The organism is Bacteroides sp. 519 (assembly GCF_010500955.1).
Classification (GTDB): domain Bacteria; phylum Bacteroidota; class Bacteroidia; order Bacteroidales; family Bacteroidaceae; genus Bacteroides.
On sequence record NZ_QVMJ01000005.1, the window covers coordinates 69,471 to 127,141 of the forward strand.

Annotated in this window: 51 protein-coding genes, 2 tRNA genes, 2 pseudogenes and 1 riboswitch (2 of these 56 cut by a window edge); of the genes and pseudogenes, 25 read left to right on the top strand and 30 right to left on the bottom strand. The window is 38.0% G+C overall.

Annotation, left to right across the window (positions count from 1 at the left end; all coding sequences use genetic code 11):
• From D0T85_RS06625 to D0T85_RS06690, 14 genes are all read left to right on the top strand, one after another.
• A protein-coding gene (locus D0T85_RS06625) for a glycosyltransferase family 4 protein (RefSeq protein WP_163211497.1) crosses the window boundary here: on the top strand, positions 1–690 show its 3' portion. Its footprint begins 453 nt before the window's first position; 690 of the gene's 1,143 nt are visible here — the last part of the coding sequence; the start codon falls outside the window, past its left edge; its stop codon occupies positions 688–690.
• Positions 691–703: 13 nt separating this feature from the next.
• The gene (locus D0T85_RS06630; protein WP_163211499.1) at positions 704–1,846 is read left to right on the top strand and encodes a glycosyltransferase; all 1,143 of its coding nucleotides are present in this window, start codon (positions 704–706) and stop codon (positions 1,844–1,846) included.
• Positions 1,843–3,006: a glycosyltransferase gene (locus tag D0T85_RS06635; RefSeq protein WP_163211501.1), complete on the top strand. Its 1,164-nt coding sequence runs from the start codon at positions 1,843–1,845 to the stop codon at positions 3,004–3,006. Before D0T85_RS06630 ends, D0T85_RS06635 begins: the two co-directional genes overlap by 4 nt.
• Complete coding sequence (locus D0T85_RS06640; RefSeq protein WP_163211503.1) at positions 2,999–3,550, top strand: WcaF family extracellular polysaccharide biosynthesis acetyltransferase; 552 nt, start codon at positions 2,999–3,001, stop codon at positions 3,548–3,550. The genes D0T85_RS06635 and D0T85_RS06640 overlap by 8 nt, the downstream gene beginning before the upstream one ends.
• 16 nt (positions 3,551–3,566) lie before the next feature.
• Complete coding sequence (locus D0T85_RS06645; RefSeq protein ID WP_163211505.1) at positions 3,567–4,352, top strand: glycosyltransferase family 2 protein; 786 nt, start codon at positions 3,567–3,569, stop codon at positions 4,350–4,352.
• On the top strand, positions 4,346–5,407 hold the full coding sequence (gene gmd, locus D0T85_RS06650) for a GDP-mannose 4,6-dehydratase (RefSeq protein WP_163211881.1): 1,062 nt from the start codon (positions 4,346–4,348) through the stop codon (positions 5,405–5,407). The genes D0T85_RS06645 and gmd overlap by 7 nt, the downstream gene beginning before the upstream one ends.
• Before the next feature lie 19 nt (positions 5,408–5,426).
• Positions 5,427–6,131, top strand: a complete 705-nt coding sequence (locus tag D0T85_RS06655) for a YjbH domain-containing protein (RefSeq protein ID WP_163211507.1) — start codon at positions 5,427–5,429, stop codon at positions 6,129–6,131.
• Positions 6,132–6,136: 5 nt separating this feature from the next.
• Positions 6,137–7,345 carry a YjbH domain-containing protein gene (locus D0T85_RS06660; protein WP_163211509.1) on the top strand — a complete coding sequence of 403 codons (1,209 nt, stop codon included), beginning with the start codon at positions 6,137–6,139 and terminating at the stop codon, positions 7,343–7,345.
• 262 nt (positions 7,346–7,607) lie between these two features.
• Entirely contained in the window at positions 7,608–8,888 is a 1,281-nt protein-coding gene (locus D0T85_RS06665; protein WP_163211511.1) for a carboxypeptidase regulatory-like domain-containing protein, read from the top strand.
• A gap of 169 nt (positions 8,889–9,057) precedes the next feature.
• On the top strand, positions 9,058–9,624 hold the full coding sequence (locus tag D0T85_RS06670; protein ID WP_163211513.1) for a hypothetical protein: 567 nt from the start codon (positions 9,058–9,060) through the stop codon (positions 9,622–9,624).
• Positions 9,625–9,797: 173 nt separating this feature from the next.
• Positions 9,798–10,217, top strand: coding sequence for a BT0820 family HAD-type phosphatase (locus D0T85_RS06675; RefSeq protein ID WP_163211883.1), 420 nt, complete (start codon positions 9,798–9,800; stop codon positions 10,215–10,217).
• A gap of 808 nt (positions 10,218–11,025) precedes the next feature.
• The gene (locus tag D0T85_RS06680) at positions 11,026–13,350 is read left to right on the top strand and encodes a TonB-dependent receptor (RefSeq protein WP_163211885.1); all 2,325 of its coding nucleotides are present in this window, start codon (positions 11,026–11,028) and stop codon (positions 13,348–13,350) included.
• Between the two features lie 28 nt (positions 13,351–13,378).
• On the top strand, positions 13,379–14,758 hold the full coding sequence (locus D0T85_RS06685; RefSeq protein ID WP_163211515.1) for a DUF4374 domain-containing protein: 1,380 nt from the start codon (positions 13,379–13,381) through the stop codon (positions 14,756–14,758).
• Positions 14,759–14,783: 25 nt separating this feature from the next.
• Positions 14,784–15,905, top strand: a complete 1,122-nt coding sequence (locus D0T85_RS06690; RefSeq protein WP_163211517.1) for a PepSY domain-containing protein — start codon at positions 14,784–14,786, stop codon at positions 15,903–15,905.
• A 136-nt stretch (positions 15,906–16,041) separates the two neighbouring features.
• Here the strand turns inward: D0T85_RS06690 and D0T85_RS06695 are convergent, their stop codons facing one another.
• Complete coding sequence (locus D0T85_RS06695; RefSeq protein WP_163211519.1) at positions 16,042–17,592, bottom strand: ATP-binding protein; 1,551 nt, start codon at positions 17,590–17,592, stop codon at positions 16,042–16,044.
• A gap of 307 nt (positions 17,593–17,899) precedes the next feature.
• Between D0T85_RS06695 and D0T85_RS06700 the strand changes: the two genes are divergently transcribed.
• Positions 17,900–19,216, top strand: coding sequence for a BNR repeat-containing protein (locus D0T85_RS06700; protein ID WP_163211521.1), 1,317 nt, complete (start codon positions 17,900–17,902; stop codon positions 19,214–19,216).
• Here D0T85_RS06700 and D0T85_RS06705 read toward each other — a convergent pair.
• From D0T85_RS06705 to D0T85_RS06785, 18 genes and pseudogenes are all read right to left on the bottom strand, one after another.
• Complete coding sequence (locus tag D0T85_RS06705) at positions 19,191–20,756, bottom strand: glycoside hydrolase family 43 protein (RefSeq protein ID WP_163211523.1); 1,566 nt, start codon at positions 20,754–20,756, stop codon at positions 19,191–19,193. The genes D0T85_RS06700 and D0T85_RS06705 overlap by 26 nt on opposite strands.
• Positions 20,757–20,845: 89 nt before the next feature.
• On the bottom strand, positions 20,846–21,331 hold the full coding sequence (locus tag D0T85_RS06710) for a hypothetical protein (protein WP_163211525.1): 486 nt from the start codon (positions 21,329–21,331) through the stop codon (positions 20,846–20,848).
• Positions 21,332–21,341: 10 nt separating this feature from the next.
• Positions 21,342–23,189, bottom strand: a complete 1,848-nt coding sequence (locus D0T85_RS06715) for a glycosyltransferase family 2 protein (RefSeq protein WP_163211527.1) — start codon at positions 23,187–23,189, stop codon at positions 21,342–21,344.
• A gap of 67 nt (positions 23,190–23,256) precedes the next feature.
• Positions 23,257–24,486, bottom strand: a complete 1,230-nt coding sequence (locus D0T85_RS06720) for a TIGR04157 family glycosyltransferase (RefSeq protein ID WP_163211529.1) — start codon at positions 24,484–24,486, stop codon at positions 23,257–23,259.
• Positions 24,461–25,165 carry a lanthionine synthetase LanC family protein gene (locus tag D0T85_RS06725; protein ID WP_163211531.1) on the bottom strand — a complete coding sequence of 235 codons (705 nt, stop codon included), beginning with the start codon at positions 25,163–25,165 and terminating at the stop codon, positions 24,461–24,463. Before D0T85_RS06725 ends, D0T85_RS06720 begins: the two co-directional genes overlap by 26 nt.
• Positions 25,162–26,262 (bottom strand): 6-bladed beta-propeller, encoded by a 1,101-nt coding sequence (locus D0T85_RS06730; RefSeq protein WP_163211533.1) that lies wholly within the window; start codon positions 26,260–26,262, stop codon positions 25,162–25,164. Before D0T85_RS06730 ends, D0T85_RS06725 begins: the two co-directional genes overlap by 4 nt.
• 85 nt (positions 26,263–26,347) lie before the next feature.
• Positions 26,348–26,620 carry a TIGR04149 family rSAM-modified RiPP gene (locus D0T85_RS06735; RefSeq protein ID WP_163211535.1) on the bottom strand — a complete coding sequence of 91 codons (273 nt, stop codon included), beginning with the start codon at positions 26,618–26,620 and terminating at the stop codon, positions 26,348–26,350.
• Positions 26,621–26,707: 87 nt separating this feature from the next.
• Entirely contained in the window at positions 26,708–27,808 is a 1,101-nt protein-coding gene (locus D0T85_RS06740) for a 6-bladed beta-propeller (protein ID WP_163211537.1), read from the bottom strand.
• Between the two features lie 118 nt (positions 27,809–27,926).
• Positions 27,927–28,214, bottom strand: coding sequence for a TIGR04149 family rSAM-modified RiPP (locus D0T85_RS22700; RefSeq protein ID WP_239060665.1), 288 nt, complete (start codon positions 28,212–28,214; stop codon positions 27,927–27,929).
• 45 nt (positions 28,215–28,259) lie between these two features.
• Positions 28,260–28,373: pseudogene (locus D0T85_RS23005) on the bottom strand (TIGR04149 family rSAM-modified RiPP); the annotation flags it as partial.
• A 92-nt stretch (positions 28,374–28,465) separates the two neighbouring features.
• Complete coding sequence (locus D0T85_RS06750) at positions 28,466–30,010, bottom strand: thioredoxin domain-containing protein (protein WP_163211541.1); 1,545 nt, start codon at positions 30,008–30,010, stop codon at positions 28,466–28,468.
• A 54-nt stretch (positions 30,011–30,064) separates the two neighbouring features.
• Positions 30,065–30,493: pseudogene (locus D0T85_RS06755) on the bottom strand (NAD(P)-binding protein); the annotation flags it as partial.
• Between the two features lie 368 nt (positions 30,494–30,861).
• Positions 30,862–31,029, bottom strand: coding sequence for a hypothetical protein (locus tag D0T85_RS06760; protein WP_163211402.1), 168 nt, complete (start codon positions 31,027–31,029; stop codon positions 30,862–30,864).
• Positions 31,030–31,033: 4 nt separating this feature from the next.
• Complete coding sequence (locus D0T85_RS06765) at positions 31,034–31,384, bottom strand: hypothetical protein (RefSeq protein ID WP_163211545.1); 351 nt, start codon at positions 31,382–31,384, stop codon at positions 31,034–31,036.
• Positions 31,385–31,390: 6 nt separating this feature from the next.
• The gene (locus D0T85_RS06770; protein ID WP_163211549.1) at positions 31,391–32,527 is read right to left on the bottom strand and encodes an acyltransferase; all 1,137 of its coding nucleotides are present in this window, start codon (positions 32,525–32,527) and stop codon (positions 31,391–31,393) included.
• A gap of 425 nt (positions 32,528–32,952) precedes the next feature.
• A complete protein-coding gene (locus D0T85_RS06775) occupies positions 32,953–33,234 on the bottom strand; it encodes a putative quinol monooxygenase (protein ID WP_163211551.1) in 282 nt (93 codons plus the stop codon).
• A gap of 11 nt (positions 33,235–33,245) precedes the next feature.
• Positions 33,246–33,761 carry an anaerobic ribonucleoside-triphosphate reductase activating protein gene (nrdG, locus tag D0T85_RS06780; protein ID WP_163211553.1) on the bottom strand — a complete coding sequence of 172 codons (516 nt, stop codon included), beginning with the start codon at positions 33,759–33,761 and terminating at the stop codon, positions 33,246–33,248.
• Positions 33,754–35,961: an anaerobic ribonucleoside triphosphate reductase gene (locus D0T85_RS06785; RefSeq protein WP_163211555.1), complete on the bottom strand. Its 2,208-nt coding sequence runs from the start codon at positions 35,959–35,961 to the stop codon at positions 33,754–33,756. Before D0T85_RS06785 ends, nrdG begins: the two co-directional genes overlap by 8 nt.
• Before the next feature lie 50 nt (positions 35,962–36,011).
• Positions 36,012–36,249: riboswitch (cobalamin riboswitch) on the bottom strand.
• Between the two features lie 322 nt (positions 36,250–36,571).
• On the opposite strand from D0T85_RS06785, the gene D0T85_RS06790 reads away from it, so the two are divergent.
• Complete coding sequence (locus D0T85_RS06790) at positions 36,572–37,039, top strand: CYTH domain-containing protein (protein WP_163211557.1); 468 nt, start codon at positions 36,572–36,574, stop codon at positions 37,037–37,039.
• Positions 37,040–37,089: 50 nt separating this feature from the next.
• Here the strand turns inward: D0T85_RS06790 and D0T85_RS06795 are convergent.
• The 4 genes from D0T85_RS06795 to D0T85_RS06810 form a co-directional block, all read right to left on the bottom strand.
• Positions 37,090–37,162 (bottom strand) — tRNA-Gly (locus D0T85_RS06795).
• Between the two features lie 8 nt (positions 37,163–37,170).
• Positions 37,171–37,253: transfer RNA gene (locus tag D0T85_RS06800), tRNA-Tyr, on the bottom strand.
• Between the two features lie 27 nt (positions 37,254–37,280).
• Positions 37,281–37,775, bottom strand: a complete 495-nt coding sequence (gene ribH, locus D0T85_RS06805) for a 6,7-dimethyl-8-ribityllumazine synthase (protein ID WP_163211559.1) — start codon at positions 37,773–37,775, stop codon at positions 37,281–37,283.
• A 115-nt stretch (positions 37,776–37,890) separates the two neighbouring features.
• Entirely contained in the window at positions 37,891–38,571 is a 681-nt protein-coding gene (locus D0T85_RS06810; protein ID WP_163211561.1) for a tol-pal system YbgF family protein, read from the bottom strand.
• Between the two features lie 258 nt (positions 38,572–38,829).
• Here D0T85_RS06810 and D0T85_RS06815 point away from each other — a divergent pair, with 258 nt between their 5' ends.
• From D0T85_RS06815 to folE, 8 genes are all read left to right on the top strand, one after another.
• Positions 38,830–39,945: a DNA replication/repair protein RecF gene (locus D0T85_RS06815; protein WP_163211563.1), complete on the top strand. Its 1,116-nt coding sequence runs from the start codon at positions 38,830–38,832 to the stop codon at positions 39,943–39,945.
• The gene (locus tag D0T85_RS06820) at positions 39,932–40,222 is read left to right on the top strand and encodes a DUF721 domain-containing protein (RefSeq protein ID WP_163211565.1); all 291 of its coding nucleotides are present in this window, start codon (positions 39,932–39,934) and stop codon (positions 40,220–40,222) included. The genes D0T85_RS06815 and D0T85_RS06820 overlap by 14 nt, the downstream gene beginning before the upstream one ends.
• Positions 40,223–40,399: 177 nt before the next feature.
• Entirely contained in the window at positions 40,400–42,805 is a 2,406-nt protein-coding gene (locus tag D0T85_RS06825) for an SLBB domain-containing protein (protein WP_163211567.1), read from the top strand.
• A 603-nt stretch (positions 42,806–43,408) separates the two neighbouring features.
• Complete coding sequence (locus tag D0T85_RS06830) at positions 43,409–43,963, top strand: DUF1599 domain-containing protein (protein ID WP_163211569.1); 555 nt, start codon at positions 43,409–43,411, stop codon at positions 43,961–43,963.
• Entirely contained in the window at positions 43,941–45,266 is a 1,326-nt protein-coding gene (locus D0T85_RS06835; RefSeq protein WP_163211571.1) for a BT_3928 family protein, read from the top strand. Before D0T85_RS06830 ends, D0T85_RS06835 begins: the two co-directional genes overlap by 23 nt.
• A gap of 31 nt (positions 45,267–45,297) precedes the next feature.
• A complete protein-coding gene (tpiA, locus tag D0T85_RS06840; protein ID WP_163211574.1) occupies positions 45,298–46,056 on the top strand; it encodes a triose-phosphate isomerase in 759 nt (252 codons plus the stop codon).
• A gap of 96 nt (positions 46,057–46,152) precedes the next feature.
• Positions 46,153–46,608: an SPOR domain-containing protein gene (locus D0T85_RS06845; protein ID WP_163211575.1), complete on the top strand. Its 456-nt coding sequence runs from the start codon at positions 46,153–46,155 to the stop codon at positions 46,606–46,608.
• An 8-nt stretch (positions 46,609–46,616) separates the two neighbouring features.
• On the top strand, positions 46,617–47,198 hold the full coding sequence (folE, locus tag D0T85_RS06850) for a GTP cyclohydrolase I FolE (protein WP_163211577.1): 582 nt from the start codon (positions 46,617–46,619) through the stop codon (positions 47,196–47,198).
• Positions 47,199–47,206: 8 nt separating this feature from the next.
• Here the strand turns inward: folE and dnaG are convergent, their stop codons facing one another.
• Positions 47,207–49,174, bottom strand: a complete 1,968-nt coding sequence (gene dnaG, locus D0T85_RS06855) for a DNA primase (RefSeq protein ID WP_163211579.1) — start codon at positions 49,172–49,174, stop codon at positions 47,207–47,209.
• A gap of 46 nt (positions 49,175–49,220) precedes the next feature.
• Positions 49,221–50,783 (bottom strand): sulfatase, encoded by a 1,563-nt coding sequence (locus tag D0T85_RS06860; protein WP_370459937.1) that lies wholly within the window; start codon positions 50,781–50,783, stop codon positions 49,221–49,223.
• Between the two features lie 238 nt (positions 50,784–51,021).
• On the opposite strand from D0T85_RS06860, the gene D0T85_RS06865 reads away from it, so the two are divergent.
• Positions 51,022–51,435, top strand: coding sequence for an organic hydroperoxide resistance protein (locus D0T85_RS06865; RefSeq protein ID WP_163211583.1), 414 nt, complete (start codon positions 51,022–51,024; stop codon positions 51,433–51,435).
• A 75-nt stretch (positions 51,436–51,510) separates the two neighbouring features.
• Here D0T85_RS06865 and D0T85_RS06870 read toward each other — a convergent pair whose 3' ends face one another.
• The 5 genes from D0T85_RS06870 to recG form a co-directional block, all read right to left on the bottom strand.
• The gene (locus D0T85_RS06870) at positions 51,511–53,043 is read right to left on the bottom strand and encodes a hypothetical protein (protein ID WP_163211585.1); all 1,533 of its coding nucleotides are present in this window, start codon (positions 53,041–53,043) and stop codon (positions 51,511–51,513) included.
• A 12-nt stretch (positions 53,044–53,055) separates the two neighbouring features.
• A complete protein-coding gene (locus D0T85_RS06875) occupies positions 53,056–54,213 on the bottom strand; it encodes an ATP-binding cassette domain-containing protein (protein WP_163211587.1) in 1,158 nt (385 codons plus the stop codon).
• A gap of 80 nt (positions 54,214–54,293) precedes the next feature.
• On the bottom strand, positions 54,294–55,175 hold the full coding sequence (locus tag D0T85_RS06880) for a M23 family metallopeptidase (RefSeq protein WP_163211887.1): 882 nt from the start codon (positions 55,173–55,175) through the stop codon (positions 54,294–54,296).
• Positions 55,176–55,190: 15 nt separating this feature from the next.
• Positions 55,191–55,655 (bottom strand): nucleoside-diphosphate kinase, encoded by a 465-nt coding sequence (gene ndk / locus D0T85_RS06885; RefSeq protein ID WP_163211589.1) that lies wholly within the window; start codon positions 55,653–55,655, stop codon positions 55,191–55,193.
• 245 nt (positions 55,656–55,900) lie between these two features.
• A protein-coding gene (gene recG / locus D0T85_RS06890) for an ATP-dependent DNA helicase RecG (RefSeq protein WP_163211591.1) crosses the window boundary here: on the bottom strand, positions 55,901–57,671 show its 3' portion. The gene runs 326 nt beyond the window's last position; the window shows 1,771 of its 2,097 coding nt (coding positions 327–2,097); its start codon lies beyond the right edge, outside the window; it ends in the stop codon at positions 55,901–55,903.

The following is a 57,671-nucleotide window of genomic DNA, read 5'->3' on the forward strand; positions in this document are numbered from 1 at the left end:
GCAGCTTATAATAATAGATGTTATAAGTGGGGATACTTTCTTCAAACAGAAGATATTGATATTCAAAAGATTTTATTAAACAAACAAAAACAACCTTTTTCAATAATATGGGTTGGACGTTTCCTTAATTGGAAGCACCCAGAAATACCAATAAAAATGTCGAAGATTTTGCATAACAAAGGGTATGAATTTACACTTAATATGTACGGATCAGGTAAATTACTAAAAAAAACAAAACATATGATAAACAAGGAGGGGCTTTCTAATATCATTTCACTTCGAGGAAATCTTCCAAACAAGGATTTGTTATTAGAAATGCAGGAACATCATATACTTTTAGTAACAAGTGATCGTAATGAAGGGTGGGGAGCTGTCATTAATGAAGCGATGAATAATGGATGTACTGTGGTTGGAGCTAAAGCTATAGGATCAATCCCGTATTTAATAAAAGACAAGAAAAATGGTTGTATATTTAGAGATATGCAATCATTAATCCATAGCGTTGAATATCTAATAAATCACCGTGAATTATGTGAGGAATATGCTCGTAAAGCTTATTCTACAATTAGAGATTTCTGGGGACCACAAGTTGCTGCTAATAATTTTCTAAAATTGATTGAATGCTTAACCAATGGACAAGAAACAACAATAACAGAAGGCCCATGTAGCAAAGCAACACCTTTTATTTAATCGATTTACTGATATGGAAATAAAATTACTATTTTATCTTACTCGTTTCCCTGGAATTGGTGGTATTGAAACTGTTACATCTATAATCTGTCAAGCTTTAATTATCAAAGGATATCAAATAGATATAATATCACATTGTCAACAAAACAACAACTATAATTTTGTAAATATAAAACTATGGAAAATGCCCAATCCACAGAAATGGGTTACAAAAGAAAACTATGAATATATAGACTTTGTAATTAAAAATGGTAATTATAATGCGATCATTTATCAAGATAGCTATGCTCCAACAGAATCAATCATTTATTCCATATCCCAAAAATACAAAATCCCCATTTATGTTTTTGAGCACAATTCTCCTTTGCTCATCTATAACAAACGTAATCTTGAATCTATTCTGACAATAAAGGGATTATTACGTCGAGTTTTACACCCATATTTACTTTCTCAAGAACGGAAACGGAAACGAAAACTATTGGATTGTTCAACAAAATACATTTTATTGTCAAAACAATTCATTTCTGAATTTTGCAAACAAGTTGATTATGATAATGTAGACAATAAGGTGACATATATACATAATCCAATAAGAATAACGTCTACCCCTGTTAACCTTGAAATAAAAGAGAACATTATACTTTATGTGGGAAGGTTAGCTCCCGAGAAAAGAGTCGATGTAATGCTTAAACTTTGGAGAACATTACACAATTCTGTTGCAAAAGATTGGAGGTTTGTTATAGTTGGTGACGGTGTAGAAAAACCAAGATTGGAAAAAATGGTACACTCATTAAATCTAAGAAATGTAAATTTTGAAGGGTTTCAAGATCCATCAGAATACTATAAAAGAGCAAAGATATTTTTAATGATGTCAAAATTTGAAGGATGGGGGTTAACATTAATAGAGTCTATGCAATACGGAGTTGTTCCGATTGCTCAAAAGAATTTCTCATCTATAGTTGATATTATTGACAATGGAATAAATGGATATATTGTTAATAACCAACAGGAAAGTATACAGTCTGTCATTTCAGAATTAATAGGTAATAAGCATTTATTCACAACAATGAGTCTAAATGCTATTGGGAAATCAAAATTATTCAGCATAGAATCAATTATCCCCGAATGGATTAACCTACTAAAAGGTAATAAATGAAATCATTGTTTTTAACTTCTTATGGGTCACGACGTGCCGGTGGGCTTTTTGCAACAATGCAAGATTACAGTAAGGCATTACAACAAAAAGGAATATCACCTGTAATAATGCCATTTGTGGATGAATTTTGGGAAAAAGATAAAATAGCCTATGAAAACATCAAAGTAACTAACTACCACCGACTATCATTTCCAGTGATTAGTTCTCTAGGTTTCTCTACAGATATACATAAATTAATTTCATCTGAGAATCCGGAAATAATTCATCAACAAGGTATATGGATGTATTATTCTTATGCGGCTCTAAAAATGAAACGCACTAATCCCAAATGCAAGTTGATTATAGAACCACATGGTATGCTTGATCCGTGGGCTTTAAAGAATTCTGCTTGGAAGAAGAAAATAGTCGGAAAACTTTTTGAATATCAAAATCTTAATTCTGCAGATTGCATTCATGCTTTATGCAAAGCTGAATATGAGAGTATTCGCCAATTTGGACTTAAAAATCCGATTGCTATAATTCCAAACGGTATAAATATACCGGCTTCCCCCCATTTAAACCGAAATCACAAAATAAAAACGCTATTATTTATTAGTCGAATCCATCCTAAGAAAGGACTAATCCCATTAATTGAAGGGCTCCATATTGTTGCTCTTACGCAACCAAAACAACTAATTAATTGGAAAGTTAGAATTGCAGGTTGGGATCAGAATGGACACTTAGAAGAACTAAAATCACTTGTTAAAGAATACAAGTTAACAAATATGGTTCAATTTATTGGTCCGGTGATGGGAGAAAAAAAAGAACTTGAGTTGTGTAATGCTAATGCTTTTATTTTGCCATCATTTAGTGAAGGATTGCCAATGTCAGTCTTAGAAGCTTGGGCATATAAATTGCCTGTAATTATGACAAAATATTGCAACCTCCCTGAAGGTTTTGAAAATGGAGCAGCAATTCATATTGATCCTAATCCCCAAAGTATCGCAAATGCCTTACAACAAATATTCACAATGGAGACTAACAATTTATCAGAAATTGGCAATAATGGTTTTGGTTTAGTCAAAAAAGAATTTAGTTGGGAGCATATAGCCAGCCAAACTATCCAACTTTATAATTTTTTATTAAAAAACACTGATAAACCAGATTTTGTTTATGACTAAAGTTAATTTTTCATTATATAATAATTCATGGTATCAACCTGGGAGTTCTCGTATAATAATTTTTTTTTGGTATTTTACCAACATTATATTTATACGTAATATTTGGAATCCGTCATCAAAAATAAGAATTATCATACTTAGATTATTTGGAGCAAAAATAGGAGATCATGTAGTAATTAAACCTGGCGTTAACATTAAATATCCTTGGAATTTGAAAATTGGAGACTATGCATGGATTGGAGAGAATGTATGGATTGATAATTTAGCCACAGTAATAATAGGGAATCACGTTTGTATCAGCCAAGGAGCTATGTTACTTTGTGGAAATCATAATTACAAGAAAGAAACCTTTGATTTAATCACCGGAGAGATTATACTGGAAGACGGGTGTTGGGTCGGTGCCCAATCCGTTGTTTGCCCTAATGTAACCATGCATAGTCATTCAGTATTAAGTGTTGGTTCAGTTGCTAACAATGATTTAGAAGCATACTTCATTTACCAGGGTGTACCAGCAATCAAAGTAAGGGAACGAATTATATACTAATTTCATTCTACCTTTCATGAAAATATCCATCATTACCACCACCTACAATAGCAGTAAAACATTGCTCAGTACTATTGAGAGTGTGCTTCACCAAAGCTACACTGATATTGAATTCATTATCATCGATGGAGGCTCTCAAGACAATACATTGGAAATTATTAGAACAATGGAACCATATTTTTCTGGCCGTTTATATTGGATAAGCGAACCAGACAAAGGAATGTATGATGCCATGAATAAAGGAATAGCCATTGCTACAGGTGATGTGATTGGTATATTAAACTCGGATGACTTTTATACCTCTCCCCATGTATTAAAAAGGATCGCCACTGAACTAAAAAGCCCAAGTATTGATGCTGTATACGGTGACATTCATTTTGTAAATGATTCCGACTTAGATAATTGCGTACGCTACTATTCATCACAAAGATTCCGGCGATGGCAAATGAGATTAGGCTTTATGCCGGCACATCCCTCCTTTTATTGTAGACAAGAAGTTTATAATAAGTTGGGAGATTTTAATTGTTCCTATAAAGTTGCGGCCGACTTTGAACATTTACTACGTTTAATCTTCGTACATCGTATCCGTACAAAATATATACCACTAGATTGTGTAACAATGCGTACAGGGGGAGCCTCAACATCCGGAACAACAAGTCATATACAAATATTAAAAGATCACCTAAGAGCATACAAAGAAAATGGCGTATTTTCCAACATACTATTTGAAAGTTTACGCTATATATACAAACTAACAGAAGTTATTTACCAAAAAGTTTATAGACAAATTAATTCATTATGACCAAAACTGCATTAATCACCGGCATCACCGGACAAGATGGTTCTTTCCTTGCTGAGTTTCTTATCGAAAAAGGATATGAAGTCCATGGTATTTTACGCCGTTCATCCATATTCAATACCAGCCGCATAGAACATCTTTATTTAGATGAATGGGTACGTGATATGAAACAGCAACGATTAATCAACCTTCATTATGGAGATATGACCGATAGCAGTTCGTTGGTACGAATCATTCAATTAATACAACCAGATGAGATTTACAATCTGGCCGCACAGAGCCATGTAAAAGTATCATTCGATGTTCCTGAATACACAGCTGAAGCCGATGCAGTAGGTACATTAAGATTACTGGAAGCTGTACGCATATTAGGGCTGGAAAAGAAAACCCGCATCTATCAGGCTTCTACCTCCGAATTATACGGTAAAGTATTGGAAGTACCCCAAAGCGAAACTACTCCATTTTATCCTCGTTCGCCTTATGGGGTAGCCAAACAATATGGTTTCTGGATTACCAAGAACTACCGCGAAAGTTATGGAATGTTTGCAGTAAATGGCATCCTGTTTAACCATGAAAGTGAACGCCGGGGTGAAACATTTGTAACCCGAAAAATAACATTAGCTGCCTCGCGCATAGCGCAAGGTTTACAGGATAAATTATACTTGGGTAATTTAAACTCTTTACGCGATTGGGGATATGCCAAAGATTATGTAGAATGTATGTGGATGATGTTGCAACATCCGGAACCGGAAGACTTTGTTATAGCAACCGGAGAATACCATACAGTACGCGAATTCTGTACTTTGGCTTTTAAAGAAGCAGGGATTGAATTAACCTGGCAGGGAGAAGATGAAAACGAAAAAGGTATTGACAAAACAACTGGAAAGGTATTGGTTGAAGTAGATTCTAAATATTATCGTCCGGCAGAAGTGGAACAATTATTGGGTGATCCTACAAAAGCAAAAACAGTACTAGGCTGGAATCCTACTAAAACAAGCTTTACTGATTTGGTCAAAATTATGGTATCGCATGATATGGAGTATGTAAAGCGTTTTTAATTAAAAAACTTTGCTTTAAATGAATGTACGACTACTAATTATTTTCTTTTCTATCTCTACTTTCTCTATCATAGCGAAAGCACAGTACAGCATGGGGCTTACAGGGCAGTTAAACATACCTACTGCTGAGCTAAATGAGACAGGCACATTTATGGGTGGATTCAACTTTCTTCCGGAAAAAACAACTCCTGATAAATTTGACTACAACACATGGAATTACTTTGTAAACATGACTTTCTTTTCGTTTCTGGAAATAAACTATAAATGCACATTGATTAAAGGAGATTTCATGAGTAACAAGTATAAATTCAGGGAACAGGATCGATCCTTTTCGGCTAAATTACGTTTATTACAAGAAGGTAAATACCTCCCCGCTATTGCCGTCGGAGTGAATGACCCTTTAAAGCAAGGCATGAACTACTTTGCCTCCCTTTACGGCGTCCTCACCAAAAACCTTCTTCCCAAAAGCGAGCACAAGTTAGCCCTATCTTTAGGCTACTACCATGGATTAAACAGTAGTACCCTACAAGACGGCCTCTTCGGCGGCATCCGCTACACCCCCGCCTTCCTGAAACAAATCTCCGCCATGGCCGAATACGACTCACAAGGCTTTAACCTGGGCATAGCCGCCAAAGTATGGAAGCATCTTTCCATGCACATCTTTACCCACGAGTTTAAATGCGTATCCGGTGGCATACGTTACGAATACACACTAATCCATTAAGCAAGATGAAAAGAGTTTTTATACTGATCATACTAGTGTGTGGATTGAATACTGTGTATGCACAACTCGCAGAGAAACTGCAGCAACTGGGATTTGAAAACATTCAGGTAACAGAGAACAACCGCACATATACCGTAGCCTTTGAAGACAATGTGTACCGGGGCACGTACCGCGGAATAGGCAAAGCCATACAAGCAGGGATAGAAGGAATACAAACAGGAGCACTCGAAATGGTTGTACTCCACAACCAGATTCCCCAATTGTGCATCACATTAACCGAAGCAACCATTACAGCCTACAAACAGAAAGAGATCGGTTTGAGTGATGTGTACCGACAGATGGGCATCACAACAGCTACCGATAAACTAAAACAGACTACCAAGATAAATTCCTCGAAATGGAAAACCGACATCGTATTTTATCCGGATGTAACACTGGAGAACTTCACTTTTGATAAGCTCTACCATTATGCAGTAGACCTTTCTCCCGCCCTGCAAACATCTCCTTGGAAAGGGGCCATGATTACCGCACAGGTAGTCTTCCCTATTCTAACTAATATGAATGGCGAGCATACCCGGATACGTCCCGGAGTAATAGCCCTGTCGCAGGAAGTACGATTCAAAAAGAACTGGCTGGGACGGGTGGTTGCCGGAAACTTTACCAACAACCGGATTGGCGTTCAGGCAGAACTAACTTACCGTACTCCCAACGGCAGATTTGAAATAGGCGGGGTAATAGGCAGCACCGGATACTCGGAAGTGAACAGTGAAGACGGATGGTACATTGGTACCAGTCAGCGAATAAATGCCATGTTAAAGGGTATGCTTTACATACCACAATTCAATCTAGAAATGACCGGTGAGGCAGGTCGTTATTTATATGGCGATTACGGACTTCGGGGAGATATTACCCGACATTTCGGAGAATATGCTGTGGGATTATTTGGTATGTTTGTAGAGGGTGAAATTAATGGAGGATTCCATTTCTCCATCCCCTTAGCCGGGAAGAGCTGGAAACGAAACCGGATGATACGAATTAAACCCGCCGATTACTTTGCTGCCGAATACAGCGTTGAAGCATACGGCAAATATATGGATGAGAAAATGGGACGCAAGTATGCTACCCGGGCTGATGAGAATCGCAGTCAACGGTTCTATCAACCGGACTACATAAGGTATTTTTTAATTCGCGAGATTCGCGAATTAAAAAAATAGTTGAGAGTTGAAAGTTGAGAGTTGAGAGTTGCGATGCCGCATCGATCAATTGCCGTCTGCTTTAGCTGACGGTCTGGGAAGCATACCAATTTGGGCTTTAGCCAAATTAAATCAACTTTGGCTAAAGCCAAGAGAGAAATCTTTCTAACAACCGTCAGCTAAAGCAGACGGCAATTGATAGCGAGGTCTTCATGCTTTCGCGCTTTCATGCCTTCGCGCCTTCGTGCTTTAAAATAACCAACTATATATATAAATTATGAAAATGAACAAGTTTTTACAATGGGGGTTGCTATGTTGCGCCGCCCTATCTATGAACAGTTGTGCATTCGGCGACGACGAGAAAGATATTGAAATCGTTGACGACCCGATGACCGAAACTGAAGTGTATTACATTGCAGGTACCGTTTATGACGCAGGTACAGCAACTGCACTATCAGGTGTAAAAGTGGAAGCCAATGGCGAAAGTGTTACCACCGAAAGTGATGGTCAATTCCAATTCGAGGTACCTAGTAAAAAGGATTATACAGTTACATTCAGCAAAGATAAATACCTGGGTGTGAATGCTGAAGTTACTATTGCATCGAGTGCAGCAAACAGAAGTTTGGTGGCATTAGGCGTTAAACTTGCAGCTAAAAGCGAAACAATAACTGTAGAAGCGAATAAGGAAAAAGAAGTTAGTGATAAAGAAGAACGGGAAGAAGCCAATGTTATCATTACCATTCCAGCAGGTGCTGCTACAGAATCGTTCAAGATGAGCGTAACACCTTATGAAGAACCACAAAAAGTTAATTCATCTTTAAAAACTGGTAAAGAAACAATTGATGTAGCCTTGAAAAACATTGCTGTTGAAGCAACTAAAAATGAGTTCACTAGCGACTTGACTGTAACCTTTATGAACATTGCCAGCGACAATGTATATTTTGAAAATGCAGAAGTATACAGCCAAGGTGGACTAGCAAGAGCCATAGATGGTTGGGAGAAAGAAAACATCAAAGTAACAGCTAGCAATGGTAACTATCATTTTGATACCAAACAGCTGAAAGCTAAATACATGTTGACCATCGAAGCTGAAAAAAATACGGGTGCTGAAAACAAATCGGAGTACAACCTGGTAAACGGAAAGAACGAACTGAAAGTAGACAACAGTGGAAACAACAGTGCGATGAAAGATATCGCTATCAAAGTGGAAGCAAAAGCAGGATGGGAATTCACTGTAAACCCAACAAAAGCACTAGAAGATGTTGGTATTACTGGTAGTGATCTTACCAATATGGCTGCAACCATCAAAGATATTATTGAAGCACAAGAAGGTGGTTTCGCCAAATACTATACTGTTGAATATGAACTAAAAGCCAGTGTTAGCGGCAATCACATTATGTATTATCGCAACCGCGCCAAATTCTGCGAAAAAGCATATACATTTGACATCGTTGTAAAAGGCGGAAAAAATGTCAAAGCCGTTGTAAAAGTGAAAGCATACACTGGTATGGAAGATCTTTATCAAAACGAAGAGGCTACACAACATTCAGGAGGAAAAATTTAATTTAGTTGAGTAATGAGTAGTGAGTAGTGAGTAATGAGTAGTGAGTTGCCATGCCGCATGGTATTCTTACTACTAACTACTAGCTACTAACTACTACTAGCTACTAGCTACTAACTACTAGCTACTAACTACTAACTACTAGCTACTAGCTACTAATTAACAAACAATTATGAAAAAGATATATTTAACCCTAATATTCCTACTTGCCTTAACAGTAAATATGGCAGCTCAGGAAAAGAGACCACTTCAATGGTTTATTTCAGGTGGTCCCAGTAGTGTTATTGCACTAAATGGTTCTTCAAACACTAGCTTAGGTGGTAAAATTTCGGCAGGAACATGGCTAAACGGATATACCGGATTCCGTGCCAATGTAGAAGTTGCAAACATCTGGATGAAAAATGACTTCACAGCCATGTCGTATGGAGCAAGCATAGACTGGATGATCAACTTGTTAGCTATGGATACCTATCACTGGACAAAAGGCTTCTTTTTGAACACCTTCGTTGGAGTTGGCTATAACTACTACTCACTAGACAAAAAATATAGTGACAAGTACTCAAAGATAAATACAGTTGACTTTAATTTCTCTTTGCAAGCTATCTACAAGTTAAATCCCAAACTTAGCTTATTCTTTGAACCGGGTATCAAAATTGGTCCTAAGTTCTATGATATAGAGAATAAAAAAGACCCGTATGTTAGCTTGATGCTTACAGCGGGAGTGACGTTTAATTTGTAAAGGAAGATAAAGGAGGTAGAGTGAGGTAAAGGTAATAGAGATGATAAAGAAAATAAAGAATATAGAGAAAAAGAGAAAACTCTATGGTCTTTATAATCTTTATAACCTTTACTCCCTTCCTCTACCTAACTTTACCTCCTTTACCTCCTCTACCTAACTTTACCTCCTTTACCATGCTCATCGCAGTAGATTTTGACGGAACCATTGTCCAGCACCGTTATCCGGAAATTGGACGGGAAATACCTTTCGCAACAGATACATTAAAAATGTTGATGAAAGATCAGCACATGCTTATTCTATGGACAGTACGCGAAGGCAAACTGCTAGATGAAGCTGTAAAATGGTGTGAAGAACGCGGAGTACGGTTTTACGCCGTCAACAAAAACTATCCGGAAGAGGAACCTGGCGACCCAGATTACTCACGCAAACTAAAAACCGACCTGTTTATCGACGACAGGAACATTGGTGGAGTACCCGACTGGGGACTGATCTACCAAATGATTAAAAGTGGAAAAACATCCGAAATTCCTTCTACTTTATCCGAAACAAAAAAGAAACCAGGATTCTTTAAAAGACTTTTTAGTGAGTTTTGAGTAATGAGTTTTGAGTAATGAGTTACGATGCCGCATGGAAACTCATAACTCATCACTCACTACTCATCACTCAAAACTTCAATAAAAAAGCTGTCTCATTCGTTTGAGGCAGCTTTTTTCTTTTTTAACTGCGGAGTACGCTGAGTTTAAGCCTGAATTATTCATACTTGTTTGGTTCAGTTAGAGGCTGAGTTGAACTAAAAGTGAGTTCACAAGCAATTACCCCTTGGGGTAAAATTTGAATAACCCCCAGTGAAGCGAAGCGACTGGGGGTGGAGAATAGACTCAATCTCATCAACGCCGAAGGTGTTGAATGTCCAATTGAACCCTTATCGGGTTCCCATGCTAGTGAGTGATTTATCTACCAGTCGCTTCGCTTCACTGGGGGTTATTCAAATTGAATCCCAAAGGGATTCCCTGTATGCGGCATCCTACTTATACCGTACGACAAAAGCGAAGCCTCAGTGTTTCTGTGTCTCTGTGTTTTTATTCAATTCCTATCTGATTTGAACCAAGATTCAATACCGCATAGAACTTAAAAACTCCGCGTTAATCCGCGAAACTCTGCGGTTAAAATATCAGAACCCTTTCGCGCCTTCGCGCTTTTTCTTCTCCCCATTTATAATTACTCCCTTTCCCCTTTTTACCTATTCATAGTGATTGATTAGCTTTCGATTTATAAAGACCTTTGCGGAGATTTTAACAACACAAAATTCTTTATAAATTGAAAACTGTATTATATAAAATTTGTTTCGTTCTTACCTGTTTGCTGATTCCTATAGTAACATTGGCTCAACAGAGCGAAACAATGATTTCGGGCAAGGTATTATCTACAGAAAAAGAAATCATTGACTTTGCAACCGTTTACCTGAAAGGTACCAATTATGGAAGTACCAATTATGGAAGTACTACCAATCTCGAAGGTATTTATCATATTAAAGCCCCTGCAGGTGAATATACGCTGGTGGTTTCTGCCATTGGTTACAAAACAACAGAAGTAAAAGTAACACTAACCGTAGGCGAACGGATTCGTAAAAATGTAACCATTGCTCCCGAAACAACAGAGCTCGATGAAGTGGTGATCCTCTCAAACGGAGTAAGCCGTATAAAACGTTCGGCATTCAATGCAGTGGCCATCGATACAAAGGCCTTGCAGCATACAACCCAGAACCTTAGTTCGGCTTTGGCACAAGCCCCCGGAATGAAACTGCGTGAGTCGGGTGGGGTTGGGTCGGATATGCAGTTAATGATGGATGGCTTTAGCGGCAAGCACATCAAAATATTTATTGATGGTGTGCCACAGGAAGGGGTAGGTGCATCGTTTGGTTTGAACAATATACCTGTGAATTATGCCGAACGGATTGAAATTTACCGAGGTGTGGTTCCTGTTGGGTTGGGTACCGATGCCATTGGCGGAGTAATCAATATCGTTACTAAAAAGAATCAGGCAAAATGGTTTCTGGATGCTTCGTATTCGTATGGATCGTTCAATACACATAAGTCGTACATCAACTTTGGACAAACACTTAAGAATGGTTTTACTTACGAGATAAATGCTTTTCAAAATTACTCGGATAATAGCTATTACATAGATACTCCTGTAAAAGAGTTTATAGGCGAAACAGGATCTAGCACCGATGAGTCTGAAATAGAACATGTAAAACGGTTTCACGACACTTATCATAGTGAAGCTGTTGTAGCTAAAATAGGGGTTGTAGCTAAAAAATGGGCCGACCGTTTACTGGTTTCGTTTACATACTCGCAGATGTATAAAGAAATACAAAACGGGGTTCTTCAACAAATTGTTTATGGAGATAAACACCGTAAGGGGCATACTGTTATGCCGGCACTTGAATATCGCAAACGCGATTTATTTATCAAAGGATTAGATGTTTCCTTAACCGCCAATTACAACAAGAATATAGTTAATAATGTAGATACGTCTTCTTACGAATATAACTGGCGTGGTGAAAAACGTCGTAAGAAATCGGGCGTTTATGGCGAACAGTCTTATCAGCATACCCGTTCGGACAACAATAACTGGAACGGAACTTTCACTGCTAATTACCACTTAAACAAAATACACCTGTTTACCCTCAACCATGTACTTACCGATTTTAAGCGTAATAACCAATCGTTGTTAACAGCCAATGCCACCAAGAACCCTATTCCGAAAGAAACAGTTAAAAACATCAGTGGCTTATCATACCGGTTGATGCCCAATGAAAACTGGAACCTATCGGTGTTTGGAAAGTACTACAATATATATAGTGCAGGGCCTGTGGCTACCACAACCAATCAGGATGATTTTGTACGTGTAAGCAACTCTGTTAGTTCAACCGGTTATGGGGCGGCTGGTACTTACTTTATACTTAGGGGCTTGCAAGCCAAACTGTCGTACGAAAAGGCTTATCGCCTGCCCTCTAACGAAGAGATGTTTGGTGATGAAGACCTGGAAACCGGAGATATAGGGATTAAACCGGAGAACAGTGACAATGTAAACCTGAATTTAAGTTACAATGAGGCGTTTGGCAAGCATTCTATTTATGTTGAAGGTGGTTTAATTTATCGGGATACCAAAGATTATATAGTACGCCAACTAACCAGTCTTGGTGGAGGAAACACCGGAGCCGGTTATACAAACCACGGACGTGTAGAAACGAAAGGATACAACCTGGCAGCACGCTACGGCTTTGCCCGGTGGATAAGTATAGGAGGTAATTTTACCCAGATAAATGTACGTAGTAAAGTAAAAACCAGCAGTGCAGGTTCCAGTCAGGAGAATGCGGCGTATGGTGCACGGATCCCCAACACACCTTATCGGTTTGCCAATTCGGATGTAACCCTTCTTTGGCACGATTTAGGCAGAAAAGGTAATCTGTTAACAGTTACGTACGATAATATGTATGTAAAAGACTTCCCACTTCGTTCCGAGGCTTTTGGCGATTATAGTACAAAAGATATTGTACCCTCACAATTCTCTCACAACCTTGTTGTTTCGTATAGCTTTCGGAAGGGACGCTACAGCCTTTCGTTTGAATGCCGAAACTTTACCAATGAAAAGTTATACGATGACTTCAGCTTACAGAAAGCCGGGAGGGTGTTTAATGGAAAAATGAGGGTTTGTCTTTGAGTTAGTTACGAATTTAAACTTAAATAAAATGAAGAATTATTTTTTTAAAAGCATAGCTGCCCTGATGGCGATATGTGTATTTACATCTTGTGAAGACGATCCTAAAGAAACAGGTAATACTGGTGATGATGTAACAGAAGCCTATATTGTTGTAGGCACCAATACCGAAGGCAACGAGATAGGAAGTTGGCTGGTATCTACTGACGATATTGAATCGAACAGTCTTACTGCGAAAGGCATTGGAACGGAGTCGGCCAATGTAACACAGTGGGTATATTTTAATGAAAAATACCTGTATGGTTTGGTGTATAATCAAGGCAATGCAGGTGTAACTTACTCTTATACCCTGAACCCGAGTGGTAAAGTTGAACGAAGAAGTAAAACAAATGAGATTCAGCGTTTCACCACTTATGGAACTTACGATAATAATATTATAACAACCTCAACCGGTGATCTGGGTACGGAGTTTGCCGATGAAAACGGTTATCTACCCAAAGGCTTTCTGGTATCGTATCTGAATGTAGAAACACAGGAATATAGTTCAAATGCAACAGTGCTACATGCCGAGAATTACCTGGGTAACGGCGAGTTTGTAACTTTTGCAGGACTGTTGCAGGTTGGTAGTAAACTATATACTGCACCTATACCAATGGGATTAAGCCAATACGGTACTAAGGCCGAAGGTGGAAAATACGTTATATACCCGGAACTGGTAAAGACCGAAGATGGTGGTAGTAACAGTAGCAGCTATAAAAAAGATGAACTGCAATGGACACAATATCCCGATGAAGCATACGTTGCTATTTACAATGACGAAACCTTTACTACGAAAAAGCTAATTAAAACAGATAAAATAAGCTACGCCAGTGGACGTTTTAAATCTCAGTATTATCAAATGATTTGGGCGGCAGATAATGGAGATGTTTATGTGTTTTCGCCCAGTCATGCCAAAACCATGACAGCCGATGTACAAAAGACCACAAAGCCAGCCGGCGTAGTGCGTATTAAATCGGGCGCTGATGATTTTGATCCGGATTATTACTACAACCTGGAAGAGCAGGCAGGCGGAAGATCGTTTATGCGTACCTGGCACATTACAGACGATTATTTCCTGTTATTGATGTTTGACAGACCTTACAGCGAAACAGGTTATACGGCTAATCAGTTAGCAATATTCAAAGGCTCAACCGGAAAACTGAATGTTGATTTATCTGGTTTACCCGCTGCGGCTGATGTTACAGCTATTGGCTCTCCTTATGTTGAGGGTGGACATATTTATGTTCCGATTAAAACAACTTCGGGACCAGCTATTTACAAAATAAATCCGGTTACTGGTGTGGCAACTAAAGGTGCTACTATCGATATGCAAACAATTCCGGCTGTGGGCAAGTTGAAGGTTATTAAGTAACGTTTTGGGGAGATTTATTACAGAAATGAGAAAGCTGTTTTTTAAAATACATCTGTGGTTATCAATACCTTTCGGTATTATTATAGCAATTGTTTGTATATCGGGAGCGATCCTGGTATTCGAGACCGAAATACTGGAACAGTGTTATTCTTCGCGCTATTTTGTAAAGGAAGTAAAAGGAGAACCACTATCGCCTGCCGAGCTCATTAGCTCGGCACGACAGCAGCTTCCCGACTCCATAAAAATAAGTGGTTTGCGTGTTACATCCAATCCCAAACGAACTTATCAGGTGGTTTTGCCGGGGAAAAAGGCAGCTGCATTTATTGATCCTTATACCGGACAAATAACCGGAATAGATCAGGGACAGGGATTTTTTATGCAAACCATGCGCCTTCACCGCTGGTTGCTCGATACCTACAAGCGAGATGGTGGTTTCTCTTGGGGTAAATCACTTGTGGGATGGTCTACGCTTATACTCGTAATAATCCTTATCAGTGGTATTGTAATCTGGTGGCCCCGCAGCAAGAAAGCATTAAAAAACCGGTTGAAGATTCAAACAAAAAAAGGAGCTTTCCGCTTTTGGTACGATTTGCATGTTTCCGGTGGTTTTTATGTTACGTTGTTTTTGTTGATTTTGGCATTAACCGGCTTAACATGGTCGTTTGGTTGGTATCGCAATGTTTTTTATAATATATTTGGGGTAAGTACCCAAGCAGAAGCACATGCTTCGGCCCCAGCAGCAACTTCTGGCAAAAGAGGTTCAGGTGAAAGGAAAGGTGGAAAGCAAACCGCAGATTATACGCTTTGGGCTGATGTGTTAGCTAATCTGCAAAATAAATATTCAAGGTACAATTCAATCACCATTCAAGATGGTTCGGCTACTGTTTCTACTGCCAGGTATGGAAATACCAGAGGAAGTGATCGTTACTCCTTCGACCCGGTAACTGGTACCATAACAGAAACCCAGTTATATAAAGATTTACCCAAATCGGCTAAAATAAGGGGTTGGATTTATTCCGTTCATGTTGGTTCATGGGGAGGTATTACTACCAGAATACTTTCATGCCTTGTTTCATTGCTAGGTGGAGTTTTTGCTATAACAGGCTATTATTTCTGGATAAAGAAAAAGGTGAAGAAGATAAAATAGAAAAATAATCTTCTGTTTTGATTTTTTTAGCCACAGATTGCGCGGATTACGCGGATTTTAATTTTTCAGATTATTAATCCGTGTAATCTGTTAATCTGTGGTTAATTGACATAACACTGGGCTTCATATTTTAATTTTAACCAATCAGATATCTTTTTATATTTCTCGTTTCTTTATCAAACTCAACACCAACTTTTACTAATTTCCGGTTATCTGCGGTATACGGTATTAAATAACTCTTTTCATCAATCTGTTTCAGGGCTTCCTCTGCTGTTCCATTGAGTTTAAATTCAAAAACATATATATAATCATTGGTTTTTACTATTGCATCGGCTCGCCCAATTGCCGAACGGACTTCTGCCTCAATAAACTGTCCCATTAACTGGAAGATGAGATAGAAAACAACCTGATAATGACGTTCAGTCTTATCATTCAAATCGTAAGGGATGCTGCCAAAGAAGGCTCTCATACGAGTAAGAAAGGCATCAATATCATTTTCTTCTAGTTCCTGAGTGAATTTACCGATATAAAATGGCGTGTTTTGTGAGGGAACAGGTGTGTAAAAAGGTGTTATAAAGTTTAGAAGTCCATATTTTACTTCTTCGTTAGGAAATCCCAAAGTGTATGTTTGAAAACGTTCATCATAACTTTTTATAGTGAGATATCCGCTTTGGTAAATCATTGGTATGGGGTTATTAATGTTAGCTCGGTCATCCATTAAGGAAGATGCAATAACTTCAATACCATCTAATTCGCGCAAGTCAAAATCTGTTTTACGAAGCATCTCAACCAAAAAAGTAGGAGTACCGCTTGCAAACCAATAATTCTCAAAAGTACCATCGCTCAATACATTCAGTAAACTGAAAGGATTGTATATGCCCATCATATTATGCCTGCTGAAATGATAACCATCGTATCGGCGCGTCAATCTTTCCATTGTTTCCTCATACGTCAGGTTGTTCCATGCTGCAAGATTCTGTAGTCCTGATTGAAAACAATCCTCAATCTCCTGGCGGTTCATACCACAAATATCGGCAAAACGTGGGTCAAAGCTTATATCTTTCAATTGATTAAGATTGCTGAAAATTCCCATTTGCGCAAATTTAGTAACCCCCGTAATGAGAACAAAATGCAACCATTGATCGGCACTTTTTAATACGGTATAAAACGCTGTCAATATTACACGAAACTGTTCCTGTAGTTTTTCATCATGGAAACTGCGTAGAAGAGGTTTGTCGTACTCATCAATTAGAACAACAACACGACGACCGGTTTTTTGGTATGCCTTTTCAATCACAGTCATAAACCGACCGGAATGATTAATACCTTCACCTCCTGTTTCATAAAGATCTTCCCACCTTCTTAGTTGTTTCTCAAGCATCTCCAATAGATTTTCACAGCTATCATATCGATCTGCATTGAGGTCAAGATGTAGCACCGGATGAACATTCCACTCAGCTTCCCATTTCTCAATGGCTAATCCATGGAAAAGTTCTTTCTTTCCCTGAAAGTATGCTTCTATGGTAGAAAGCAATAAACTCTTCCCAAATCGTCGGGGACGACTAAGAAAATAAGGATTACCTAATTCAATAAGTTTACGGATATGATGTGTTTTGTCTACATATTCATAACCTTCCTGACGCAACTTCTCGAAACTTTGTATACCTATGGGATATCTGGGTTCCATGATTCTTGAATTTTATTTATGCAAACTTAAATAAAAATGTTCGATTTATATGGTAATTGAATGAAAATTACCACGAGCTTGGATTATTCATAGAGACTGAGTTTTTGAAACGCTGAGTTACGCTAAGTAACGCTGAGTTTTTATTTCGATGCCGCAGGAAAACTAAAACTCTGCGTAACTCCGCGCAACTTAGCGTTTCAACACCCCTCTGATTTGAACCAAATTAGAATAACTAAAGACATTACTTGCATAAGAAACAATCCCGTTTTATTTTTGCGTAAGAAATAATAATAACGCATATATAACAATGAAACTCCATTTAGCTGTTTGCTCTATTTGTTTAATTAGCCTCTTTCAGTGCCAAAGCCCGAAAGAGAATTCACAACAAAACCTGGTAGAAGTAGGAAAAGGATATAGCAGAACTTCCGTAAACACAACCGTTTTCAGAAACAATTCGGTGGCAACATTTGGCGATACGCAGTTTATTGCCTACTACGATGCCGATGAATATCTGGTATTAGGTAAACGTAAACTTGGTGAAAAGAAATGGGAAATTAAAAGATCGCCCTATCAAGGTAAATGTCGGGATGCACATAACATCATCAGTTTTATGATAGATGGCGAAGGCTACCTGCATGTTTCATTCGATCATCATAATAATAAACTCAATTATTGCCGCAGTGTTGCTCCTCTTTCTCTGGAATTGGGAGAGAAAATACCAATGACCGGAGTTGATGAGGAAAAGGTAACCTATCCGGAATTCTACTTGCTTGGTAATGGCGACTTGTTGTTTGCTTACCGATCGGGTGCTTCGGGACGAGGCAACTTGGTAATGAATCGCTATTCGGTAGAAAACAAAGAATGGAGCCGTGTGCAGGATGTATTGATTGATGGTGAAAACAAACGCAATGCATATTGGCAACTGTATGTAGATGAACGCGGAACCATTCACCTGTCTTGGGTATGGCGCGAATCTTATAATGTAGAAACCAATCATGATTTATGTTATGCCCGATCGTTGGACAATGGTATAACCTGGTATAAAACCAATGGCGAAAAGTATGAACTCCCTATAAAAGAAGAGAATGCCGAAATAGCCTGCCACATTGCGCAGAACTCGGAACTGATAAATCAAACCAGTATGAGTGCCAATAGCGATGGCAACCCTTTTATTGCTACTTATTGGAGGGATCAGGATAGCGAAGTACCCCAATATCGCATTGTATGGTTCGATGGCGAAATATGGCACAACCGGCAGGTGAGCGAACGCCAAACTCCCTTCTCGCTAAAAGGTGGCGGTACAAAAATGATTCCCATTGCCCGCCCGCGGATAGTAGCCGATGGCAATAAGATATATTACATTTTCCGCGACGAGGAAAGAGGTAGCAAAGTGTCTATGGCTTATACCGATAATGTAGGCTCTGGTAACTGGCAAATCTGTGATCTTACCGATTTCTCTGTTGATGCTTGGGAACCATCGCACGATACGGAACTTTGGAAACAAAAGAAAGAGCTCCATTTGTATGTTCAACAAACCAGTCAAGGTGATGGAGAGCAGACAGTAGAAACGGAGCCCCAAATGGTGTATGTGTTAGAGGTTAATGAGTGTACTCAAACCAATTGAAATCGGCAATAACCGGATTGGCTTTATTCTTCGACACAGCATAAAGCCCCAGATATACCCCGGTAAAACCTCCCAATGTTTCGGAACTGATAAAGCGGGTGTTGACTTTGGCAATCACACCACTGGCTTTATTGCCTTGCTTGTACGAAAACTCATAGTAGTCGGCCGATCCGGTAACAAATAGTGTTAAAGGGTTATTGTCTATTTCAATCTCTTTTTCAATGTGATTAATGTTTCCCAAGTGGTATTTTACCTGTAAAACCCTTTTTCCTGCTTTTTGTGTAACATACATATCGTAGTGTCCGGTAGAATTCATGTACACCGTAATTCCGGCTTCATCGCCCTCGCTTATATTTTTTATATCTACAGGCGTTGAGGCTGTAAAGTTAATATGTTGTTGTCGGCGGCCAAGAAAGGTAGGGCTGGCGTTATCGTCAAGCGTAACAACATCTCCTTTTAATCGTAATGCACCATTTGTAATGCTGTAATTACTATAATTGGGATTACGAAGATAATTCCATTTCAAATTTAATTTGCTGCTATTAAACTCGTCGCGAATAGGTTCGGCTGGCCATGGGTGTTGTGGTAAAAGGTGAGATACATTCATATCCAAAGTAACTGCTCCATTGCCGTTAATTACAGGCCAGGCATTGGTGTCCCATCTCACAGGTGCAAGAAATGTTTCACGTCCTAACAGGTGATGCAGGTAAGATTGTGGGCGGAAACCCAAGAAAACACTCCACCACGAACCATCGTGTCCTTCAATCAGGTCGGCATGGCCAACCCCCTGTATAGCGTTGCCTTGTGTATGTTCGTTGATGTGTGTAAGAATAGGGTTTGCCGGGTTAGACTCGTAGGGTCCATAAAGCTCACGGCTCCGGGCAATGGTTACCTTATGCCCATATTCCGTACCACCTTCTGCAATAAGCAGGTAATACCATCCATCCTTTTTATACAGATGGGGTGCTTCGGGATATCTGCCACCTGTACCTCGCCAGATTACCTTTGAGTTTGATAATTGCTTACCTGTTGCCACATCAATTTCGCATAGTTGAATGCCATCGGGTATAGACAGGAAATAACATTTACCATTATCGAAGAAAAGTGTAGGATCTATGCCTCCCTGTTTTACCCAGATAGGTTCCGACCATTCGCCTGCCGGATCTTTAGTGTGTACATAAAAATTGCCTTTATCGTTTACATTGGTAGTAACCATATAAAATGTTCCGTTGTTATACCGGATAGTGGGGGCGTATATGCCACCTGATGGTGCTATATTATGTAACTTCAATTGCGATTCGCGTGTGAGGCAATGGCCTATTTGTTTCCAGTTTACCATATCTTTACTGTGAAATACAGGAACACCGGGAAAATATTCGAAGGTACTTGTTACCAGATAATAATCATCGTTTACTCTGCAAACCGAAGGGTCGGGGTAAAATCCGGGAATTACCGGGTTTTTGTATGTATATTGGGCAAACAAATTGCCACACATAACTAAACAAACTAGTAAGAGCAATGTTTTTTTTAGTGTTTTCATGATTTTGGTTTATTACAGATAATAAATATGTGCTTTTTCAGGAAGCAATATTAAGAAAATAATCCGGTATTTAAGGAGATTGTTTGTAATTAATGGGGTATGCTTTTGTTGCATATCAATGCCATCCCTAATCCGGCAAGTCCATTATCCAGACTTAAATCTTTTGAATAAATCAGATGCTGTATCTTATGATTAACATATTCTTCCAGTTCTTTCATACTTACTTCTCTATCTAAACTAAAATGTTTTATGGGTATCTCTTCAATGGGGTATGGTATAGATTCGTATATCTCTTCCAGAATATCTGGATCGGCATCTATATATTTGTTACTAATCAGGTAATTTATTCCTTGCACTATCTCATATAACTCATTCTCTGTTTGTGGTAGGTTCTCCCATATCATTTCAATTAGTCTATCAGCTGCTTCATGATAATGAAACGATCCGCCACTGCGTACATATTCATAAAAGAATAAAGCAATCCCCATTTTCCCTGTAAAAAGATCATTTTGACTAACTTGTTGTACGTTGATATACAAGGTGTTGGCTATTTGTTTTAATAGTGTATTACGCATTGGAATTAAATTAGATTGATTTCGATTCTATTACTTTTCTGAAAAAAGAGATCAGTTCCGGTACATAATGATCGAAACTAAACTCAAATCGTTTGTCACGAACATTCTTTTGAATCTCTTTTAAAGTAGATGTGTTGTGTAATTGTTGTGCCAAATCAATGAATGATTCAAAAAATATTCCCAGATTATCTTTTCTTAGTTTAGATTGCATAGCTACCAGATGTTCGCTATTGTTCATCTGGATCATTGGTAAGCCTGCGGCTGCCAATGTATTCATTCGGGCAGGGAGATTTAAATCGTCCCAATTGGCATTCATTAAAACCCCTTGGTTCTTACTTTTGAAACAATGCAACCATCCGGCATCATATTGCGAAAACTCTTTTACCCAATCTGTGGCTGTGCAGGTTGGATGAATATGATAATGATGTGGAGCTGTTTGTTTTGCAGCCATATTGTATTGCAGCCGTTTGTCGAAATAATTCTCATGATAGATATGGATATGGATACCATTGTCGGCTAGTGTTTTTATATTCTTCATTCCAACACCCACAATTCTTCCTGGAACTACAGTATGTATTTCTCCATCCTGATCGGATAATTTGGTTGAGAAATTGTTGGTGAAATAATCTTTCTTTGGTAAATCACCATCCAGAATATAAGTAGGTTTTGAGGTTATAAGAAACTGTTCATACCAGTCTTTACATTCTTCATTGATAAAAATTCTACCATCTGCCTGCTCATACATTTCAATCAGTTTTTCCCATTTGTTCATTAACATGGTGAGGTAAGGGCCTTCCTTGAAATGCCAAATAAAAGGAATTTTGCTGTTATTGCTTTTAAAAACATCATAAACCGTATCCAAGGCATCCCAATTGAGCAAGGCATAAATAATATCCGGTTTAACTCTTTCAATTTCATTGACCCGGTTTTCGAAAGATAAACTTTCTACATTTCCAAAAGCTAAAGGGCCAACTGTTGAGAAGGTTAAGCTGGGACGCTGTGTCCATATTGCGTATAACTTATGACCAGCTTCTTCAAGTGCATAAATTCTTTCGGCATTATAGGCTAAATCTCCTACTATCAGAATTTTCAGACCATCTTTTTGGGATGGAAATGATGTTCTGAAATCTTTGTATAACTCAAATTCATTGATTAACCTATGTTCGGATACTTTGAAATTCAAAGGCTCTTCTACCTGATAGTATTGATGATAAATGTATATACCGCCTCCTTCATTTTCATTGATTATTCTATGCCGCTGGTTGGAGTGATGAGTCCAGTTTGCCGTTGTTTGTGGTATATAAACAAAATTCCCATATTTGGTTAGCTTGCACCAGTACATTTTAAAAAGATCATCAGAAACCCACTCCGATCTTTCAACCCATCTTTCATTGTTCTTTTTGTGGGCTGTTTGTACCAATTGCAAACAATAACCATTGAACACCCCGTTTGTATTTGCATTTTGATACTTTATATGTGTAGAATCTATGTTTTCTGCACTGGCATTGGTGTATGCTAAAACAATATCATCAGATTCGGTTAATTTATTTATAAGTGTTTCTAAATGATTGAAATAGAAGTAGTCATCAGATGGCAGATAAGCAATGTAATTATATCTGGCATGATCTATTCCTTTATTAAGGGCATATCCTAGTCCTTTGTTCTTTTCGTTTTTTAAAACCCTGATTTGTGGATGGTTTTGAAAGAAACGTATGCAATTTTCCGTATTATCCGTACTACCATCATTTACAATAATCAACTCCCAATTGGTATATGTTTGATTAATTAAACTTAAGATTGCTCTTTTTATGTAGCTTGCCTGATTATAGGTTGGCATTATCACAGAAATTCCGTTCATAATATTTAAACTTAGATGTTAAAGTAGTTATCGCTTCGCTGGAAGTTAAAGGGAGTTAGAACTCCTTCTATTCCAAATTGTAAAGTTGTATCATTTTCTTTTTAAAAAGGTTGATTTCATAGTTTTCAAGGAAACGTTTCCTGGCATTACTTCCTAATTCCGTGGCAACAGCCGGATTGTTTAATACATATTCTATTTTTTCGGTTAGTAATTTGGTATCTATTCCTCGTACTCCTTTTTTGTTTCTGATGGGTATCTTTAATCCGGAAATAGTATCTTCAATGATTTCTGCCAGGCCTCCGGTGTTCGATGCAATAATAGGAAGCCCATGCATCATCATCTCTATAGCTACAAAACCAAATTCTTCGTGTGTAGAACATATTACTCCCAGATTGGCAATATTGTATAGTTCGTATAATTTCTTTTTATCCAATCGTCCGGTAAACGATACTTTTGTCCAGCAATCATTTATTTCGCTAATCCATTTATTAAAATCTCCTTCGCCTGCAATTAAAAGATGTGCATCCAGGTTGGTATTCAGTACGTTTCTGAAAGCTTTCAATAGAAACGAAATTCCTTTTACTTCATCCAATCTGCCAGCAAAGATGATTATTGGACTATGTTCCGGAAGGAAGTATTTCTTTTTTATCTGTATCTTTTCCGTTTCGGACAATGGTTTGTAGCTATCTTTTAAAGCATTGTGTATTATCTGGCTGTGCTGAATGTTGGCATGAGCAGTATGTTGAAAGAAATCGCGGGTATGTTGGGCAACAAAGACTACCTTATCGCATTTCTCCATCATTTTCTTGTCTTCATTAATATCTTTCAGTATCTCCTTTTCGGAAACGGTCAGCTTAGTTTTCTTCTTATTCAATATTTCTTTCACAGCCTTTTCATTGCCCAGTAAAGAAAAGCTCCAGTTGGTGTAATGCGAAACCAGTATGACTTTACATTTGAACATTTTCTTTAAATAATCTACCAGCAATGGATTGGTCATAAAGTTGAGATGAAAAATATTCAAAACATCTTCATCCTCTGCAATGTAATCTTTTAGTAGATAAGCTATGTTTCTGTAATAGTATTTTGCTTGTTTGATGGTAAAAGGTACTTGTGGTATGGTTATTTGGTTGTATCCATTCTCGCTACTGAAAGACAGTTCATTGCTATCTGCATGAATATAGATCACTTCAAAGTTGATGGTGTTTTTGAGGCAATGCACCAATTGCTCAATATATGTACCAATGCCATATACAGCAGCCCGGCTGGCTCCGTTAAAGATGTAAACTCTTCTTTTCATTGTTCAATAAAATATGTAATCCTATTCCGGCTATGCCATTATTTGTTAATCCGCGGGGAGATTCTGTATTTATCTTATCGGGTATTTTGTATTTATCTTTAAGAAAAACAGGTGTAAAATAAATAGCAGGTAGTGTTTCTTTCTGGAGAATCTTATGCAGGCCATCCAGAAGAAAAATTATTTCATCGTCTTTATCTTGAGAATTCAGTAAGCTGTTAAATAGATCCTGAATATAATCCTCGGGAAGAGAAAACCGGTTTCTGTTACCACAACGTGCAATGCAATAGTAGGCTACTCCTTTTAAGCCAGACTCTAAGGTATAGTCTGATATGCGCCTTACATCCCATTCTATAATTTTTTGATCAAGCTCGGCTAATATTGCATCGGGATCGGATTCAACAAACCCCTGCCGAATGAGATATTCTATTGCCCAGGCAATACCGCAAAAGCCATCTTTGAAATTAATTGGATAGTCTAAATGCATTTCACTATATATTTCACGAATCAACTCTTCGGCGAATTTTGCAATAAGTTTACTCTTCTTGTATCGCCCATAGTGACACAGAAAAATAACAATTCCCATTTTTCCATTCAATAATCCCGAGTTGTTATTGAAACTTGAGTTTATTAGTAAATAGCGGAAAATGGTTTGAAGGAGTGCTTGTTTTTGTTGGTTCATTGTTCTTTTAATTTATACAAAACCATTACCGGATTTCCTTCTTCATCAATCGTTTCGGCTAACGCTCTTGATTCAGGAGTATTGGATGCCAAGAATTTCTCTTTAAGATCTTCGGGCCGCATAGAAGTTCCTAAGTATTGATACCCATTTATTTGTACAGAACGACTAAAGAACAAAGGAGCCCCCCCATCAATATCATTAACAATAGGTTTGTCTGTGTTTTTGAATGTTTTATTTTGTTTATCATAGATTGTTATATTAGAGGTCCACTCACCTGTCATGAAAGCCCACCTGAAAAAAATGAAACGATTTGTTTCAACTATACAATTCATCTTTAAGCATCCATCCCGATTACTTTCATTTTGTGGAGTTAAACGATATCTACCATTGCCAAATACACCGAACGCATCCACTCCGGATTTATTAATACGATAAATAGTATCACTATACATATTCCAATAGATGGATGAGTTATTATAATCTGTAGGACTCCAAATATAATTTGCACCTGAACTACTTTCAAAAAAGAGGTTCTCGTCTTTTTTTGAAGAGACCCATTTCCCTTTTTCATCAATCACAAGCCATAAATCTGGTTGTGAGGGGGCATAGGATGAAATATCTTTAAAAAAATAGAACTGATTATTGTATTGCCGAAAAACGTTAGGTATACTTAGTGATACTTTTGCTTTAATACGATTTAAAAAATTACCATCAAAATCATAAGTTAGTATTATATCCTCATAAGTATGGATAAAAAGTTTTTCTCCTGACTCGCTTTTTGTTATCTGATAGTCTTGATTATATTCCATTGGTCCTTGTCCAATGCCTCCAATCTGTTGAATAAACCTCCCTGTTCTATCATATTTCAATATTCCAAGATTGGTTTTTAAAAATATGAAATCATCTGTTAATACAGTTCCGTCAAAGCCTGCAAATATTTTAGTAGAGTCAAACTGAATATAGGTAATACTTTCAACAAAATCTGATAGTTTGAACTCATGGGTTGCTTTTTGTGGTTCAAATATCAGGATGTTGCTTTCTGGTTTCTCTTGCTTGCAAGAAACAAGAAGGAGGATAAGGATTAAAAGTGGCCTCATTAGAATATGGTTATTAAATACTATTTTTATTAAAAACCAGAGGTAGGTCTAAAAAAATCACCTACTCTCTAGTTATTTAAATAGGCTATTCGCAATTAATCGTGATATTTTCTAGTTCCTTTTCACCAAAACCACTACCTCCCAAATTGCCTTTAATCTTGCTTTTTGCTTCATTAGAAGTAGAAGCACATATATCCCCTTTGGTGTTAGCCCCACTTGGGAACGAAGTATAGCAAGTATACAAGTATTGACCACTTCCACACCATGAAGAGACACTTGCCCCTCCCCTGATCTGCTTCATATCAGAATCACTCAATTGATCCTGATTCTTCTTTAACGAAATCTTTTTTAATTTCATAAGAATAAATGATTTAATTAATTTGTTGTTTTTAATATCACAAAGCTTTGTTAACTTCCTGTTGCCTACAAATATTACAACAGTTTACTATTCTTTTAATTTATACAAAACCATTATTGGATTTCCTTCCTCATCAATCGTTTCGGCTAATGCTCTTGATTCAGGAGTATCGGATGCTAAGAATGCTTCTATGAGTTTTTCAGGATATATATAAGTTTCCAAATATTGATTTCCATCTATCTGCACAGAACGACGAAAACGCAAAGGAATACCTCCATCAATATCATTAATTATAGGTTTATCTGTGTTTTTAAATATCTTACTTTGTTTATCATAGATTGTTTTATTGTCGGTCCATTTGCCTGTCATTAAAAACCAATCAAAAAGAATAAAACGATTCGTTTCAACTATGCAATTCATTTTTAAACATCCCTCCGGATTGCCTCCGTTTTGTGGAGTTAAACGATATTTACCATTGCCAAATACACCGAACACATCCACTCCGGATTTGCTAATGCGATAAATAGTATCATTATACATATTCCAATAGATGGACGAATTATTATAATCAGTAGGGCTCCAAGTGGGACGATCTCCAAAGTCATTATCAAAAAAAAGGTTTTCATCTTTCTTCGAAGATACCCATTCCCCGTTTTCATTAATTATAATCCATAAATCAGGTTGCGAGATTCCTGAACTTATATATTTAAAGAAATAGAAATGGTTATTGTATTGGCGAAGGCACTGACAAATATCTAGAGGAACTTCCAATTTAATACGATTTAAAAAATTGCCTTTAAAATCATAGATTAATATTGATTCTGGATAACTATAAATGAATAGTTTTTCTTCGAATTCACTTTTTGTAATCTGATAATATTGGCCATATTCCATAGGTCCCTCTCCAATACCTCCGATCTCTTGAATAAATTCTCCTTTTTTGTTATATTTGAATATTCCAATATTGGTTCCTAGAAATATAAATTTATCTGTAATTACTGCCCTTTCATCAAAGCCTGCAAATATTTTAGTAGAATCAAACTGAATATAGGTAATACTTTCAACAAAATCTGAAAGTTTGAACTCATGGGTAGCTTTTTGTGGTTCAAATATTAGGATGTTGCTTTCTGGTTTCTCTTGTTTGCAAGAAACAAGAAGGAGGATAAGGATTGGGAGGAGTTGTTTCATTTAAAATAAGTTATTTGAAGATAATTTCTTTCTTATAATAACCAGAGGTAGGTCTATATATTTCACCTACTCTCTGGTAATTTCATATTATTGATATTACTCAATAACAAATTTCATATTAGTCGCATTTTATGTTAATCTTATTAAATTCTTCATGTTCAAAGCCGCTACCAAGCAAAGATTGCATAGCTTTAGCTTTAGCATTATTAGAATCGGTAGCACATACATTTCCTGTTGATTTGGTTCCACCAGGAAATGTAGTGTAACAAGTATATAAATACTCAAAACTGCTGCCACCATTGGCACCACATAACGAAGAGGTATGTGCCCCTCCCCTGATCTGCTTCATATCAGAATCACTCAATTGATCCTGATTCTTCTTTAACGAAATCTTTTTTAATTTCATAAGAATAAATGATTTAATNGGGAACGAAGTATAGCAAGTATACAAGTATTGACCACTTCCACACCATGAAGAGACACTTGCCCCTCCCCTGATCTGCTTCATATCAGAATCACTCAATTGATCCTGATTCTTCTTTAACGAAATCTTTTTTAATTTCATAAGAATAAATGATTTAATTAATTTGTAGTTTTTAATATCACAAAGCTTTGTTAACTTCCTGTTGCCTACAAATATTACAACAGTATATTGTTTTAAACATTAATGTCAGTAAGATATATTAAATCCTCTAAGATGTAATTCTCGGGTAACTTGTACCCATTGATTAGTATTGTTGGAGTGCCATTAATTTTGTTTTCTTCTCGCCAGGCTTGATGTTTTCTGAGTTCAGACTCAACAACTTCGGAACTTAGATCATATTCAAACTTCTTTATGTACTCTTTAGCAAAATACTTTTCTTTCTCGAACCATTGGGTAAATATCTTCTTTTGGGTGTGTTGATCTTCATGAAGTGCTACAGCAATTAAGAAACGGTTGCTTTGAAGTAAACTTTCATTAAATGCAGCAAAAATGTATTGAACACAAAACTTATCTTCATATTCACTAAGCAGTTTGTCAATTCTTTTGTGGGCTATAGCACAAGGTTCACAATGCGGATTGGTTAATACCGTGATTTTAAGATTTGCATCCGGGTTACCAAATATTACTTCTGAGATATTATCAACAGTATAGAATGGTTGGCTTTTGAGAATAGGAATAAAAACTTCGTCGGTTGCTTTAAAGTGATTCAGTTTATATATGGCATTGTTTAGTTCTTCTTTGTTTGCAAAAAAACGAAATATATAGTTTATACTAAGAAAGGGCAACGTATAAATAATGAAAACAACTAAGAGTTCGTGAAAAGCCAGTGATGGTACACGTAGTTGAAAAACGATTATATTTAAAATGGAAATGGTAACTAATACAATTTGTACAGCAACACACAAAATACACCAGCTTCGGGCTATTTTATACTGATACCAGATGCTCCAACAGCTATAGGGCAGGGTACAAAGATTGATAAAAATATAATAATAGATTAGCTCAGGAAAAAAGATGGTAAGTATGGTGTTTGAAAGAAAGAAACCCAAACCAATTTCACTCCAACTAAATAAGCCCATTAGTTTGGCGGCTTTCGATTCTAAAATATTGTTACAGTCGCCTTGTTTAGTTAATGAACAAAGTTTATCACCATATTGACTATTTCCTTTCATCTGTTTTATTACCAACCAGTATGAAAGAAGTATACCGACAATGTTGGGTACCAGATTAACATAAAATACCTCTTTAAAGATAACCATTGTTTGCAAATACAAAATGACACCTAATATAATAAGAGAGAGAATACCCGCTTTTTGATACCGTGCAACAAATGCATGTAACTGATGGCGTTTGTAATCCGGTTCTATCGAATGTTCGTCGGGCTCTGCCAATAAGATAACACCATCCCATATAGAATTAAAATCTTCAATCGTACATTTAATTTTTTTTCCATCAAGGATATAATTTACCTGATTATTAATTTGGGTGATGACACAAAAATTATCTTTAACATGAGCAATACAAGGTGTATCAATGTTCTTTAGTTCTTTTGAGTCTATTTTTATTCCGGCATTCGGAATATGATATTCGAAAAGCATTCGGGATAATCCATACAGGGTATCTCTGTATGGACTTTGCAAATAATGACTGTCGGCAAAGTAACAGGTGTGTTTTACTTTCAGTTCTTTAAGGAATATGGATAGTATTGTATGTGTCATTTGTTTATTCTTTCGTATAATAAAATAGACTCTTTGACTGTTTTATCCATATCATAATTTAAGGGCTTGCTCTTCAAAGTTCCGCGCTTCGGATATTTTTAAGCGTTGGGAATTTATCTTTTTTATTGCTTCATCCGGAGTTTTTACTTTCCATAGTTGATAGAAAGTATTCATGTTGAATGGCATATTATATAACTCATCTTTATATATGGCTAATGGAGAGTTAACATAGTGGTTAAATGCACAAAAAGTTCTCATAAAATCCCAAATATATTTTTCTTTTGTATGGAAAATATGCGCACCATATTTGTGTACATTAATGCCTTCAATGTTTTCGCAATACAGATTTCCACCAGTATGAGACCGTTTTTCTACTACCAGACATTTTTTCTTGTTTCTGGTAGCCAAATATGCAAATACTGCATTGAAAAGTCCGGCCCCAACTAAAAGATAATCGTATCCTTTATTCTTCTTTATATACATAGTATTTGATTGAAAAATATTTAAAAGTATATAGAAAGAAGATAATCCGTTGTACGGTATTGAGATAAAAAAGTACGTAAATAGTATCTGTGCTTTCAGGAGAACTTCTTTGGCAAAAAATCGTACTTTACAAGTGTGGATGTGAAACTAAACAGTATCATGCCGGTGGTACAAAAGTGCCACGCTTGTGATACAAAAGTATCACACCTAAGATACTTTTGTACCATGCTGGTGGTACAAAAGTACCAAGTCTAAAAAAAGTCGTGGTACAAAAGTACCAAGCCTAAAAAAACGGTGGTACTGTAATTTACTGATTATTAATTAGATTATTTTTTTTCAATGTGCCGCTAATCGTTCGGCTTCCTTATTTATGCAAGGGTTGTTGTTTCGTTAATCAGGTGCAGATTTACGCACGATGCCTGCCCGTAAGGCGACATCGACTCTCCATGCTCCGGGTGTGTCATTGCTAGTCGTTCATGATCTGTTAATAAATAACCAAAGTAGTTTACTATATACTGAATGACTTCTTTATCCATTATTTTATTCTGAATCGTTATTCCACAATTTAACAGTATTCAATAGCTTTTCTTTTAGTTCATCATCGAAACAATCAAAGTCTTCTTGCGTTAAAATTTCATCTATAAAAAGTCCAACGAGTATAAAAAAACACTTCGATCCCCTTAAATCATTATATCGTTTTGCAATGTGTTTATCAAAGGATTTCACCTTTTTATAAAGATTCAGATATGCCTTATGCGGGTTTGTACTTTTTTCGCTGTTAACAATGGAAGTTTCTATTTTTTCAAGGAACTGGGCGCATTCTATTTGCAGAGATTTCTCTATAAGTTCTCTAGCAAATCTCTTTTGACTCTTTGACAATTCTATACTCATAGTTCATTATCCTTTTTTTCGCAAAAACATTTTAGTCAGATATCTGCGAACCGGTTCGTCATAAAGCTTCAAGCTTGCATAGGCCAATATAATACTTCCTACAACTAAAGCTATGGCTCCGGGTAAAGATTCGGTAAATGTAAGATTTTCGTTTTTAACCCATGCATAATACAAATAAATGAAAGGATAATGTACCATGTATAAAGGATAAGATATATCACCCAGGAACTTACAAATACGAATTGTATATTTATCTGTGGTTTTGCCCGAAGCACCTAAATACACAATGAGTGGGAAAAACAAGGCAAAACACACTGTTTCGTATAAACCATTCATCCAAAGATGATCGGCACCTCCAATACGGGGAACAGATAAAAGAATAACCACCAACAAACTACACAACCAGAAAGCCCCCTTTATATTAATAGGCTTAAAGATACGCGATAAGAGCAAACCTGCCGAGAAAGAGAAAAGCAAACGTAAAAATCCTCCGGTAAACTCAGTTCCGGTCAGCTGAAATCCGGCACAAATATCTCCGTAGGGTCCAAAGATGGCAAATGAAGCCAATCCGAAACCTGCCAGTATAACTAATACAGTAAGCCAAAGATTAGAAAGTTTGCGAATAAACAATGCGTAAAGAATATTACCGATATATTCAAAGAATAAAGACCATGTAGGTCCGTTTAATGGATACATCTCTCCTAAACCTCTTACTTCCATACCAGGGGTAGCTGGCAATAGTAGTGCATTCAACAGTGTAGCTATTAAAAGCGCACCTATTGTAACTTTCGAAACATCCCATACAGGGCATCCCTGAAAGTAAAATACACAAGCTCCAATAATGGCTCCTATAACAACCATTGGTTGTAAACGTATAATTCTGCGTTTAAGAAAATCCTTTGTCTTCATGGTTTTCCAACGGTCGTCGTAGGCATAACCTACAACAAAGCCCGATAGCATAAAAAAGAAATCCACAGCCAGGTAGCCGTGGTTTATTTTTTGGTCTAGATGACTAGTTGCAAAAGCTTCGAATATATGAAAACAAACTACTGTAATAGCAGCTATTCCGCGCAATCCGTCGAGGATATTGTAATGTGGTTTGGTATCTGCAAATGCAGCAGATGGGGTTTGTTTTTCTGACATAGAGAATTCAATTGATTTGGGTTTGTTTTTTCCTGCACAAAAATATGAATTCTTTTGTAGAATTAAGTAATGTGTTGTGTTTTAAGCCATAAATTAGGGTAGAGACGTAATGCATTGCGTCTTTTGTTGGAGAATTATTCAGCAGCTACAGGAAGTTTTCGACGAAAAAAGTGCCATAAGTCTCATAACTGCCACAATAAACTAATTACCAGTAGCTTAACTTATGACATTTGGCTAAAAAGTAAAACATAAGTACCATTCGAAGTATCATCTATATAGACCGAGGGTATGAAGCTATATAGCACGGAGGGTCGAAGCTATATAGTACAAAGGCGCTCAGCTATATAGACCGAGATAGCTCTGCTATATAGCTTGCGCGAAAGTATGGACTATTTGATGGGAATTTGTGGACTATTATACGGTACTCAGAACGTTTGTATATCCATTTCTTTAGCAAGCAATGGCTGCACATTCTTTGCAAAGTCTTGAAAATGTGCATTGCTTCCATGTTTCCTGATAGCATCCTGATCTTTATATTCTTCATAGAAGATAAACTCGGATTCGTTAAACGGATTCTGATAAAGTGTATAAATCAGATTACCTTCTTCGTTTCTGGTTCCTTCGATCAAAGCAGGAACAATAGCTAAAAAATCTTTTTCTTTTCCTTTTAAAACTTCGATACGAGCTACAATAACTTTCTTTTCCATGATTTATGGTTTTAGGTGAATGAAAAAATATTAGAATGCTGTGTTGATACCACTATATCCTTTTTTAATGACTTTTGCACATCAATAATCCGTTGATTACTACTACCCCTGAACCGGAGGTCTTCATCTTTTAGTGCATCAACAAACCGCCCATCAACAATAACATCAACATAAGGAAGGATCTGAGATAATCGGGGCGACTTTACAATCTGTTCAAACAAATAGCCAGTATAACACCAGATGCTTTTCTTGGTTTCAAGTTTAATTCTCCGGGCCAGTTCCGTAAATCCCTCTATTTGAGTAAAAGGGTCACCACCAGAAAAAGTGACATTGGCAAACTCATCAGCCTTGATGATATCCATTAACGTATCTACCGAATACAGTGAACCATTATTTATGTTCCACGATTGTGGATTATGACATCCCGGGCATTGGTGTGCACACCCAGCCGAATAGATGGCCGTCCGGAATCCGGGACCATCTACAGTTGTATCGTGTACAATGTTGAGTATAGATAACTTATTCATGAATAACACGGTCGTTAAGTTCGGCTAATTTAGCACTGTTCCATCTGTCGGTTGTACCAACCAGATATCCTGTGATGCGTTGCAAACGGTCTATTTCGTTGCTTCCGCATTTAGGGCACTCTGTAATAGTAGCACTCGAATTTTCGTAACCGCACTTTAAACAACGGTTGCGGTTGTGGTTAACCGACGAATATCCCATATTATATTTATCCATCATATCTACCACAGTCATAATAGCTTCCGGATTATGAGTGGCATCACCATCAATCTCTACATAGAAAATATGTCCGCCACGGGTTAGATCATGATAAGGTGCTTCGATCTTTGCTTTTTGGTGTGCACTACATTTGTAATATACAGGCACATGGTTTGAGTTGGTGTAATACTCCCTGTCGGTTATGCCTGCGATAGACCCGAAATCTTTCCGGTCGCAACGTGTAAAACGTCCTGCAAGACCTTCGGCTGGAGTAGCAAGTACACTATAATTGTGTTGATACTGTTCCGAGAAATCATTCACACGGTTTCTCACATAAGTTATAATATCCAATCCAAGTTTCTGCGCCTGTTCATCCTCACCATGATGTTTGCCGATAAGGGCTACCAATGCTTCGGCCAAACCAATGAAACCAATACCCAATGTTCCTTGATTGATTACTTTTTCAATGGTGTTTTCGTTTGCCAGTTGTTCGCAACCTTCCCACAAAACCGACATCAATAAAGGGAATTGCTTGGGTGCTGCTGTTTTCTGGAACTCAAAACGGCGGTGTAGTTGAAGGGCTGCCAATTCTAACATCTGGTTCAACTTTTTATAGAAACAGTCGATACGCTCTTTCTCGTCTTCAACGTTGCGGCACTCTAATGCAATACGAACCAGATTTAGGGTCGAAAAAGAAAGGTTTCCGCGTCCAATGGAAGTTTTCTTGCCATAACGGTTTTCGAATACACGGGTACGGCATCCCATGGTAGCAACTTCATATTCAAATCGACGGGGATCATCTGCCTGCCAATCTTCATGTTGGTTAAAGGTTGCATCCAGGTTCAGGAAGTTGGGGAAGAAGCGACGGGCACTAACCTTACATGCCAATTTGTAAAGATCATAATTACGATCTTCGGGCAGATAACTAACTCCACGTTTCTTTTTCCATATCTGAATGGGGAAGATGGCCGTTACACCACCACCAACACCTTCGTAAGTGCTGTTTAGTAATTCACGGATAATGCATCTTCCTTCGGCCGAGGTATCGGTACCGTAATTAATAGAACTAAATACCACCTGATTGCCACCACGCGAGTGAATGGTGTTCATGTTATGGATAAATGCTTCCATTGCCTGATGTACGCGGCCTACGGTGCGGTTAATGGCATGTTGAACCATTCGTTCGTCACCGGTTAATCCATCAAGAGGTTTTGGAAGATAATCGGTTATTTCAATTTCATATAAATGGCTATAATTCTGTGCATTAATTTGTTCCAGCACTCTTACCTCTTCAATAAAGCTCTTCCGTACAAAAGGAGCCAGGTAAAAATCGAATGCCGGGATAGATTGTCCACCATGCATTTCGTTCTGTGCGGTCTCTAACGAGATACAGCCTAACATACTGGCTGTTTCGATACGCTTGGCCGGGCGTGATTCGCCATGACCGGCATTGAAACCGTTTTGAAGTATTTTATCTAAAGGATGTTGTACACAGGTAAGGCTCTTTGTGGGATAATAATCTTTATCGTGGATATGCAGGTAATTGAGGCGAACCGCTTCTTTCACTTCCGGAATCAGCAGATAGTCGTCAACAAAAGGTTTGGTGGTTTCGCTGGCAAACTTCATCATCATTCCGGCAGGAGTATCTGCGTTCATGTTGGCGTTCTCGCGGGTTACATCATTAGATTTGGTTTCGATAATTTCGAGGAACATATCCCGCGTTTTAGCTTTACGGGCAATGCTGCGTTGGTCGCGGTATGCAATATATCCTTTGGCAACCTCTTTGCGTGAGCTCTTCATTAATTCTACCTCTACCATGTCCTGTATTTCTTCTACAGTCATTTGTTCTTTACCCTGACAGGAAACATAGTCGGTAATTCGTCTGATCAATGTGGCATCTTCACCTTGTTCGGTGTGTAACATGGCTTTACGGACGGCAGCCATAATCTTTTCTTCATTAAAACCCACAATTCGTCCGTCTCTCTTTACAACTGTTTGAATCATAACAATTTGTACTTAACCTATTTTATGAAATTACTTTACTTACGGAAGGGCATGGCACAGTGATGCCTGGTGGGCATATCCTGTCACTTTTCTCCCGAAAGCTAATGAATGTATGTATACAGTGGATTTTTGTTTATAGCCTTATATAAATTACGAATTAAAAGGGTTAATGTTTCCATTTTAATTCTTAACTTAGTTGAAATTTACAGCTACTGGGATAGCTCAGGATTTCCACCTGATTCCCTTTTGATCCTACTGAACTTTGGAACCGTATATGCCAACAAAGGTATAGCATTTCTTTGAGATAATAGTTGAAAATATAATTTGTTGTTTGGTCATATTCTACAAAAGTTTTCCAGTTTTAAATTTAAGTATCTGTTTATCAATAGATTATTTTTGCAAACCTGTTGATAAGTTTTCCAAAAAGAAAATCGATTATCTGTTTGAATCTATTTTTTGCTTTTGTGATAGTAACAACCAAACTTACTTTTTTGTTTGGCAAACCCTGAAAAAATAATAAAGAAATAAATGTAAGTATGTTATCTGAGTTAGTTTATACTATATTTGAACATTGTGAGCTTTGTAGTGAAAATAATATGAATATTAAATTATGGCACAAGAGATAGAACGTAAGTTTTTGGTATCAGGTAATTTCAAATCGCAGGCAATACGAAGTGTACGTATAACACAGGGCTATTTGTCGTCGATACCCGAAAGAACAGTACGTGTAAGAATAAAAGGTGATAAAGGATTTATTACAATTAAAGGCATTAGCGATGCAAGTGGTGCAAGCCGTTACGAGTGGGAAAAAGAAATTCCGGTTAGCGAAGTAGAAGAGTTATTGAAACTATGTGAACCAGGCTTGATTGACAAAACCCGTTATTTGATTCCAGTTGGCAAACATACATATGAAGTAGATGAATTTTATGGCGATAATGAAGGGTTGGTAGTGGCTGAGGTTGAATTAACTTCTTTAGACGAGGCTTTTTATAAGCCCGAATGGTTGGGACGCGAAGTGACTGGCGATTCCAGATACTATAATTCTATGTTGATGAAGAAACCATATAAAAGATGGTAAGCGGTATAAAATGATAAATCCCAATAACCTGTTGATTATTGGGATTGTAGAGCGGAAGACGGGGCTCAAACCCGCGACCCTCAGCTTGGAAGGCTAATGCTCTATCAACTGAGCTACTTCCGCATCTTTAGTGGGCAATGATGGATTCGAACCACCGAAGTCGAAAGACAGCAGATTTACAGTCTGCCCCATTTGGCCACTCTGGTAATTGCCCCTTTTCTAATGCAGTGCAAAGATACGACTATTTTTCGAAACTCCAAGAAAAATCTATCATTTTTATTGCAGTAATTGCACATTCGTCTCCTTTATTACCTAATTTTCCGCCGCATCTTTCTTCGGCTTGCTCTAAAGTGTTGGTAGTCAGCAGTCCAAAGATTACTGGTATGTCACCGTTAGCATTAATCTCAGTAACTCCTTGAGTAACTCCCATGCAAACATAATCAAAATGTGGAGTATCTCCTTTAATAACACAACCTAATACAATGATTGCATCTACTTCGGCATATTCTGCCATTTGGTTGGCTGCATAGGTTAATTCAAAACTTCCCGGAACAGTTTTAATCAGGATATCTTCATCCTTCACTCCATGTTTTTTTAATGTTTCTACTGCGCCATTCAGTAATTTACCTGTTATAGCAAAATTCCATTCGGATACTACAATGCCGAATCTCATATCCTCGGTACTTGGTACCGAATTGAAGTCGTATTCTGATAGGTTTTGATAAGCAGTTGCCATAATTAAAATTGAGAATTGAGAATTGAAAATTGAGAATTAAAAAAAGTTGAAAATTGAAAGCAATACTACCTGCATCCGCATGGTAACTTTCAATTTTCAACTTTCTATTTATAACTTATTTAAGCAGTTTTGCTCTTTCGATATACTTATCAATATCCATTGCCTGGAATGACTGGAAGTATTTTTCTTTAATTTTAGTGTAAGCTTTTACAGCATCATCATATTTGCCTTGCTTTACTAATATATCACCAGCCTGAATAAGATATATAGGGCTCAATGAATTATTGTCAGCATTGTCGGCTGCTTTAATTAAGTATGAAGAAGCTTTATCCAACTGATTCAATTCGGCATAGCTATTACCAATGGCTCCCAAAATAGCAGGACTTACCATAAAGTCGTTACCATTGAATTTATCGAGTTCTTTCACTGCATTTTCGTGCTTGCCTAATCTCATATAGCAGATACCTGCATAAGCTCTTGCCAGATTTGCAGCTTTGGTTCCGCTGAATTGTTCAGCAACTTCCAAAAATCCTTCGGTTGAAATACTGTCACCATTTAATGCTTGTTCAAAAGCGTCTGCTTCGAAATAACTTTGAGCACCAACAAGTGCGCTTTGAGCTTTTGCTTCCCGTGGTTCGGCATACATATTCTTATATATAAGAACACCGGCCACAACAATTACAATTGCTGCAACAACACCAATAATTAAGTTCTTGTTTTTAATGATAAATGCCTCCGACTGTGTTAGTGCGTCTTCCACATTTAATTGTTCCTTGTGGTCTTTTTGATTTGCCATTTTTGTCTATATATTCTTTTGTTATTTTACGAATTGTGTATTTCGGTCAGCAAAAGTAGTTGATTTATACATATAAATGAAATTTTGAAGGAAATATTTTATTAGTAGCTAGTAGTAAGTAGCTAGTAGCTAGAATACGATGCCGCATGGATTCTTACTACTTACTACTGGCTACTAGCTACTTACTACTAGCTACTAGCTACTAATATTATCCCCTTTATTTTCCTAATTCAAAATTCTCTTTGTACTTTTGCCTTCATGATATTGAATCGTATATCCATCCTTAATTATAAGAATCTGGAAGAAGCTGATCTTGCTTTTTCCAGCAAGCTGAATTGCTTTTTCGGGCAGAACGGAATGGGGAAAACCAATCTGTTAGATGCTATTTATTTTCTGTCGTTCTGTAAGAGTGCAGGAAATCCTATTGACTCGCAAAATATAAAACACGAACAGGATTTCTTTGTAATTCAGGGTTTCTATGAAACAGATGGTTCGCCAGAGGAAATCTATTGCGGAATGAAGCGAAAACAGAAGAAACAATTCAAACGGAATAAAAAGGAATATTCTCGTTTGGCCGATCATATTGGTTTTCTTCCTTTAGTAATGGTTTCGCCTGCCGATTCCGATTTAATTGCGGGTGGGAGCGAGGAACGCCGGAAATTCATGGATGTGGTAATTTCGCAATATGACCGCGAATATCTGGATGCCTTAATGCGATACAATAAAGCTTTGCAGCAACGTAACATCTTATTGAAAAATGAGCAACCTGTTGATGAGGAACTCTTCTTAGTTTGGGAAGAAATGATGGCCCAAGCAGGAGCTGTTGTATATCAAAAACGAGAAGCATTCATCGAGGAGTTTATTCCTATCTTCCAAAATTTCTATTCAATTATATCACAAGGTAAAGAAGAAGTTGGTTTAATATATACATCGCATGCTCGTGAAGCTTCCTTGCTCGATGTTTTGAAAGAAAGCCGGATGCGCGATAAAATAATGGGGCATTCATTGCGTGGCATTCATAAAGATGACCTTACAATGTTGTTAGGCGAATTCCCTATTAAAAAAGAAGGATCGCAGGGGCAGAATAAAACTTATCTGGTAGCACTTAAACTTGCTCAATACGATTTTCTGAAACGTACAGGTGTTACTCCGTTATTATTATTAGACGATATTTTTGATAAACTGGATGCTTCGCGTGTGGAGGAAATAGTGAAGTTGGTAGCAGGCGATCGTTTTGGTCAGATATTTATCACCGATACCAATCGTGAGCATCTGGATAAAATACTGCAGAAGGTAAACAGCGACCATAAGGTATTTGAAGTTATTCGTGGCAATGTATGTGAAATGAAAAAAGATACTTATGAAAAGGAATGACGCAGAATCTATTGGAATGCTTATCCGTAAATACCTGAGGCAGGAATGTTTGGAAGGACCACTGAATGAGCAACGTCTTCTAAACTCCTGGGAAGAAGTACTTGGCTCTACTATTGCTGCCTATACAAAAGAGTTATATATACGTAATCAAACCTTGTTTGTGCACCTCACTTCGGCTTCTTTGCGTCAGGAGCTGATGATGGGCAGAGAACTTTTGGTGAAAAGTTTGAATAGAAAAGTCGGAGCCGAGGTAATCAGGGAGATTGTATTTAGATGAAGGAGTTTTGAGTTATGAGTTATGAGTAGTGAGTTTTGAGTAGTGCTGCATAGTAAAACTCAAAACTCACTACTCATAACTCAAAACTCCTTTTCTTCTTCTTTTTTTTCTTCATTCTTTTGTATTCTTAAACAATAAGGTTAATTTTGCGGCTTTAAGTCCAATATAACTAAAGGTATGTATAGAATTCTATTTTTCTTTTTGATGACATTTGCCTCCATAACTTTCTCTATGGCCCAGATGTCTGATTCTCAAGTAATCCAATATATTAAAGATGGGAAAAAGTCAGGCAAGTCGGAAAAGCAACTAGGCCTTGAATTGCAAGCCCGTGGCGTAACACGGGAACAAGGCGAACGAATTAAGAAAAATTACGAAGAAGGCAAGTTAAATGATGGTTCTACAATAGATCAATCAGTTGAAGGACAACAACGCGAGAGACTGCATGATTCCGCAGATGATTTAACTGAAGGCTCATTAGATTTAATAGCTACAGAGGTTGCAGATCCTGATAAAAAACATCGGTTTGGTAGTAATATATTCAGGAGCAGGGGGCTATCCTTTGAGCCCAACTATAATATGGCAACCCCTGAAAGCTATCAGTTAGGGCCTGGTGATGAAGTTGTAATAAATGTTTGGGGAGCCAATGAAACCACCATTCGTCAGGTTATATCTCCAGAGGGAGACATTCAGGTAAATAATATTGGACCCGTTTACCTCAGTGGTATGACTGTAAAAGAAGCTAACGCTTATGTTCAACGTGAACTAGGGAAAATATATTCAGGTATTAATGCTACAGATGCCGTATCTCAAATCCGCTTAACTTTAGGCAAAATACGTTCTATACAAGTAAATGTAATGGGAGAAGTTGCTGTTCCGGGAACATATACACTCTCATCATTTGCTACTGTTTTTCATGCTCTTTATCGCGCTGGTGGAACAAATGCTATCGGCTCTTTACGTAATGTAATGTTAATGCGGAATAATCGCCGGGTTGCCACTGTTGATATTTACGATTTAATATTGAGAGGTGATTTTTCTGGTGATATCCGTTTAATGGAAGGCGACTTTATTATTGTGCCACCTTACGAAACTCTGGTGACTATAACTGGTAAGGTGAAGCGTGAAATGGATTATGAAATGAAGGAAGGGGAAACACTTTCTACATTATTAAAATATGCCGGTGGATTTACAGGTGATGCATACTCGGATGCTATACGTGTAGTACGTAAAACAGGTCCCGAATTTCGTATATTTATAGTAGACCGACCTGATTTTTCGACCTTTAAAGTAGAAGATGGTGATGCAGTAAGTATAGGTAGTACCTTAGATCGTTATGAAAATCGTGTAGAAGTTCGCGGAGCTGTATTTCGTGATGGTATGTACGAACTAGACGGTTCTACAAATACTGTGAAACAATTGATAGCAAAAGCAAGTGGATTAAAAGGGGATGCTTTTCTTAACCGTGCACAATTATTCAGAGAATATGAAGATTTGACAGTGGAAATTATTCCTGTTGACTTGAAAGCTTTAATGGATAATGCCATTCCCGATATTCCTTTAATGCGCAATGATGTATTGGTTATTTCAAGCATTTATGAAATTCAGGATCGTGGGTCATTAACTATTTCAGGTGAGGTAGCCCGTCCGGGTGAATATCCTTTCGCCGAGCAAACCACATTAGAAGATTTAATATTGCAAGCAGGAGGATTACTTGAAGCAGCTTCTACTGTACAGATTGACGTTGCTCGTCGAATTAAAGATCCTAAGAGCAAGGAGCCTGCTACACTTTTATCAGAAACATATACTTTTGCACTTAAAGACGGATTAGTAGTTGATGGTACTCCTGGGTTTGTTTTGCAACCTTATGATGATGTTGTTGTTCGTAGAAGTCCGGGATATCAGATACAGCGGAGGGTTACTGTAAGTGGTGAAGTGCTTTTCGAAGGAGGATATGCCTTGAAGAAAAAGAATGAAAGACTTTCTGACTTAGTAAACCGTGCTGGTGGATTAACTCCGGACGCCTACCCTAAGGGAGCTCGTTTGTTACGTAAGCTGAGTGAAGAAGAACGTACCGTACGTGCTGCCACTCTACAATTGGCTATGCAAAATCTGGGAAGTGATTCAATTGCAGCTTCTACTTTGAAAGTAAGTGATACCTATGCAGTTGGTATAGACTTAGATAAAGCACTGGCTAATCCAGGATCGGATTACGACGTTGTAGTAGTAGAAGGCGACAAATTAGTAATACCAGAATTTATAAGTACTGTACGTATTAGTGGGGTAGTAATGTATCCTAATACAGTGTTCTTTAAGAAAGGTGAGAAGTTAAGTTATTATGTAAATCAAGCAGGGGGATATGGACATCGTGCTAAGAAGAGCAAAGCATATGCAGTATATATGAATGGCACGGTATCTAAAATCAAAAACTATGATTCTCATGCCATTCAGCCAGGATGCGAAATCATAATACCTTCAAAGAAAGAACGAAAAGGATTTGATATATCCACTCTTATGAGTATAACTTCTGCAACAGGATCATTGGCCACAATGGCTGCGGCAATTGTAGCTTTGACAAAAAAGTAGCAAGTAAAGGTCAGTAGTTGAAAAACCCTTATGGCCTTATGATAGTACGGGTTGCATGGTGATACTATGCAACCCGTTCTTGTTAGTGTGCCGTTCCAACAGCAAATTTCCCCATATATTCCACGCTTGCAGGTATAGTAATTGTTGTTAATCTGGGGTGCCAAATGCGTTATTGCCTGCCCTGATGACGGTTAGTGAATTAACTTCTAATAGCGGCAAATTTAACTTCTAAATCTGCATAAACTAACTTCTAAATGTGCATAACAAAAATGGGCTGTTTATAAACAACCGATTGGCTCTTTATAAAAACCCAATCAGCTCTTTATAGAAAGCTAATTGGCTGTTTATAGAAAGCCAAGTTTCAATGTGCAGAAAAAATAGTTATTTACTGTGGATGCAGGAGTTAATTTGTGGGGTTAGGGAAGTTAATTAGTATGAGCACCGACCAGCAAGAACGTAACCTGGGAACTTGGTTAGTTGAAAGTTGAAAGTTATCTTTTGTCTATTCTTATTCCAAGCATTTGTTTACTTTAAGAAATATGGATAGAATTATATGTGTCATTATTGCAATAATTACTACCTTTGCAGTCAATTTTGTATATAATGAAAGATACTAAGCAACAGTTTGAACATGTGGTAGCATTGTGTCGTGATTTATTCTCGAAGAAGCTGCACGACTATGGGCCAGCGTGGCGTATATTGCGTCCGGCATCAGTAACCGACCAGATTTTTATTAAAGCTAACCGTATACGAAGCATTGAAACCAAAGGAGTTACAAAGGTTGACGAGGGTGTACGTTCCGAATTTATTGCCATAGTAAATTATGGTATTGTAGGCCTGATTCAATTAGAACTAGGTTATGCCGAAGCTGCCGATATGAGCAACGAAGAAGCATTGGCGCTGTACGATAAATATGCTGCCGAAGCACTTGAATTAATGCTCGCCAAAAACCATGATTACGATGAAGCATGGCGAAGCATGCGCATAAGTTCGTATACCGATTTGATTTTGATGAAAATCTATCGCACCAAACAAATAGAGAGTTTAGCAGGAAATACATTAGTGTCCGAAGGCATAGATGCCAATTATATGGACATGATTAATTATTCGGTTTTTGGGTTAATAAAATTAGAGTTTGAAAACGAAACAACTAAATAAATTAAAAACAATCTGGGTAAATCTGTGCCGTTTTCTGTTGGCAGGAGTATTTATCTTTTCGGGGTTCGTTAAAGCTGTTGACCCACTTGGATTTACCTATAAAATAGAAGACTATCTGCAAGCATTCGGATTGCTGGCATGGGTTCCTTCTTTTGCTCCTGTAGTAGCTGCTGTGGCGTTATCTACTCTCGAATTTGTTTTAGGAGTGCTTCTATTCTTTGGTATACGTCAAAAACCTACAACTACGCTTATCCTGTTGTTTATGTTGGTTATGACTCCACTAACGCTTTACCTGGCAATTACCGATCCGGTTACGGATTGCGGTTGCTTTGGCGATGCCTGGATTTTGACCAACTGGGAAACTTTTGGAAAGAATGTACTTTTGTTGATTGCCGCCCTATCCGTTTTTATCTGGAAAGATTGCATAATACGCTTTGTTAGCGAAAAGTCGGAATGGCTAATATCTTTATACACAATTGTTTTCACCGTAATTTTATCTTTATATTGCCTCAACCGTTTACCCATTCTGGATTTCCGCCCTTATAAAATAGGAAACAACATCTGGGAAGAAATGAATATTCCCGAAGGTGCCGAAAAAAGTGTTATCGAAACCGTTTTTGTGCTTGAAAAGGATGGAAAAACAGAAGAGTTTACACTCGATAATTACCCCGACAGTACCTGGACCTTTAAAGAAACCAAAACCAAAATTCTGAAGAAAGGCTACGAACCGGCTATTAAGGATTTCTCAATGTTGAGTTTGGAAACCGGTGAAAATATAGAACTAGAAGTACTGACGGACGAAGGCTATAATTTTCTTCTGGTTGCACATCGCATTGAGCAAGCCGACGATAGCAACATAGACCTGATAAACGAAATATATGATTATAGCATTGAAAACGGTTATGGCTTTTATTGCCTCACCTCATCGCCTGATATTGAGATAGAACAATGGAAAGATAAAACCGGAGCCGAATATCCTTTCTGTTTGGTAGATGATATAACATTGAAAACAATTATTCGTTCCAACCCCGGATTAATGCTGATTAAAGGAGGAACCATATTAAATAAATGGGACGACAGCAGTTTACCCAACGAATATATGCTTACCGCCCCACTGGATAAAATATCTCTAGGCGAACAAAAGCAACAGAGCGATACCCACACTATTTTCATAGTGTTGCTTTGGTTTATAATCCCTTACTTCATTGTATTAACCATTGATATACTGTTGGTTAAACCAATGATAAGAAGAAGAAAAGCGAAATTGAAAGAGAAAGAAGCAGCAAACAAACTTCAATCGTAAATAGACTACAAACCCTTTAATAATTATAAAAATGAGAAAAAACATTGTTGCAGGAAACTGGAAAATGAACAAAACATTTCAGGAAGGTATTGAATTTGCAAAAGAACTGAAAGATGTTTTGGCAAACGAAAAACCAAATTGTGATGTAGTAATCTGTTCACCATTTATACATTTGGCTTCATTGGCTACCATTCTTGAAGTTACAGAAATTGGTGTTGGTGCAGAAAACTGTGCAGATAAAGTATCGGGAGCATATACTGGCGAAGTATCGGCAGCTATGGTTGCTTCAACAGGAGCTAAATATGTAATCCTTGGTCACTCTGAACGTCGTGCATATTATGGCGAAACAGCCGAAATCCTGAAAGAAAAAGTAAAATTGGCTTTGGCTAACGATCTTACTCCTATCTTCTGTATTGGTGAAGTGTTGGAAGAACGCGAAGCTGAAAAACAAAACGAAGTAGTTTACAATCAGTTGGCCGATTCTTTGTTTGAACTGTCTGACGAAGATTTCTCTAAAATTGTATTGGCTTACGAACCTGTTTGGGCTATTGGTACAGGTAAAACTGCTTCTTCGGCACAGGCTCAGGAAATGCATGCTTATATTCGTTCGGTTATCGCAAAGAAATTCGGTAACGAAATCGCAGATAATACGTCTATACTATATGGTGGTAGCTGTAATCCTTCGAATGCAAAAGAATTATTCAGCAATCCCGATGTTGATGGTGGTTTGATTGGTGGTGCTTCTTTGAAAGTAAACGATTTCAAAGGCGTTATCGAAGGATTTAATTAAGGAGTATTGAGTTTTGAGTTATGAGTATTGAGTTGTTGCAGTGTTGCATGATTCTTTATCTCAAAACTCAAAACTCATAATTCAAAACTCAAAAACATGAAGTATTTAAGTTTATTAATTATTCTCTTCTCCTTTAGTGTAGTAACATCTGCTCAGGACAACATTATAAGCCGTCTTGAGAAGAGTGAACCAGGACAAGGACGAGTGAAGATAAATCAGGATCCTGCCATTGCTAACCTGATAGGGAAGCAGTTGAAGTATGATACTACCGAAAAACAAGGTACCTTTAAAATGACTGGTTACCGTGTTCAGGTGTATGCAGGAAGCAACTCGCGCGAATCAAAAGCAGAAGCTCAAAGACTGGGAGCCAGGGTGAAAGAATATCGTCCTGACATAAAAGTGTACACCACTTTTGTATCTCCACGTTGGATATGCAGGGTAGGCGATTTCCGGAGTATTGAAGAAGCCAACGCAGCAATGCGTGATTTGAAAAAAACAGGAGTGTTCAAAGAAGTTTCTATTGTAAGGGAACAAGTTACCATTACATTATAAAAATTGAAATGATCAGGAGAGAGATTGTTTTTTCAGAGATGGAAGAATTGAAAGACCATTATAAGAGTATAATATCTTTATTAGGCGAAGATGTTGAGCGTGAAGGTTTGCTTAAAACACCCGAACGGGTAACCAAAGCAATGTTAACTTTAACCGAAGGCTATCGTATGGACCCCAATGAAGTTTTGCTATCAGCAAAATTTAAGGAAGAATACAGCCAGATGGTTATTGTTAAGGATATAGATTTCTTTTCTCTTTGCGAGCATCACATGTTGCCTTTTTATGGTAAAGCGCATGTTGCATACATTCCCAACGGATACATTACCGGCTTAAGCAAAATAGCACGTGTGGTAGATATCTTTTCGCACCGCTTACAGGTACAGGAACGAATGACACTGCAAATTAAGGAGTGTATTCAAAATGCCCTTAACCCACTTGGTGTAATGGTGGTGGTCGAAGCTAAACACATGTGTATGCAGATGCGTGGAGTAGAAAAGCAGAATGCCATTACAACAACTTCCGATTTTACCGGAGCATTTAATCAGGCAAAAACCCGTGAGGAGTTTATGAACCTGATTAGGCATAGTTAAATATGTCGTCAAGGTAGTATAACCCTATCTCCTTCTTGTTGAGCAATTACTCTTAGAACATTGTGCAAATTCATATACCGTTCCATAAGCTGTTTGCATTGGTCGCTATCATTCATAACCTGTGGGTCTTGTAGCTTGCGGGTAATATGTTTTAACTCTGTCCGAACAATTGCACCTTTAAAGTTAATCAATAACAAATCTGTTAATTCGTACAGCCGTTCTTCGTCGCTGATAATTCTTTGTGTTTTAGAGTGATATTTGCTTAACTGATATCTGTTCGAAATCAAATCGGCGGATATACGGCTAACTTCCGGATCGGTATGTCCCAGAAAGTAACGTTCCGAAACAAATCCTTCGTCGCGTACATGCTTCACAGCTTCATTCATAATAAGGCGGTGATATGGATTATGAAAAGATAATTCGTCTTGCTTCAATTCATTATCAACATATTCAATAACTGTTACAGCAGTTTGATTACCATCTTCATCTTCGTCGGCACAGACTACCATTTCGCCATGACGCACTATTAATTGAATAATCAGCCGTTCGTATTTGTAGAATTCTTCTCCTTCGTTTTCGCCAACAGGAATGTACGATTCGTAAGACGGATCAGGTAAAGGAGCGTTTTCTGTTTCCGGAGTATTGGGAGTGGGATTATCTTTTTCGTACTGTTGCCGAATAAGCTTAGCTACTTCGGCAACCAGCAGTTTCTCTTCTACCCGCAATAACTTACTGCACTCCTTTATATATACAGTACGCACAATCTCTGTTGGGATAACTGCAATACTCTTTACAATATCGGTAATCAGTTCGGCCTTTTTAATAGGATCTTTCTCGGCATCCTTCAGCAACAGATTGGTTTTGAAGCGGATAAAATCGACTTCATTAGCAGCTATATACTCTTTAAAGGATGTTGAATTGTGTTTTCGTGCAAACGAGTCGGGATCCTCGCCATCGGGTAACAACAGTACCTTGATGTTCATTCCTTCTTCCAACAACATATCGATACCACGTAGAGAGGCTTTGATACCTGCCACATCACCATCGTACAATACAGTAATATTGTTGGTAAACCGGTGTATCAGCCGGATTTGTCCGGGGGTTAATGCCGTACCCGACGAAGAAACTACATTCTCAATACCTGCCTGATGCATGGAAATAACATCGGTGTATCCTTCTACCAGGAAGCAACAGTCTTGCTTAACAATGGCTTGTTTGGCAAAGAATATACCATAAAGTTCATTGCTTTTATGGTATATCTCGGATTCGGGTGAGTTTACATACTTGGCAAGTTTCTTGTTGTCGGTATTCAGGATTCTACCTCCAAAAGCAACAACTTTTCCGGATAAAGTGTGAACCGGAAAGATAACCCTGCCACGAAAACGGTCGTACAGTTTACCTTCGTCTGTTTCAAAACAGAGTCCGGTCTTGACCAGGAATTCTTTCTGGTATCCTTTTCGGATAGCTTCGCCGGATAGTGCTTCCCGATTGTCGGTGCTGAATCCTAACTGAAACTTTTCAATGATATCGTCGCGGAAACCACGCTTGCGGAAATAGGCCATACCAATGCTCTTTCCGTCGACATGATTTTTAAGGATATCGCGAAAGTAGTTAAGCGCAAACTGATTAACAACAAACATACTTTCACGAACACTTTGAGCTTGCTTCTCCTCATTAGATAGTTCCCTCTCTTTTACCTCGATGTTGTATTTCCTGGCAAGGTATTTAAGTGCTTCGTAATAGGTAAGTTGCTCGTGCTCCATAATAAAGTGCACGGCATTTCCACCTTTACCGCAGCTAAAACATTTGCAAACTCCTTTTGACGGTGATACACTGAACGAAGGAGTTTTTTCGTTATGGAATGGGCATAAACCAGTATAGTTAACCCCTCTTTTGCGAAGGGTTACAAACTCGGATACCACATCTACAATCTGTGCGGCATCGAGAATCCTGTCTATTGTTGCTTTATCAATCATGGAAGTAAAAAGGAGTACAAAAGTACAATATATTTAGAACACTGTTCTAAAATTCATCAACTTTTAAATCTGCCCGGTATTTATCGAGTATACTTTGTAGTTCGGTGGTAATTTCCTCGTATCCCGGTGTACCATATAAATTGTTCAATTCGTGTGCATCGGTTGCCAGGTCGTATAGTTCGTTGCAGTCAATGTCTTTATCGCCACCCATTTCTCCTTTGCCATAAAAATGAATCAGTTTGTATCTTTCCGTTCTTACCCCATCGTGCCTACGCACTTTATGAATTGCCGGATAATCGTAATAATGATAATACAAGCTGGTACGCCAGTTTGCGGGTTCATCTCCCTCGAATAGCGGTTCGAGAGTGGTTCCACTCATTTCCTGTGGCTTCTCAATCCCCGCTAATGATAGGAATGTGGGTGCATAATCAATGTTTTGTACCAGGGCTTTTGTTTCGAAACCTGCTTTTATTTTTTTAGGATAACTCATGATAAGTGGTGTGCGGAATGATTCTTCATACATGAAACGCTTATCGAACCAGCCATGCTCGCCCATATAGAAACCTTGATCGGAAGTATATACAACAAGGGTATTATCCATCAACCCGTTCTCTTCCAGATAGTCTATTAAGCGGCCTACCTGATCGTCAATACTTTTAATACAACGCAGATAATCTTTTAAATAGCGTTGGAATTTCCATTTTAAGAGTTCCTCGCCGGTGAGCTGCTCGTTGATAAATGCTTCATTGCGGGGGTGATAGGCGTTTTCCCATTTTTCGCGTTGTTCCGGAGTCATTCTTTTCAATAAATACTCCATGCCGTCTGCACTCCACTCCTTATTATAGGGCGAAACATCTTTCAGTTCATTCACTTTCAGGTCGTATACCATTGTCATGGTTTTATCAATGGTCATATCTTGCGTGTGGGCGGGTGCACAGCGGGTGCTGTAATCATCGTGAAAAGTATTAGGATAAGGAAACTCTATATTTTCGTACAAATCAAGGTATTTTAAGTCGGGTTTCCAGTTTCGGTGTGGTGCTTTATGATGAACCAGCAAGCAGAAAGGTTTATTGGGATCTCTGTTTTCCAGAAACTCTATTGAGTGGTCGGTTATAAGATTGGTTGCATAGCCTTCTTCACGGATGTATTTACCATTAGATTCTTTGTTGCGGAATTCCGGATTATAGTAATTTCCCTGATCCCATAGAATGTGATAATAGTCGAATCCTTTCGGCTCGCATTGCATGTGCCACTTACCAACTACTCCTGTTTGATAGCCTTGTTGCTGCAACAACTCGGAAAAGAATGTTTTGGTAGAGTCAATTCCTTTTCCTAACTGCCGCTGCCCATTCTGGTGACTGTACAGCCCTGTCATTAAACTGGCACGGCTGGGAGTAGATAACGAATTTTCAACAAAGGCGTGCCTGAAAAGCATTCCGTTTTGGGCCAACCGGTCAATATTAGGTGTTGGAGCCAACTGTGACAAAGGATGCCCATAAGCACTGATTGTTTGAAAAGAATGGTCGTCCGTCATAATATACAGTATATTAGGACGTTCGTCTTTCTGATCACTGTTACAGGAAATGTTAGTCATTGCAACAGGTAACATAGCAAAACTAATAGCTTTTAGTTTGTTCATAAAGAGATTGAATTAAAAGGTTGTATCAAGTTAATAGTATGTCGAGGTTATCATTAAATAAAACAAAGTTAGAACTTTTTTATTTACCCCATATCACAACCTTATGTTTTATTAAATAAGTAAGTATTCAAAATTAATTCAGATAGCTCCCAAAACATTCTCCCACCCCAATCCGTTACTTTAAAAGTAACATACAAATAATTATAATATGGAAACATTGTACACAGCCACTGTAACCGCTGTTGGTGGAAGAGAAGGAAATGTGAAATCGGACGACGGAATCATCGACATGAAGATAGAAAAGCCCAAATCAATGGGTGGACGTGGCGGAGCAACCAACCCCGAGCAGCTTTTTGCAGCCGGATATTCTGCCTGTTTTGGTAGTGCATTAGAAATGGTGTTGCGTCAGGAGAGACTTCGCCCCGAACGTACAGCGGTAACAGCCGAAGTTAGCATTGGCCCCAACGATAAGGGAGGTTTTATGTTGGCAGTAAAGTTAGTGGTTGAAGTTGTTGGCATTGATCGTAAACTGGCGCAAGAAGCAATGGAGAAAGCGCATTATGTTTGCCCCTATTCAAATGCAACACGTGGAAATGTGGAGGTGCAACTGGAGCTGAAATAAATATATTGAACACAGAGGCACAGAGTTTTAATAAATTCTTTATGTCTCTGTACCTCTGTGTTTTTAGAAATGTATTTACTCTTCGGCAATACTCTTCCACTGTCGCAGCAATCGCGCAACAAACCACATTGCTACAATCGTTACAGGGAAATTTATCCAAAAGCCTTTCAAAACATCTTCATCACCAATAAAGTCATACTCTTTAGTTAGTTCCGAACAAGCCCAAATAGAAAACACACACAATGGTATGATGCATGGAACTAACCAAACAAGAACATTTATATAAATCTTTGATTTCCCTTTGGGAAACTTCCGCACTATTTTTGTTTGGATAGTGGCAAACAATACAATAAAAGTTATTATCCAAAACAATAGTGCTGCCAGAAATACACCATAATGCAAAGGATAAGATACAGCATTAGCCAAGAGTATTGCAACAAAACTTCCCACAAACAGTATTATGCCTGTAGCAATAAAAGCAATAAGCCATGATTTTCCGCTGGTTACTCTATAAGAGAATATGGCAACCGATAAGTATAAAGAAAAACAGAAAAAGAACAAAATATAATCCGTAACACCTCTCAAATCCACATAAGCTTCACGGGCATGTTCGTATGCACTTAACAATTCTTTTTTGTAGAGGTATGGATAAGAGCCATCATAAACATACTTATTGTAAATATATGTAGAATGATCTACTGGAAAGAAAGGTGGGTTGTAAACTCTCTCAAACCATTCTGAAGCCAAAAGAGCATTCAGTTTGTGTTTCTTATGCAAGGCTTCAACTTCAAGCATCAAATCCATGATTTGATCTTTTCGTCCTTCACGAAGCCATTTTTCAACCTCCAAATGAATATCGCTTTTGTATGAGAAAAACAACAATGATGAACCGATATATCCATCAACAATTATAGGATATTCCGGAGCAGTATAATATTCTTCAATCCCATACCCCTCATACTCTTCATCATATTCATCAATCTCAACCTCAACTTCAACCTTTATTGGTTTAGTATAATCATAGTGGTATTCAAAATCAGATCTATTGTAATCATCAATTTCAATATCCATACCTTTAGGAATAGGGATAGGCTGATGATCTTCAGAATCATAGTCAAACCTATCATACCCGGAATTTTCACTTGGTGTTGAGATAAGCATATCTACTTTATTCAATGTGTTAATTGCGCTACCTATTTCTTCCAAAGAAGCCATGGAACGCCATTTTAAAATATGCCCTCCCATCATTGTTAATGGAGTACAACATATACCGATACTTATAATAAATATCATTACCCACTCCAGATACAATTGCGAGGTTTTGCGAGGATAAAACGAGCTTAACCCATTATTGCGGCTATAAAAAGCAAGCCAACCAATTAATAGCAATACTCCGATCAGGAAACTGAGTGTAAAATAATTATCTATATCCATACTGCTCAAAAAAGAATAATTATAATATTCTCTGATGGTATGCTGGGTAAGAATATAGCTTAATGCAAAAACAACAAGATGTACTATCAACAGTATCAGCATCATTGGAACAAAACGAGTGTTCCACACAAGCGGGTAATGCAATAACAGATATTTTTGAATCTTTTTTATCATAACTACTGTGTTTTACGAAAGGAAGAATCTACGGGTTGAGTTTGAGATGTTTCTAAAGTAGCTTATTGGGATGTTCTGTTCCAATATATATTGCTGAAAATCATTTTGGGTAACTGTTTCCGGGAAGATGGCAATATAGGTTCCGCCGTTCATCTGTAGTTTTTCGAGCCCCAACGCACTAAAGTATTCTTTTAGTTGTTCGATTTTCCACTCCGAGTCGAACTCTATTATCAGTTTACGAACATTGCTACATGCAACATCGGAATCCTCAATAACATTTTGTGGACTTCCGTTTTTCAGGAATATAACCTTATCCGATGTTTTCTCTACTTCATATAATTGCTGAGAGCTCAGTACAACAGCTATAGGACGATAGAGCGACTGTGCTATATCACGAAAATCGTCTAAAACGATCTGTTGTGCCAATATATCAAGATTAGCCAAAGGTTCATCAATCAGAAGCAATCTGGGATTACGCAAAAGCGCACGGGCCAGCTCGAAACGCATTTTGTAACCCGACGACAAATCTTTCCACTTGTAAGTACGGAACTTTCTTAATCCCATACGGGCAGTTATGAGTTCTGTTACAAGTATGTTTTCCTCACCGGTTATTCCGTAAGAGGCTGCGGTAAACCTCAGGTTAGATAATAATGATCCTTGCCATGAATTTGTGCGTTGTGGTATATAGATTAGTTTCGAACGCAAATCATAGTTATCTTTATAAGGGAAAGCATAGTTGATTTTTCCACTGGTTGGTTGCAACTCACCACAGAGCGACCTTAACAGTGTTGTTTTTCCGTTTCCATTTTCGCCTACCAAACCAATAATTTGTCCTTCGGATATTTCAAAGCTGATGGGTCCAAGGGCAAAGTTTGATTTTTCATAAGAGCGTATCAGGTTCTCAACTGTGAGTAATGATTCTTCACGCTTTACAATGGATTTCTTCTGCAACTCCTGGTATAGTTTATCCAGTATCTCAGTAAATTTGTTTTTCTGCGTTTCTACACTGTTGTTATTGTCTAACCAATCCAATAAACTCACTGTTTCTTTATAAAAGTCCAGGTTGCCAGTATCGAGAGTTAAATCGATTACCCGTTTTGTGAGGAGACTAAACTCTTCGAGGGCTACAAGCTTCCTGACTTCATCAAACATACTGTTGAATGTAATCATAAAAAGATAATAGATTAAACAAAAAAAGGCTATCCGGTACACGGATAACCTTCTATATAATGATTGTTATTACTTTACATTTATGAGCAGCGCAATACCTGTCCTATTCTGAGTGTTGTGCGTGTAGTAATACGGTTTAGTTTACACAATGTACTAACCGATACTCCTCTTTGAGCTGCAATCTTAGATAAGCTGTCGCCACTCTTAACTTTGTGATATCTGATAACTCCATCTCCATCGGCAACCAATGTTCCTGATCCTGCTCCTGGCTTAGCTCTTCCTCGCATATTGAAGGTATAATTATCAGCTACAATATCTTGTTTTTCAAAATCGAACAGCAATGACGGATTAATAGCTACTCCAAGGAAACGGGTTTCAAAATGGAGATGCGACCCTGTTGAACGTCCGGTGTTACCACCTAAGCCAATAATCTCACCTGCTTTTACATATTGATCTTCTTCTACCAATTGTTCGGAAAGGTGTCCATATACTGTTTCAAGCCCATTTGCATGACGTATAATTATATATTTGCCATAACCTTTTTTCCGTCCCTGATCTTTAACAATACGTACTTTACCATCAAAAGCAGCAACAATGGTATCGCCTACATACACTTTCACGTCTAACCCATTATGCATTCTTCTTCTACGGGGTCCGAATTTTGATGTAATACGTGTACTGGTTGTTGGCATACAGAAGCCGGTGAGGTCTATTTTATGCGATTCGGGAATGGTTACTCCACTGTAGTTGTGTAGCGTAACATTGTTCCATTCGGGATATAAATCGAAGGCGGGGTAAGCAGCTTGTTCGGCTAATATTTGCTTGTGTAATGCCAGTGAGTCTACACTTTTAAGTTTTTTGTCGATGGGTGCCTGACGTGCTATTAAGTCTTGTGAAAAAGAATTTAAGCTTAATAATGCCGTGGCGGCAATCAGTCCTGTTTTAATCCAATTAAAATTCATTCGCTTCATGTTCATTTAATATTCGTCACTTGCATATAGGTAATCAAATGTTGCCTGCTTGTAATCGAATATTTCATCAGGTTTAAAAAATCGGGTTAATTCAACAGCAGCGGTTTCGGGCGAATCGGATGTATGAACTATATTTTCCTGAAAGCTCATACAGTAGTTACCCCGGATAGTTCCCGGTGCTGCCAGACGTCCGTTTGTTGGCCCAGCTAAAGCCCGGACAGCCTGAATAGCATCTACTCCTTCATAGCAGCATACAATGACTGGTGTTACCATCATTGCATCTTTTACTCGTTGAAAAAAGGGTTTTTCTTTTAGGTGGGAATAGTGCTCGCTTAGAACCTCATCATTCAGTTGCATCATTTTCATACCGGCCAATCTTAGACCTTTATGTTCAAAAATACGGGTAATTTCTCCTACCAGTCCTCTTTGCAGAGTACTAGGCTTTAAAATAACCAGTGTCTTTTCTATCATAATCTTCCTGTATTGAAAGGTTCAAACTGTTGTTCTAATTTTAAAAAGTCGGTCAAAGATAATATTTCTATTTGAAAAAAGGCATATATTATTAACTTTTTTTCCATTTTATCGGTGAACAAAATGAATAATTCACATTGAGGAGGTAGAGTGAGGTAAAGGAGATAAAGGAGATAAAGTACCATGCGGCATCGAAAACTTTACCTCACTTTACCTCCTTTACCTCACTTTACCTCCTCACTTTATCAACTAATCGAAGCCCAGTTGACATTTGTTTTCCGAAGCGCTTTCAGCTGTTTCCATAATACCTGATTGGTTGGAGATGTAGCATCGGGATCATTGTCTACTATCTTCTGGGCAATATCACGTACATATTGTAGCAATTGTCCATCTTTGGCTATGTTGGCTATCTTAAGATCGAATGCAATACCGCTTTGTTTGGTTCCTTCGAGGTCGCCGGGGCCTCGCAGTTTCAAATCGGCTTCGGCTATTTCGAAACCATCGTTTGTGCGTACCATAATCTCTAACCTTTTGCGGGTTTCCTCGGTTAGTTTATAGCTTGTTACAAGAATACAGTAAGATTGATCGGCACCACGCCCTACCCTTCCGCGCAACTGATGAAGTTGCGAAAGTCCAAAGCGTTCGGCGTTCTCAATTACCATGACAGATGCGTTGGGTACATTTACTCCTACTTCGATTACTGTAGTGGCAACCATAATCTTGGCTTCGCCGGATACAAACAGTTGCATTTGTTCGTCTTTCTCGGCAGCTTTCATTTTACCGTGTACCTTACATATCTTATAATCGGGGAATTCACTCGATATCAGTTCGTATCCTTCTTCCAGATTTTTCAGATCAATCTTTTCACTTTCTTTTATCAAAGGGTACACAATATATATCTGACGCCCCGCCTCAATCTGTTTATGAATAAATTGAAAAAGACTCTCGCGGCGGTTATCAAATTGATGCCGGGTTTCTATTGGCTTTCTTCCGGGTGGCAGTTCATCTATTACAGATACATCCAGATCACCATATACTGTCATGGCCAATGTACGGGGAATAGGTGTTGCAGTCATTACCAATACATGCGGTGGATTTACGTTTTTCATCCACAGGCGGGCACGTTGGGCAACGCCAAACCGGTGCTGTTCATCAACCACTACCAAACCTAAAGACGAGAAATTTACAGTATCCTCTATAACAGCATGGGTGCCGATAAGTATATGAATATCGCCTGTTAACAACCCTTTGTGAATAGCTTCCCTCTTTTTCCCTTTGATGGAACCGGTTAATAACTCAACCCGTATATCCATACCAAACAAAAATTCCTTGATGGTTTCGAAATGTTGATTGGCTAGTATTTCGGTAGGTGCCATCATACAAGCCTGATAGCCATTGTCAAGGGCAATGAGCATACTCATCAGTGCTACAAGGGTTTTTCCGCTACCTACATCTCCTTGCAACAAACGGTTCATTTGTTTGCCGCAACCTGTATCGTAACGAATTTCTTTCAACACTCTTTTCTGGGCATTGGTTAGTGCAAAGGGGAGGTTTTGTGAGTAAAAGGTATTAAATATTTTTCCTACAGACTTAAATACAAATCCGCGGTACTTCTTTTGGCGATCGCGCGAATAGCGCAGAATATTTAATTGTATATAGAATAATTCTTCAAACTTAAACCGGTACTGAGCCTTCCGAAGCATTTCGGGATTAGAGGGAAAATGAATATTCCACATAGCCTCGGTAAGAGACATCAGATGATGCTCGGCTATCAATTCGTCCGACAATGTTTCCGGGAGGGGTCCTTGCATCTGTTGAAGAACTGTGGACATCATTTTTTGTATCGCATGCGAGTTTAAGAAACTTCGCTTCATCTTCTCGGTGGTATTATAATAAGGTTGCAACCCCATAGAAGATAGTGAAAGTTCGGAAGCATTGTCTATATCAGGATGGGCAATATTGATTCTACCATTAAATGCGGTAGGTTTGCCAAAAACAATGTATTTTGTTCCTATT

Bases quoted from the DNA above. Each gene is read 5' to 3' on its own strand.
- D0T85_RS06630 (WP_163211499.1), top strand. From the start codon at position 704: ATGGAAATAAAATTACTATTTTATCTTACTCGTTTCCCTGGAATTGGT.
- D0T85_RS06635 (WP_163211501.1), top strand. From the start codon at position 1,843: ATGAAATCATTGTTTTTAACTTCTTATGGGTCACGACGTGCCGGTGGG.
- D0T85_RS06640 (WP_163211503.1), top strand. From the start codon at position 2,999: ATGACTAAAGTTAATTTTTCATTATATAATAATTCATGGTATCAACCT.
- D0T85_RS06645 (WP_163211505.1), top strand. From the start codon at position 3,567: ATGAAAATATCCATCATTACCACCACCTACAATAGCAGTAAAACATTG.
- D0T85_RS06655 (WP_163211507.1), top strand. From the start codon at position 5,427: ATGAATGTACGACTACTAATTATTTTCTTTTCTATCTCTACTTTCTCT.
- D0T85_RS06660 (WP_163211509.1), top strand. From the start codon at position 6,137: ATGAAAAGAGTTTTTATACTGATCATACTAGTGTGTGGATTGAATACT.
- D0T85_RS06665 (WP_163211511.1), top strand. From the start codon at position 7,608: ATGAACAAGTTTTTACAATGGGGGTTGCTATGTTGCGCCGCCCTATCT.
- D0T85_RS06670 (WP_163211513.1), top strand. From the start codon at position 9,058: ATGAAAAAGATATATTTAACCCTAATATTCCTACTTGCCTTAACAGTA.
- D0T85_RS06675 (WP_163211883.1), top strand. From the start codon at position 9,798: ATGCTCATCGCAGTAGATTTTGACGGAACCATTGTCCAGCACCGTTAT.
- D0T85_RS06680 (WP_163211885.1), top strand. From the start codon at position 11,026: ATGATTTCGGGCAAGGTATTATCTACAGAAAAAGAAATCATTGACTTT.
- D0T85_RS06685 (WP_163211515.1), top strand. From the start codon at position 13,379: ATGAAGAATTATTTTTTTAAAAGCATAGCTGCCCTGATGGCGATATGT.
- D0T85_RS06690 (WP_163211517.1), top strand. From the start codon at position 14,784: ATGAGAAAGCTGTTTTTTAAAATACATCTGTGGTTATCAATACCTTTC.
- D0T85_RS06695 (WP_163211519.1), bottom strand. From the start codon at position 17,592: ATGGAACCCAGATATCCCATAGGTATACAAAGTTTCGAGAAGTTGCGT.
- D0T85_RS06700 (WP_163211521.1), top strand. From the start codon at position 17,900: ATGAAACTCCATTTAGCTGTTTGCTCTATTTGTTTAATTAGCCTCTTT.
- D0T85_RS06705 (WP_163211523.1), bottom strand. From the start codon at position 20,756: ATGAAAACACTAAAAAAAACATTGCTCTTACTAGTTTGTTTAGTTATG.
- D0T85_RS06710 (WP_163211525.1), bottom strand. From the start codon at position 21,331: ATGCGTAATACACTATTAAAACAAATAGCCAACACCTTGTATATCAAC.
- D0T85_RS06715 (WP_163211527.1), bottom strand. From the start codon at position 23,189: ATGAACGGAATTTCTGTGATAATGCCAACCTATAATCAGGCAAGCTAC.
- D0T85_RS06720 (WP_163211529.1), bottom strand. From the start codon at position 24,486: ATGAAAAGAAGAGTTTACATCTTTAACGGAGCCAGCCGGGCTGCTGTA.
- D0T85_RS06725 (WP_163211531.1), bottom strand. From the start codon at position 25,165: ATGAACCAACAAAAACAAGCACTCCTTCAAACCATTTTCCGCTATTTA.
- D0T85_RS06730 (WP_163211533.1), bottom strand. From the start codon at position 26,262: ATGAGGCCACTTTTAATCCTTATCCTCCTTCTTGTTTCTTGCAAGCAA.
- D0T85_RS06735 (WP_163211535.1), bottom strand. From the start codon at position 26,620: ATGAAATTAAAAAAGATTTCGTTAAAGAAGAATCAGGATCAATTGAGT.
- D0T85_RS06740 (WP_163211537.1), bottom strand. From the start codon at position 27,808: ATGAAACAACTCCTCCCAATCCTTATCCTCCTTCTTGTTTCTTGCAAA.
- D0T85_RS22700 (WP_239060665.1), bottom strand. From the start codon at position 28,214: ATGAAATTAAAAAAGATTTCGTTAAAGAAGAATCAGGATCAATTGAGT.
- D0T85_RS06750 (WP_163211541.1), bottom strand. From the start codon at position 30,010: ATGACACATACAATACTATCCATATTCCTTAAAGAACTGAAAGTAAAA.
- D0T85_RS06760 (WP_163211402.1), bottom strand. From the start codon at position 31,029: ATGGATAAAGAAGTCATTCAGTATATAGTAAACTACTTTGGTTATTTA.
- D0T85_RS06765 (WP_163211545.1), bottom strand. From the start codon at position 31,384: ATGAGTATAGAATTGTCAAAGAGTCAAAAGAGATTTGCTAGAGAACTT.
- D0T85_RS06770 (WP_163211549.1), bottom strand. From the start codon at position 32,527: ATGTCAGAAAAACAAACCCCATCTGCTGCATTTGCAGATACCAAACCA.
- D0T85_RS06775 (WP_163211551.1), bottom strand. From the start codon at position 33,234: ATGGAAAAGAAAGTTATTGTAGCTCGTATCGAAGTTTTAAAAGGAAAA.
- nrdG (WP_163211553.1), bottom strand. From the start codon at position 33,761: ATGAATAAGTTATCTATACTCAACATTGTACACGATACAACTGTAGAT.
- D0T85_RS06785 (WP_163211555.1), bottom strand. From the start codon at position 35,961: ATGATTCAAACAGTTGTAAAGAGAGACGGACGAATTGTGGGTTTTAAT.
- D0T85_RS06790 (WP_163211557.1), top strand. From the start codon at position 36,572: ATGGCACAAGAGATAGAACGTAAGTTTTTGGTATCAGGTAATTTCAAA.
- ribH (WP_163211559.1), bottom strand. From the start codon at position 37,775: ATGGCAACTGCTTATCAAAACCTATCAGAATACGACTTCAATTCGGTA.
- D0T85_RS06810 (WP_163211561.1), bottom strand. From the start codon at position 38,571: ATGGCAAATCAAAAAGACCACAAGGAACAATTAAATGTGGAAGACGCA.
- D0T85_RS06815 (WP_163211563.1), top strand. From the start codon at position 38,830: ATGATATTGAATCGTATATCCATCCTTAATTATAAGAATCTGGAAGAA.
- D0T85_RS06820 (WP_163211565.1), top strand. From the start codon at position 39,932: ATGAAAAGGAATGACGCAGAATCTATTGGAATGCTTATCCGTAAATAC.
- D0T85_RS06825 (WP_163211567.1), top strand. From the start codon at position 40,400: ATGTATAGAATTCTATTTTTCTTTTTGATGACATTTGCCTCCATAACT.
- D0T85_RS06830 (WP_163211569.1), top strand. From the start codon at position 43,409: ATGAAAGATACTAAGCAACAGTTTGAACATGTGGTAGCATTGTGTCGT.
- tpiA (WP_163211574.1), top strand. From the start codon at position 45,298: ATGAGAAAAAACATTGTTGCAGGAAACTGGAAAATGAACAAAACATTT.
- D0T85_RS06845 (WP_163211575.1), top strand. From the start codon at position 46,153: ATGAAGTATTTAAGTTTATTAATTATTCTCTTCTCCTTTAGTGTAGTA.
- folE (WP_163211577.1), top strand. From the start codon at position 46,617: ATGATCAGGAGAGAGATTGTTTTTTCAGAGATGGAAGAATTGAAAGAC.
- dnaG (WP_163211579.1), bottom strand. From the start codon at position 49,174: ATGATTGATAAAGCAACAATAGACAGGATTCTCGATGCCGCACAGATT.
- D0T85_RS06860 (WP_370459937.1), bottom strand. From the start codon at position 50,783: ATGTTACCTGTTGCAATGACTAACATTTCCTGTAACAGTGATCAGAAA.
- D0T85_RS06865 (WP_163211583.1), top strand. From the start codon at position 51,022: ATGGAAACATTGTACACAGCCACTGTAACCGCTGTTGGTGGAAGAGAA.
- D0T85_RS06870 (WP_163211585.1), bottom strand. From the start codon at position 53,043: ATGATAAAAAAGATTCAAAAATATCTGTTATTGCATTACCCGCTTGTG.
- D0T85_RS06875 (WP_163211587.1), bottom strand. From the start codon at position 54,213: ATGATTACATTCAACAGTATGTTTGATGAAGTCAGGAAGCTTGTAGCC.
- D0T85_RS06880 (WP_163211887.1), bottom strand. From the start codon at position 55,175: ATGAATTTTAATTGGATTAAAACAGGACTGATTGCCGCCACGGCATTA.
- ndk (WP_163211589.1), bottom strand. From the start codon at position 55,655: ATGATAGAAAAGACACTGGTTATTTTAAAGCCTAGTACTCTGCAAAGA.